The organism is Shewanella bicestrii (assembly GCF_002216875.1).
Lineage (GTDB): Bacteria > Pseudomonadota > Gammaproteobacteria > Enterobacterales > Shewanellaceae > Shewanella > Shewanella seohaensis.
Genome location: NZ_CP022359.1, coordinates 57672 through 113637, shown reverse-complemented (window position 1 = coordinate 113637; position 55966 = coordinate 57672). Strand labels below are relative to the sequence as shown.

63 protein-coding genes and 3 pseudogenes (2 of these 66 only partly in view) are annotated in these 55966 nt (G+C 51.2%); 26 read left to right on the top strand and 40 right to left on the bottom strand.

Annotated elements, in window-relative coordinates:
- The 9 genes from CF168_RS21630 to CF168_RS21590 form a co-directional block, all read left to right on the top strand.
- Nucleotides 1–461, top strand: the final stretch of a protein-coding gene (locus CF168_RS21630) for a DNA-binding protein (RefSeq protein ID WP_089069032.1). Its footprint begins 520 nt before the window's first position; only the last 461 of its 981 coding nucleotides appear in the window; its start codon lies beyond the left edge, outside the window; the stop codon is at nucleotides 459–461.
- A 297-nt stretch (nucleotides 462–758) separates the two neighbouring features.
- On the top strand, nucleotides 759–1109 hold the full coding sequence (locus tag CF168_RS21625; RefSeq protein ID WP_089069031.1) for a DUF3147 family protein: 351 nt from the start codon (nucleotides 759–761) through the stop codon (nucleotides 1107–1109).
- 91 nt (nucleotides 1110–1200) lie between these two features.
- Nucleotides 1201–1593 carry a hypothetical protein gene (locus tag CF168_RS21620; RefSeq protein ID WP_089069030.1) on the top strand — a complete coding sequence of 131 codons (393 nt, stop codon included), beginning with the start codon at nucleotides 1201–1203 and terminating at the stop codon, nucleotides 1591–1593.
- Between the two features lie 47 nt (nucleotides 1594–1640).
- The gene (locus CF168_RS21615) at nucleotides 1641–2918 is read left to right on the top strand and encodes a TolC family protein (RefSeq protein WP_089069029.1); all 1278 of its coding nucleotides are present in this window, start codon (nucleotides 1641–1643) and stop codon (nucleotides 2916–2918) included.
- 1 nt (nucleotide 2919) lies between these two features.
- Nucleotides 2920–4158 carry an efflux RND transporter periplasmic adaptor subunit gene (locus CF168_RS21610; protein WP_089069028.1) on the top strand — a complete coding sequence of 413 codons (1239 nt, stop codon included), beginning with the start codon at nucleotides 2920–2922 and terminating at the stop codon, nucleotides 4156–4158.
- Nucleotides 4159–4169: 11 nt separating this feature from the next.
- Complete coding sequence (locus CF168_RS21605) at nucleotides 4170–7298, top strand: efflux RND transporter permease subunit (protein ID WP_089069027.1); 3129 nt, start codon at nucleotides 4170–4172, stop codon at nucleotides 7296–7298.
- Between the two features lie 55 nt (nucleotides 7299–7353).
- Nucleotides 7354–8067 carry a HupE/UreJ family protein gene (locus CF168_RS21600; RefSeq protein WP_089069026.1) on the top strand — a complete coding sequence of 238 codons (714 nt, stop codon included), beginning with the start codon at nucleotides 7354–7356 and terminating at the stop codon, nucleotides 8065–8067.
- Nucleotides 8068–8076: 9 nt separating this feature from the next.
- Complete coding sequence (locus tag CF168_RS21595) at nucleotides 8077–8694, top strand: hypothetical protein (RefSeq protein ID WP_089069025.1); 618 nt, start codon at nucleotides 8077–8079, stop codon at nucleotides 8692–8694.
- Nucleotides 8695–8717: 23 nt separating this feature from the next.
- Nucleotides 8718–9062 (top strand): DUF6488 family protein, encoded by a 345-nt coding sequence (locus tag CF168_RS21590; RefSeq protein WP_089069021.1) that lies wholly within the window; start codon nucleotides 8718–8720, stop codon nucleotides 9060–9062.
- Nucleotides 9063–9594: 532 nt separating this feature from the next.
- On the opposite strand, the gene CF168_RS21585 is transcribed toward CF168_RS21590, so the two are convergent.
- Complete coding sequence (locus tag CF168_RS21585) at nucleotides 9595–11172, bottom strand: methyl-accepting chemotaxis protein (protein WP_089069024.1); 1578 nt, start codon at nucleotides 11170–11172, stop codon at nucleotides 9595–9597.
- A 191-nt stretch (nucleotides 11173–11363) separates the two neighbouring features.
- Between CF168_RS21585 and CF168_RS21580 the strand changes: the two genes are divergently transcribed.
- A protein-coding gene (locus CF168_RS21580) for an IS3 family transposase (protein WP_089069023.1) occupies nucleotides 11364–12514 on the top strand; the annotation gives its coding sequence in 2 pieces (ribosomal slippage) (nucleotides 11364–11607 and nucleotides 11607–12514; 1152 coding nt in all).
- 593 nt (nucleotides 12515–13107) lie between these two features.
- Here CF168_RS21580 and CF168_RS21570 read toward each other — a convergent pair.
- Both CF168_RS21570 and CF168_RS21565 read right to left on the bottom strand, forming a co-directional pair.
- Nucleotides 13108–13848, bottom strand: a complete 741-nt coding sequence (locus tag CF168_RS21570; protein WP_004911216.1) for a hypothetical protein — start codon at nucleotides 13846–13848, stop codon at nucleotides 13108–13110.
- A gap of 2 nt (nucleotides 13849–13850) precedes the next feature.
- On the bottom strand, nucleotides 13851–14786 hold the full coding sequence (locus tag CF168_RS21565) for an AraC family transcriptional regulator (RefSeq protein ID WP_002123001.1): 936 nt from the start codon (nucleotides 14784–14786) through the stop codon (nucleotides 13851–13853).
- Nucleotides 14787–14908: 122 nt separating this feature from the next.
- On the opposite strand from CF168_RS21565, the gene msrA (CF168_RS21560) reads away from it, so the two are divergent.
- From msrA (CF168_RS21560) to CF168_RS21540, 5 genes are all read left to right on the top strand, one after another.
- The gene (gene msrA, locus CF168_RS21560; protein WP_069785042.1) at nucleotides 14909–15397 is read left to right on the top strand and encodes a peptide-methionine (S)-S-oxide reductase MsrA; all 489 of its coding nucleotides are present in this window, start codon (nucleotides 14909–14911) and stop codon (nucleotides 15395–15397) included.
- Nucleotides 15398–15400: 3 nt separating this feature from the next.
- Nucleotides 15401–15661, top strand: coding sequence for a glutaredoxin (locus CF168_RS21555; RefSeq protein WP_005403706.1), 261 nt, complete (start codon nucleotides 15401–15403; stop codon nucleotides 15659–15661).
- A 31-nt stretch (nucleotides 15662–15692) separates the two neighbouring features.
- Nucleotides 15693–16133, top strand: coding sequence for a peptide-methionine (R)-S-oxide reductase MsrB (msrB, locus tag CF168_RS21550; RefSeq protein ID WP_005403705.1), 441 nt, complete (start codon nucleotides 15693–15695; stop codon nucleotides 16131–16133).
- Between the two features lie 54 nt (nucleotides 16134–16187).
- Nucleotides 16188–16433: a glutaredoxin family protein gene (locus CF168_RS21545; protein ID WP_011711656.1), complete on the top strand. Its 246-nt coding sequence runs from the start codon at nucleotides 16188–16190 to the stop codon at nucleotides 16431–16433.
- Nucleotides 16434–16653: 220 nt separating this feature from the next.
- Nucleotides 16654–17301 (top strand): peptide-methionine (S)-S-oxide reductase MsrA, encoded by a 648-nt coding sequence (locus CF168_RS21540; RefSeq protein ID WP_223846397.1) that lies wholly within the window; start codon nucleotides 16654–16656, stop codon nucleotides 17299–17301.
- A gap of 219 nt (nucleotides 17302–17520) precedes the next feature.
- Here the strand turns inward: CF168_RS21540 and CF168_RS21535 are convergent, their stop codons facing one another.
- The 3 genes and pseudogenes from CF168_RS21535 to CF168_RS21530 form a co-directional block, all read right to left on the bottom strand.
- A complete protein-coding gene (locus CF168_RS21535; RefSeq protein WP_002119794.1) occupies nucleotides 17521–18498 on the bottom strand; it encodes a sensor domain-containing diguanylate cyclase in 978 nt (325 codons plus the stop codon).
- Between the two features lie 281 nt (nucleotides 18499–18779).
- Nucleotides 18780–18992 (bottom strand): annotated as a pseudogene (locus tag CF168_RS22600) (transposase domain-containing protein); the annotation flags it as partial.
- Nucleotides 18993–19115: 123 nt separating this feature from the next.
- The gene (locus CF168_RS21530; protein WP_089069022.1) at nucleotides 19116–20402 is read right to left on the bottom strand and encodes a GAF domain-containing protein; all 1287 of its coding nucleotides are present in this window, start codon (nucleotides 20400–20402) and stop codon (nucleotides 19116–19118) included.
- Between the two features lie 868 nt (nucleotides 20403–21270).
- Between CF168_RS21530 and CF168_RS22740 the strand changes: the two genes are divergently transcribed.
- The 7 genes and pseudogenes from CF168_RS22740 to CF168_RS21495 all read left to right on the top strand — a co-directional run.
- Nucleotides 21271–21432: a peptide-methionine (S)-S-oxide reductase gene (locus CF168_RS22740; protein WP_223290059.1), complete on the top strand. Its 162-nt coding sequence runs from the start codon at nucleotides 21271–21273 to the stop codon at nucleotides 21430–21432.
- A gap of 58 nt (nucleotides 21433–21490) precedes the next feature.
- Nucleotides 21491–22045, top strand: coding sequence for a carboxymuconolactone decarboxylase family protein (locus tag CF168_RS21520; protein WP_000088799.1), 555 nt, complete (start codon nucleotides 21491–21493; stop codon nucleotides 22043–22045).
- A 137-nt stretch (nucleotides 22046–22182) separates the two neighbouring features.
- Nucleotides 22183–22698: a YkgB family protein gene (locus tag CF168_RS21515; protein ID WP_011711654.1), complete on the top strand. Its 516-nt coding sequence runs from the start codon at nucleotides 22183–22185 to the stop codon at nucleotides 22696–22698.
- 236 nt (nucleotides 22699–22934) lie between these two features.
- Nucleotides 22935–23381: a peptide-methionine (R)-S-oxide reductase MsrB gene (gene msrB, locus CF168_RS21510; protein WP_011711653.1), complete on the top strand. Its 447-nt coding sequence runs from the start codon at nucleotides 22935–22937 to the stop codon at nucleotides 23379–23381.
- Nucleotides 23382–23383: 2 nt separating this feature from the next.
- Nucleotides 23384–23884, top strand: a complete 501-nt coding sequence (msrA, locus tag CF168_RS21505; RefSeq protein ID WP_011711652.1) for a peptide-methionine (S)-S-oxide reductase MsrA — start codon at nucleotides 23384–23386, stop codon at nucleotides 23882–23884.
- Complete coding sequence (locus CF168_RS21500) at nucleotides 23881–24453, top strand: peptide-methionine (S)-S-oxide reductase (RefSeq protein ID WP_011711651.1); 573 nt, start codon at nucleotides 23881–23883, stop codon at nucleotides 24451–24453. Before msrA (CF168_RS21505) ends, CF168_RS21500 begins: the two co-directional genes overlap by 4 nt.
- Before the next feature lie 98 nt (nucleotides 24454–24551).
- Nucleotides 24552–24836: pseudogene (locus tag CF168_RS21495) on the top strand (transposase); the annotation flags it as partial.
- A 322-nt stretch (nucleotides 24837–25158) separates the two neighbouring features.
- On the opposite strand, the gene CF168_RS21490 reads toward CF168_RS21495, so the two are convergent.
- From CF168_RS21490 to merT, 7 genes are all read right to left on the bottom strand, one after another.
- Nucleotides 25159–25371 (bottom strand): DUF3330 domain-containing protein, encoded by a 213-nt coding sequence (locus CF168_RS21490; protein ID WP_000993245.1) that lies wholly within the window; start codon nucleotides 25369–25371, stop codon nucleotides 25159–25161.
- A 65-nt stretch (nucleotides 25372–25436) separates the two neighbouring features.
- Complete coding sequence (gene merE, locus CF168_RS21480) at nucleotides 25437–25673, bottom strand: broad-spectrum mercury transporter MerE (protein WP_001087807.1); 237 nt, start codon at nucleotides 25671–25673, stop codon at nucleotides 25437–25439.
- Entirely contained in the window at nucleotides 25670–26035 is a 366-nt protein-coding gene (gene merD, locus CF168_RS21475; RefSeq protein WP_001277466.1) for a mercury resistance co-regulator MerD, read from the bottom strand. The genes merE and merD overlap by 4 nt, the downstream gene beginning before the upstream one ends.
- Nucleotides 26036–26052: 17 nt before the next feature.
- Nucleotides 26053–27738, bottom strand: coding sequence for a mercury(II) reductase (gene merA, locus CF168_RS21470; RefSeq protein WP_000209296.1), 1686 nt, complete (start codon nucleotides 27736–27738; stop codon nucleotides 26053–26055).
- Between the two features lie 38 nt (nucleotides 27739–27776).
- Nucleotides 27777–28202: an organomercurial transporter MerC gene (gene merC / locus CF168_RS21465; RefSeq protein ID WP_000522996.1), complete on the bottom strand. Its 426-nt coding sequence runs from the start codon at nucleotides 28200–28202 to the stop codon at nucleotides 27777–27779.
- A gap of 27 nt (nucleotides 28203–28229) precedes the next feature.
- Nucleotides 28230–28505: a mercury resistance system periplasmic binding protein MerP gene (merP, locus tag CF168_RS21460; protein WP_000732275.1), complete on the bottom strand. Its 276-nt coding sequence runs from the start codon at nucleotides 28503–28505 to the stop codon at nucleotides 28230–28232.
- Nucleotides 28506–28520: 15 nt separating this feature from the next.
- On the bottom strand, nucleotides 28521–28916 hold the full coding sequence (merT, locus tag CF168_RS21455) for a mercuric ion transporter MerT (RefSeq protein WP_001294653.1): 396 nt from the start codon (nucleotides 28914–28916) through the stop codon (nucleotides 28521–28523).
- Between the two features lie 71 nt (nucleotides 28917–28987).
- On the opposite strand from merT, the gene merR reads away from it, so the two are divergent.
- Nucleotides 28988–29443 (top strand): Hg(II)-responsive transcriptional regulator, encoded by a 456-nt coding sequence (gene merR / locus CF168_RS21450; protein ID WP_001166628.1) that lies wholly within the window; start codon nucleotides 28988–28990, stop codon nucleotides 29441–29443.
- Nucleotides 29444–29850: 407 nt separating this feature from the next.
- Here merR and CF168_RS21445 read toward each other — a convergent pair whose 3' ends face one another.
- Together CF168_RS21445 and CF168_RS21440 are read right to left on the bottom strand one after the other, a co-directional pair.
- Nucleotides 29851–30327 (bottom strand): DM13 domain-containing protein, encoded by a 477-nt coding sequence (locus tag CF168_RS21445; protein ID WP_011711661.1) that lies wholly within the window; start codon nucleotides 30325–30327, stop codon nucleotides 29851–29853.
- Between the two features lie 73 nt (nucleotides 30328–30400).
- Nucleotides 30401–31429, bottom strand: coding sequence for an IS30-like element ISShes10 family transposase (locus tag CF168_RS21440; protein WP_011711660.1), 1029 nt, complete (start codon nucleotides 31427–31429; stop codon nucleotides 30401–30403).
- A 460-nt stretch (nucleotides 31430–31889) separates the two neighbouring features.
- Between CF168_RS21440 and CF168_RS21430 the strand changes: the two genes are divergently transcribed.
- From CF168_RS21430 to CF168_RS21420, 3 genes are read left to right on the top strand one after another with little or no spacing between them, the layout of a single operon-like run.
- Nucleotides 31890–32450: a recombinase family protein gene (locus CF168_RS21430; protein ID WP_001161490.1), complete on the top strand. Its 561-nt coding sequence runs from the start codon at nucleotides 31890–31892 to the stop codon at nucleotides 32448–32450.
- 3 nt (nucleotides 32451–32453) lie between these two features.
- The gene (locus CF168_RS21425; RefSeq protein WP_001138014.1) at nucleotides 32454–35420 is read left to right on the top strand and encodes a Tn3-like element TnAs1 family transposase; all 2967 of its coding nucleotides are present in this window, start codon (nucleotides 32454–32456) and stop codon (nucleotides 35418–35420) included.
- Between the two features lie 59 nt (nucleotides 35421–35479).
- Nucleotides 35480–35824 carry a DUF6488 family protein gene (locus tag CF168_RS21420; RefSeq protein WP_089069021.1) on the top strand — a complete coding sequence of 115 codons (345 nt, stop codon included), beginning with the start codon at nucleotides 35480–35482 and terminating at the stop codon, nucleotides 35822–35824.
- Nucleotides 35825–35993: 169 nt separating this feature from the next.
- Here the strand turns inward: CF168_RS21420 and CF168_RS22595 are convergent.
- From CF168_RS22595 to CF168_RS21300, 25 genes and pseudogenes are all read right to left on the bottom strand, one after another.
- Nucleotides 35994–36092, bottom strand: a pseudogene (locus tag CF168_RS22595) (hypothetical protein); the annotation flags it as partial.
- Nucleotides 36093–36258: 166 nt separating this feature from the next.
- Complete coding sequence (locus CF168_RS21415; protein WP_011872911.1) at nucleotides 36259–36558, bottom strand: hypothetical protein; 300 nt, start codon at nucleotides 36556–36558, stop codon at nucleotides 36259–36261.
- Nucleotides 36559–36853: 295 nt separating this feature from the next.
- Complete coding sequence (locus CF168_RS21405; RefSeq protein WP_000787563.1) at nucleotides 36854–37126, bottom strand: MafI family immunity protein; 273 nt, start codon at nucleotides 37124–37126, stop codon at nucleotides 36854–36856.
- Nucleotides 37123–41277 (bottom strand): RHS repeat-associated core domain-containing protein, encoded by a 4155-nt coding sequence (locus tag CF168_RS21400; protein ID WP_167373724.1) that lies wholly within the window; start codon nucleotides 41275–41277, stop codon nucleotides 37123–37125. Before CF168_RS21400 ends, CF168_RS21405 begins: the two co-directional genes overlap by 4 nt.
- 240 nt (nucleotides 41278–41517) lie before the next feature.
- On the bottom strand, nucleotides 41518–42243 hold the full coding sequence (locus CF168_RS21390; protein WP_000988732.1) for a hypothetical protein: 726 nt from the start codon (nucleotides 42241–42243) through the stop codon (nucleotides 41518–41520).
- Between the two features lie 113 nt (nucleotides 42244–42356).
- Entirely contained in the window at nucleotides 42357–42731 is a 375-nt protein-coding gene (locus tag CF168_RS21385; RefSeq protein ID WP_000868821.1) for a hypothetical protein, read from the bottom strand.
- Nucleotides 42732–42851: 120 nt separating this feature from the next.
- Nucleotides 42852–42968: a hypothetical protein gene (locus CF168_RS22420; RefSeq protein WP_000338626.1), complete on the bottom strand. Its 117-nt coding sequence runs from the start codon at nucleotides 42966–42968 to the stop codon at nucleotides 42852–42854.
- 9 nt (nucleotides 42969–42977) lie between these two features.
- Nucleotides 42978–43217 carry a permease gene (locus CF168_RS21380; RefSeq protein ID WP_000714162.1) on the bottom strand — a complete coding sequence of 80 codons (240 nt, stop codon included), beginning with the start codon at nucleotides 43215–43217 and terminating at the stop codon, nucleotides 42978–42980.
- A 72-nt stretch (nucleotides 43218–43289) separates the two neighbouring features.
- Nucleotides 43290–43568, bottom strand: a complete 279-nt coding sequence (locus tag CF168_RS21375; RefSeq protein ID WP_000268337.1) for a hypothetical protein — start codon at nucleotides 43566–43568, stop codon at nucleotides 43290–43292.
- Entirely contained in the window at nucleotides 43555–45282 is a 1728-nt protein-coding gene (locus CF168_RS21370; RefSeq protein WP_000122923.1) for a DUF7146 domain-containing protein, read from the bottom strand. Before CF168_RS21370 ends, CF168_RS21375 begins: the two co-directional genes overlap by 14 nt.
- A gap of 177 nt (nucleotides 45283–45459) precedes the next feature.
- Nucleotides 45460–45846: a hypothetical protein gene (locus tag CF168_RS21365; protein ID WP_001077335.1), complete on the bottom strand. Its 387-nt coding sequence runs from the start codon at nucleotides 45844–45846 to the stop codon at nucleotides 45460–45462.
- A gap of 106 nt (nucleotides 45847–45952) precedes the next feature.
- On the bottom strand, nucleotides 45953–46099 hold the full coding sequence (locus tag CF168_RS22415; RefSeq protein WP_001032042.1) for a hypothetical protein: 147 nt from the start codon (nucleotides 46097–46099) through the stop codon (nucleotides 45953–45955).
- Nucleotides 46100–46303: 204 nt separating this feature from the next.
- Nucleotides 46304–47155 carry a hypothetical protein gene (locus CF168_RS21360; protein WP_000595210.1) on the bottom strand — a complete coding sequence of 284 codons (852 nt, stop codon included), beginning with the start codon at nucleotides 47153–47155 and terminating at the stop codon, nucleotides 46304–46306.
- Between the two features lie 74 nt (nucleotides 47156–47229).
- A complete protein-coding gene (locus CF168_RS21355) occupies nucleotides 47230–47787 on the bottom strand; it encodes a pyruvate dehydrogenase (RefSeq protein WP_000064431.1) in 558 nt (185 codons plus the stop codon).
- Between the two features lie 73 nt (nucleotides 47788–47860).
- On the bottom strand, nucleotides 47861–48079 hold the full coding sequence (locus CF168_RS21350; RefSeq protein ID WP_000260293.1) for a hypothetical protein: 219 nt from the start codon (nucleotides 48077–48079) through the stop codon (nucleotides 47861–47863).
- Between the two features lie 13 nt (nucleotides 48080–48092).
- Nucleotides 48093–48362, bottom strand: a complete 270-nt coding sequence (locus CF168_RS21345) for a hypothetical protein (protein WP_000184110.1) — start codon at nucleotides 48360–48362, stop codon at nucleotides 48093–48095.
- A complete protein-coding gene (yfbR, locus tag CF168_RS21340) occupies nucleotides 48355–48960 on the bottom strand; it encodes a 5'-deoxynucleotidase (RefSeq protein ID WP_000071870.1) in 606 nt (201 codons plus the stop codon). Before yfbR ends, CF168_RS21345 begins: the two co-directional genes overlap by 8 nt.
- A gap of 71 nt (nucleotides 48961–49031) precedes the next feature.
- Nucleotides 49032–49235 carry a hypothetical protein gene (locus CF168_RS21335; RefSeq protein ID WP_000050848.1) on the bottom strand — a complete coding sequence of 68 codons (204 nt, stop codon included), beginning with the start codon at nucleotides 49233–49235 and terminating at the stop codon, nucleotides 49032–49034.
- Nucleotides 49236–49436: 201 nt separating this feature from the next.
- Nucleotides 49437–51890, bottom strand: a complete 2454-nt coding sequence (locus CF168_RS21330) for a phosphoadenosine phosphosulfate reductase (protein WP_001187970.1) — start codon at nucleotides 51888–51890, stop codon at nucleotides 49437–49439.
- A gap of 87 nt (nucleotides 51891–51977) precedes the next feature.
- Entirely contained in the window at nucleotides 51978–52364 is a 387-nt protein-coding gene (locus tag CF168_RS21325) for a hypothetical protein (RefSeq protein ID WP_000042274.1), read from the bottom strand.
- Nucleotides 52365–52596: 232 nt separating this feature from the next.
- Nucleotides 52597–53151 (bottom strand): hypothetical protein, encoded by a 555-nt coding sequence (locus tag CF168_RS21320; RefSeq protein ID WP_001093868.1) that lies wholly within the window; start codon nucleotides 53149–53151, stop codon nucleotides 52597–52599.
- 73 nt (nucleotides 53152–53224) lie between these two features.
- Complete coding sequence (locus CF168_RS21315) at nucleotides 53225–53656, bottom strand: hypothetical protein (protein ID WP_000687894.1); 432 nt, start codon at nucleotides 53654–53656, stop codon at nucleotides 53225–53227.
- A 60-nt stretch (nucleotides 53657–53716) separates the two neighbouring features.
- A complete protein-coding gene (locus CF168_RS21310; RefSeq protein WP_000201432.1) occupies nucleotides 53717–55342 on the bottom strand; it encodes a DNA cytosine methyltransferase in 1626 nt (541 codons plus the stop codon).
- A gap of 77 nt (nucleotides 55343–55419) precedes the next feature.
- Nucleotides 55420–55722, bottom strand: a complete 303-nt coding sequence (locus CF168_RS21305; protein ID WP_000410925.1) for a hypothetical protein — start codon at nucleotides 55720–55722, stop codon at nucleotides 55420–55422.
- 77 nt (nucleotides 55723–55799) lie between these two features.
- A protein-coding gene (locus CF168_RS21300) for a hypothetical protein (RefSeq protein WP_000209093.1) crosses the window boundary here: on the bottom strand, nucleotides 55800–55966 show its 3' portion. It continues 178 nt past the right edge of the window; only the last 167 of its 345 coding nucleotides appear in the window; the start codon falls outside the window, past its right edge; it ends in the stop codon at nucleotides 55800–55802.

Sequence of the window (55966 nt, the reverse complement as noted above, 5' to 3'; positions counted from 1 at the left end):
AACACCGGCATGCCCGCGATACACTGGAGCATTTTCGGGAATCCGTAAAAACACAACGTGAGCAGGAGCTACGCCGGCATGAGCACCAGGTACAACAAGTTCAGGCGGACTTCCGGCTGAGCCAGCAAGCGATCATGGTGAAGCAGCAGGAGTGTACCGCCCTGAAAGAGCAAGCCGTACAACTTGAGGCGCAATTGCAGCAAGCCCGGCAGTCTGCGATCCTGATGGAACAACAGTGGGTAACAAGCAAAAACACTGATCAGCAAGCAAATGAAGCTTTCCAGCAAGAATGTGTCGCTCTGCAGGCGCAGTTGTTCACCCTGCAAGAGCAGGAGCAGAGCTGGTTACAGGAAAAATCAGCGTTGGTGGCGACCATTCAGACGCAGCAATCGCTGTGGCAGCAGCTTTCCGTTGCCCAAGGTACATCAAAGCGACTCACTTCAACCAAGACCAAGACGTGACTGCGCCAGCTCACGATCAATATGAGCTTGGTGGTGTGGCATATTGACGTCTGATCGCAGTAAAAAAGCCCCGGCATCAGCCGGGGCAAAGAGTGGATTCTTGCAGGTACGTAATCAACAAGGCCAACTGTGAAAGTTAACGCCGTCAGTTTAGCGATAAACTTAGTCAGTTTAAATCTGAAAGTGACTGTCTGACTATCAGGTTTTAACTGATATTTATTTATGACTGTGGCATTGAGGCTGGCCGGCGATAGCGTGGCAATGTCAGCTTTTTCTGATGAAACAAAGAGGATCACGATGGTCTGGCTCCTGACAAAATACGCCATCACGGCATTGCTGGTGGTTGCTATCTCGGAGATCGCGAAACGCAGCGACCGTTTGGGTGGCTTGATTGCAGCATTACCGATGGTGACGGTGTTAACATTGGTCTGGCTATATCTTGAACGCCAGCCGACCGAGAAAATTGGCAACCATGCCTGGTATACCTTCTGGTACGTGTTGCCGACTTTACCGATGTTTCTGGTGTTTCCCCGCCTGTTGCAGAAATTTGGCTTTTGGCCGGCCCTGTTGCTCTGTGCTGTGCTGACGATGGTGCTTTTTGTCGTGCTAGCTTATGTGCTGCGGCAGTTCGATATTCAGCTGTGGTAGCGCAGCGGCTTGAACTTGCAAATGACAATGATTGCTAAATGGCCCAGAGCCCGTTACACTCAGCTGTCCTCATTTTAAAGGCATCGTTGAATTGGCCCGCATTCTGCTCATCATCATTTTCCTGTTCCAGCACACCGTGCTGGCTGCGCAGGGCTTTGTGGTGCATTTGCCGGACGATTCTCATGATCTGCTGTGGTCGGTTGAACAACCACACAGCCATGGTCCAAACCATGATCATGACGATGATGACGAGCATCATGCTGAGCATGATGCGAAAACGACAGACCAGCTCCTGTCATCTGAAGCTTCGAATATCCATGATGCTTCAGCGCACGAACACCCTAGTCATATTCATCTGGTTGCTGACTTACCAGCGCAGCCGTATTCCTGTTTCACCGTTAAAAATGGCACTGAACGTTATGTTCACAAAAGCCAATTAACCGGTATTACTCACACGCCACCAGTCCCACCACCAAACGCCTGATCCTGTTTTATTTATTCCATTTTTGAATAGTAATCAGGAGCATACCTATGCGTATGAAAAAATCTGTGCCTATGGGCGCGATGTTGCTGTGCTTTGCATCGTCTGTTGCTTTTGCACAAACAGCGCCACTGAATTTAGCGCAAGCACTCGAAAAAACCCTTAAACAAAGTCCGGTTTTGCAGGAATATCCGTACCAATTGCGGCTCAATGAAGCGCAGCGGTTACAGGCTGGGCTCAAGCCCAATCCAGACATCGGGGTGGAACTTGAAAACGTTGCCGGGACAGGCAGCAGCAAAGGGCTGGATAATGCCGAGCTGACACTGACCTTAAGCCAGTTGATTGAAATGGGCGACAAGCGTACCTATCGACTGGAGAAAACGCAGTGGCAACAAGCGTTGTTGCAGCAAAAGTTTGAGGTCAGCCGGCTGGATGCGTTGGCTGCCACTACTCGGAGTTATATTCGCCAGGTCGAACTGCAACAGCTGCACAAGCTGATTGAAAAGCGCATCGTCCGGGAACAACGTTTGCTGGACATCGCCAAGCAACGTGCTGCAGCCAGTAGCTTAAGTGATGCGGATGTCACCCGGCTGGAACTGCGTTTAACCCGCAGCCAACTGGAACTGAGCAGCGCCAACAATGCGATTGAATTGGGTCGTGCGCAGTTGGCTGCACACTGGGCATCGCAACCCGACTTCGGTCCCGTGCAGGGGGCTTTGGCAACACTGCCTTTGTTACCTTCCATCGCAGAACTGCAAACCAGTTTACTGCAGTCTCCAACTCTGACTCAGTTCGTCACGCAAACCCGTTTGCATGAAACCGAGCTGCAATTAGCCAAAGCGGAGCAAAAAGCCGATCTCCGTGTCAGCGCCGGCGTCCGGCGGATTGAAAGTCTGAACGACAATGCCCTAGTGCTTGGTGTGTCGATGCCATGGCAACTGCATGATCCGAGTGCGGGCCAGCGCCTCGCAGCGCAAACCCAGATTGAGCTCAGCAGTTTGCAACAACAACAGCTGCAGACCTCATTGCAACTGTTAGTGCGGCAAATTTATCTCGAACTGGAGCAGCTGCGGCAGTACAGCAAAGTGCTGCAGTCGACCTTGCTGCCGCAAACCCATAAGTTGCAACAGCTCAGTGAACAAGGCTATCAGCAAGGGCAAGTGGACTTGTTCAGTCTGCTTGCTGCTGAGCAGGAACTGCGCCAGGCCGAAGTGGACTTGCTCAGTGCTCAGAGTCGCTTCCATCTGCAATTACTTGAACTTGAACGTTTAACTGGCCATGCCCTGACCGTCTCCGGGCCGGTGCGTTTGTCGTCTGTGGAGAACTAACATGACTACTTTTTTCCGTATGCTGCAAATCGGTCTGACACTGTTCAGCCTTTGCATGGCTTCAACTCAGGCCCTCGCCAAAGCGGCTGCATCGAACGAAGTTGCTGCAGCAGAACCTGCCAAAGGGCCACAGGGTGGCCGTCTGTTTGAAAAAGACGGTTTTGCGGTAGAGATCAGCATTTTTGAATCCGGTGTTCCTCCTGAAATGCGGGTGTTCAGCTATCTCAACAGCACGCCGGTGAAACCGCAGGATGTTTCACTGCAAGTCACCTTATCCCGGCTGGATGGCGAACAAAATCAGCTCAAGTTTTCGCCGGAAGCTGGCTATCTGCTTGGGGATGCCACCATTGTGGAACCGCATTCCTATGCAGTCAGTGTCAATGCGGTTTATCAGGGCAAAACCTACCAATGGCAATATGATTCTTTCGAAGGACGGGTCGAGCTCAATGACCGGATGCTGGGCCTGACGGGTATTACCACTGAGCGGGCAACGGCCAGAGTACTGAAACAAAAGGTGCATTTGTTCGGGGTGGTGGCGGTTGATCCCAGCCGGCAATTCTCAGTCCAGTCGCCTTACAACGGCCAGGCACAGCAAGTGCTGGTTGAGCTGGGGCAGCAGGTCAGTCAAGGGCAAGTGTTAGCGACCATCATGAATACCAGCACGCTGAAAACCTTCCCGATTAAAGCGCCTGCCGCTGGTGTCGTCACCAAACGCCTGGTGAATGCAGGTCAGGTGGTGGGTGGCGAACCGCTGTTTGAAGTGGTGGATCACAGCCGGGTCTTCGTGGAGTTATCCGCTTTTCCTTCGGATATCAGTCAGCTGAAAACCGGACAAATCGTCGAAGTTTTCGATATGCACCAGGCAGAGAAAACCCAAAGCACGCTCAGCTTTGTGTCTCCTGCCATGACTGATGGCCACATTGCCCGCGTCCGTACTGTGATTGACAACACGAGCGGACATTGGCGACCCGGTATGCATGTCAATGCGGACATCATCACTGCAGAGCGCGAAGTGGCCCTGGCGGTGCGGAAAAATGCCGTGCAGTCGTTTCGGGATATGGCGGTGGTGTTTGCCAAAATTGGCAATACCTTTGAAGTGCGGATGCTGGAGTTTGGTAGCGAAGACGACGATTACATCGAAGTCCTCGGCGGCTTAAAACCGGACACTGAATACGCCACTGAAAACAGTTTCTTACTCAAAGCCGATGTCGAAAAAGACGGCGCCAGCCACGATCACTAGGAGCGGCCGTCATGATTGATTTTATCTTGAGAATAGCCCTCGCCAGAAGATTTCTGGTGATTGGGCTCACGTTGCTGATGGCGGCTATTGGCGTGTGGCATGCCAAACAGTTGCCGATGGATGCTGTCCCTGACATTACCAACGTGCAGGTGCAGATTAACACCGAAGCACCGGGTTATTCGCCGCTTGAAACCGAGCAACGCTTAACCTTGCTGATTGAAAATGCGATGGCTGGTTTACCGAAACTGGAATACACCCGTTCGGTATCCCGTTATGCCATTTCGCAGGTGACTGTAGTGTTTAAAGATGGCACCGATATCTATTGGGCACGCCAATTGGTCAGTGAACGACTGCAAGGGGTTCGTGACCAATTGCCGGCGGATGTCAGTGCTTCATTAGGCCCTATCGCCACCGGCCTTGGCGAAATCTTTATGTATACGGTCAGTGCGGATCCCGACGCGCGCAAAGCGGATGGCACGCCTTATAGTGCAGAAGATTTGCGGACCTTGCAGGATTTCACCATCAAACCCCAGCTGGTGAAAACCGCCGGGGTGACCGAGGTGAACTCGATTGGTGGTTACGTCAGGCAATACCAGGTGGCACCAAACGCCGGCAAATTACTGGCGTATAAGCTGACGATGGACGACCTGGCCAAAGCGCTTTCCCGCAATAACAACAATGTCGGGGCCGGATATATGGAGCGTCATGGCGCTCAGTGGCTGGTCCGCGCACCGGGTCAACTGACCGGTATTGCAGATATTGCGAGCTTAGTGGTCGCCAAACGGGATGATGGTCCAGTACGTTTGCGCGATGTGGCCGATGTGTTCATCGGTAAGGAACTGAGGACGGGTGCTGCTCTGCAAAACGGCGAAGAAACGGTGCTCGGTACAGTGTTTATGCTGGTTGGTGAAAACAGCCGGACCGTGTCCAAACGTGTCTTTGAACGATTGGAGCAGATCAACAGCACCTTGCCGACGGGCGTCAAAGCGATCCCTGTCTACAACCGCAGTACCCTGGTCGATAAAACCATTGAAACGGTGCAGAAAAACCTGTTCGAAGGGGCAGTTCTGGTCATCGTCGTGCTCTTTATCTTCCTGGGGAATCTGCGTGCAGCCTTTATCACTGCCTTAGTTATTCCGCTTAGCATGTTGTTTGCGATTAGCGGCATGGCGATGAACCGGGTCAGTGGCAATCTGATGAGTCTGGGTGCCATTGATTTTGGTTTGATGGTGGATGGCGCTGTCATTGTGGTGGAAAACTGCTTACGCCGGTTAGGCATGGCACAACATCAACACCAGCGGCTGCTTAATACGCAGGAACGGCTTGAGGTGGTCTATCAGGCGACCCGCGAAGTGTTCACGCCCGCCGTGTTTGGCGTGCTGATTATCATGCTGGTGTTTATGCCGATTTTTGCCCTGTCTGGCGTGGAAGGCAAAATGTTCCATCCGATGGCCTTTACGGTGATTGCTGCATTGCTGGGTGCCTTAGTGCTGGCTGTTACCTTTGTGCCGGCTGCTATTGCGCTGTTTGTTCGCGGCAAAGTCAGCGAGCAAGACAGCAGACTGATGTGTGCCCTCAAAACAGGCTATCAGCGCGTGCTGCAGTTAGGCTTGCGCCATGCAGTGCCTGCAGTGGTACTGGCCCTGTCGCTGGTCGGCTGGAGTGGGTATCAGGCAAGCCAGATGGGCAGTGAGTTCATGCCACAGCTGGACGAAGGCGATGTCGCACTGCATGCATTGCGGGTGCCTGGCACCGGGCTTGATCAATCGATTCGGATGCAGAACCTGCTGGAAAAGGAAATTGCCTCTTTACCACAAGTGGAGCGTATTTTCTCAAAAATAGGCACTGCAGAGATTGCGACCGATCCGATGCCGCCGAGTGTTGCGGACACCTTCCTTATCATCAAGCCGCAATCCCAGTGGCCGGATCCAACGATGTCGAAGCAGGCATTTATCGAGCTGCTCAGGAAAAAAGTGGAGGCGGTGCCGGGTAACAAGTATGAGTTCACCCAGCCGATTGAGATGCGCTTTAACGAATTGATCGCCGGGGTCCGGACTGATGTTGCAGTCAGGATTTATGGCGACGACTTAGAGAAGCTCAAAGAAATTGGTGACAAGGCTGCGGCCATTCTGGCGCAAATTCCTGGTGCTGTAGATGTGCGGATGGAGCAAGCGACAGGATTGCCGCTGTTGTCGGTTGAATCTGAGCGAGACCATCTGGCCTTGCTTGGCATTGATGTTGCGACCATTCAGCAAACGGTACAAACCGCGGTAGGCGGTCAGCAGCTTGGGGTGATCTTTGACGGTGACAAGCGTTTCCCGCTGGTGATGCGTCTCAATGAATCCCAACGTAGCGACCCGGCGCAGCTGGCGCGTTTGCCGGTTGCGTTGCCAACCGATGCGTTCAATGAAATGACCTATGTCCCGCTTGGTGAAGTGGCACAGCTGGTGCAACTGACTGGCCCCAACCAAATCAACCGGGAAAGCGGCAAGCGCAACGTGGTGGTGACTGCCAACGTCTCGGACCGGGACTTGGGTAGCTTTATCGCGGATGCCCAAGGTGCATTAGGTGCTGATTTGGAATTGCCAGCCGGCTATTGGCTGGGTTATGGCGGCACCTTTGAACAATTGCAGTCAGCCAGCAGCCGGTTGCAATGGTTGGTGCCACTGACCTTGTTGCTGATTTTTGGCTTGCTGTTCAGTGCACTCAATTCTGCCAAGGACGCGCTGATTGTGTTTAGCGGCGTCCCGCTCGCTTTGACGGGTGGTATTGCCGCCTTGTTGCTGCGCGATATGCCGTTATCCATTTCCGCTGCAGTTGGCTTTATTGCGCTGTCCGGTATCGCGGTGCTTAACGGCGTCGTGATGATGGCGATGATCAAGCAGTTGCGTGAGCAGGGCCTGTCACTCCTGGTTGCCATTGAACAAGGCGCAGTGCAGCGCTTGCGTCCGGTGCTGATGACAGCGTTGGTGGCAAGCCTTGGCTTCGTGCCGATGGCGATTAACACCGGAACGGGTGCCGAAATTCAGCGACCGCTGGCAACTGTGGTGATTGGCGGCATTCTGACTTCGACCTTACTGACCTTAGTGATCCTGCCTGCGTTGTACCGTTTGGTGCATCGCCGCGAAAGCGGGAATTGATGTTGTTCTGAATCCAAAGCCCCTCCTGGTGGAGGGGCATATCAAGAAGGAAAAAATGATGCTGTTTAATGGTTCAGTGCTGAAAAGCAAAACCCTGTGGCTTTTTTCGCTGCTGTGGTTAGGACTGTTTACGACTTCAGCTTATGCTCACGGCGTGGCTGCTGGCGATCAGGCTTTTATCGAGCAAGCCAAAGGGTTGCAGTTGCTGCCCTTTATTTACCTCGGTGCCAAGCACATGGTGACCGGTTATGACCACCTGCTGTTTTTGGCCGGGGTCATCTTCTTTTTGTACCGCATGAAAGATATCGCGATTTACGTCACCCTGTTTGCCGTGGGTCACAGTCTGACGTTGCTGGGCGGTGTGCTTACCGGTTTTCATGTGAACCCGTATCTGGTCGATGCGTTGATTGGCATTTCCATCGTGTATAAGGCACTCGATAACATGCAGGCGTTTGAGAGCTGGTTCGGTAAAAGACCAGATCCCAAACTGATGGTCTGGTTGTTTGGCCTGATCCACGGATTTGGCCTGGCCAGTAAAGTGCAGGATTTTGAACTGGACCCTGCAGGTCTGGTCGGCAACATGCTGGCGTTTAACATCGGGGTTGAACTGGGGCAATTGTTGGCGCTGGGTTTGATCCTGATCCTGATGAATTTCTGGCGCACCAAAGCGTCTTTCCACAGACATGCCTTTCGCTCCAACCAAGTGCTGATGTCAGCCGGTTTTATTTTCTTCTTTTATCAACTGACCGGCCTGTTTGTGGCCGCTTAAGGATTTGCAATGAACACTTTTATCGAAAAAACAGCCCCAAGCGCAAAATCATTATGGACTGCCACAGCTGCGGCTGCGGTCGTTGCTGCGGTGATCACCACCTTATTTATTCTGCCGGCGGAATACGGTCTGGATCCGACGGGTGTGGGTAAACTGACAGGCCTCACGGCCATTGCACAAGCAGGTGACCCTGACGCACAAATGCAGGAAGTGCAGCCACAACAGGCCCAGGCGCAGCAATCGGGCGATGGCAGCTTACTGGCCGGCGCGAATTTGAGCCCGGTCACGAAACAAGATTCTGAACTCAAAAGCAAAACGATGGAACTGACGCTGGCACCGGGTAAAGGCGCTGAACTGAAAGCAAAAATGCAAAAAGGTCAAAGTATCGTCTTTAGCTGGAGTTCTAATGCAGCACCACTGTTGGTGGACATGCATGGTGAAGAATTCAACGCGAAAGCGGATGAATACACCAGCTACTGGCTGGACCGGTCACAAAATGCAGGTAGCGGCAATTTTGTGGCGCCTTTTGACGGTACGCATGGCTGGTATTGGAAAAACAAAGGAACTGAACCTGTGGTTGTGACTGTGACAATCCATGGTTTTTTTGCTGATTTTTATAAACCGTAATAACACTCTAGGAGATATGTAACATGAAAAAATTAACTGCTTTAATTCTTGGCGTTGGCCTGGCACTGGCGTCACAACAAGTGCTCGCGCACGGCAACCATGCGGATGTAGAGCCAATTACTCAGGCTGAAGCATCAACCAAAGCGCAACAAGTGCTGGAAAAACTGGTCGCCGGCAACAAACTCGGCGGCAGCTGGGGTTCTGTGAAAGCGAAAGAGATCAGCGAGAAAAAATCGCACCATGGTGACCCTGTGTGGGTGGCTCTTTATGTCAATGCAGATGAAAAAGATGCCGGTAAGCAGAACCTCTATATCGTACTGGACGAGGTTGGTAACGTCGTGTCAGCTGAGCATACAGAAAAGCTGTGATTGAGCTTAAGTAACTAACTTTAAGGCCGGTGTCTGCACCGGCCTTTGTTTTTCTGACTCTGGCAATTCATTTCAAAATGCCATTCTTCAATGCACGCAATGCATTATTATGAATTTCATATAGTTAAGCTCTTAGCGTACGTTTCCGTACCATTGGGCTTCATACCCCAGCACCACTCGCTTGAATGTATTTGCAGCAATAATCATGTACCTGGCCATTGAGTATCTCAAAATGGGTCTTCTCTTCACCTAGGGGCGAAAACTGTAGCCAACGCCTCGCATAGCATGCATCTGTTGAAAGGATGCCCTGTCTATCCATCATGGACAGAGCCATGTTGTAAATGGGGGAACCGCAGAATTCGGAAAAAATCGTACGCTAAGCTAACGGTGTTCTCGTGACAGCTCTTTGACTAGGCTTTCTAAGGCCATTCTGATAGCCCTGACTTCCTGAAAAGCCATGGCTAAAATTTGTGCGGCTAAAAGGGATAACCGATGGTAAAGTAAGTTATCCCTGTCGAGATACTGAAAAGCGTTATCCTCGTTTTTCCCAAAACTGTTTTGCCAGTTCGCTCAGAGCGCTAGTTAACTGAGCGACAGATTTCGCACTTTGCAAATTATTCTGCCCGGTCTGTACATTGGTATCAGCAGCATCGCGTATATTGATAATACTGCGGTTTATGTCTTCACTTACTGCTCCCTGCTGCTCGACCGCAGTCGCTATTTGCGCGTTCATGTCGGTAATTTCGTTAACGCGTTGGCCAATTCCATCAAGAGCTGTAGCTGCTTCCTCTGCGTGAGCTACACTCGTGTGCGCTTGCCGACTACTTTGCTCCATGACTGTAACAGCGGATTGCGCTCGCTCTTGTAGAGCGCTGATCATGCTTTGAATATCCGTTGTCGATTGCTGTGTGCGAGCAGCAAGACTGCGAACCTCATCGGCGACAACAGCAAAACCACGCCCCTGCTCACCAGCACGCGCGGCCTCAATTGCTGCGTTGAGTGCCAACAAATTCGTTTGCTCGGAGATCCCTCGTATAACGTCAAGAACTTTTGATATCTCGTTACTTTGACCTTCAAGCTCATGAATAACCTGAGCGGCTTGCCTAATTTCACCTTCAAGGGCAGTGATTGACTGGCTTGTGTGGGCTACCAGACGCTGGCCAGATGCCGCCTCAGTGTCTGCTCTTCCGGCCGCATCTGCAGCATGCTGTGCATTGCTCGCAACCTCTTGAATGCTTGCCGCCATTTGGTTTACTGCCGTTGCTATTTGATCTGTCTCTGCCTGCTGCTCAACTGTAAGTACATTGCTTGACTCAATATCCTTTAGTAGGCCTCGGGTGTGTTCGCTAAGCCGATTTGATGCATCACCTATGCGACCTACTACGGCGCCTGTTTCAGCTTGCATCATTCGTAAAGCAAACTCTATTTGGCCAAACTCATCGGTGCGCCCAGTGTAGAGGGATTGACTTAATGGGTTATTGGAAATATTCCTGGCTCTTTCAACCAGTCTTCCAAGAGGAGAGAGAATAGCCAAAACACTAACAGAGCTTAAGCTTCCTGACATTAAAGTGGCTAACAATAAGCTGCTTATTGATGTATCAGTAAGCATGCCGGCAGCCATTGCGCTTGATATAATACTACCCCATATGAGCAAGAGTATTTTCACGGAAAAGCTAGCAGCCAATTTCGGCCTCGCGGCCTTCCCGCTTCTCAATTGAGCATATAATTTTTCCGCAGCCAAAACCTGCTCAGGTTCAGGCTTGGTCCTTACAGACTGGTATTCAACAATCGAACCATTCTTAGCTATTGGCGTTACATAAGCACTTACCCAATAGTGGTCGCCATTTTTACAGCGATTTTTTACTAGCCCCATCCATGAGCGGCCAGATTTTAATGTACTCCACATATGCTCAAATGCAGCAGGCGGCATATCTGGGTGTCTTACGATGTTGTGAGGCTGGCCTAATAGTTCTTCCTCAGTGAAACCACTGATTTTAATGAAGTCAGGATTAACGTACGTGATATGGCTTTGAGGGGAGGTAGTCGAAAGAATATTGGCATCTTTTGGGAGTTCTAAGTTTCGACCCGTCACTGGTAAATTCTGGCGCATAAGAACCTCAAGGGTTGGCTGTTTTATTTTATTGTTTTCGGCATTAAGCCCAATTTCTTGAGCGTTACGATAAAGCTAAATAACTGTGCGAAATAGTAGATCACTCAGGTAAGGGAACTCAATGCAGTTTGATCTGATCCAATACTTTTGGACACCACGCTAAGTGAGTAAAATGACTTAACGAGGTGAATATGACAACCAAAAAGACCCGCAAGACTCACACTGCTGAATTTAAAGCTGAAGCCCTGAAGTTAGCCGAACGTGTTGGTGTTGCTGAAGCGGCCAGGCAGCTCAAAATCTACGAATCACAACTTTATAACTGGCGCTCTGCCATTGAGAAGAAATCTACAACTAGCCAACGCGAAGCTGAGCTCGCTGCTGAAGTTGCCAAGTTAAAACGCCAGTTAGCCGACCAAGCTGAGGATTTAGCCATCCTAAAAAAGGCGGCCACCTACTTCGCGAAGAATCAAAAGTAGATCGATTCGAATTTATGCTCGAACACCAGCACCAGTTTCGCCTAAAGCCAATGGCGACGGTGCTTGGCGTGACGCGAAGTGGGTATTATGCCTGGCGAAAATCAAGCAAAGAACCGAGTGCGCGCTTGCTCAAACAGCACAACCGTGATGAGCAAATCAAAGCTATTTTTGTCCAGAGCAAGGAGCGCTCAGGCGCTCGGCGTATTCAAGTCGACCTCGCGGAAGATGGAGAATGCGCGGATCTAAAAACCATTATAAACAGCATGACAAGGCAGAATTTAGTGGCTAAAGCGGCACGAAAATTCAAAACAACAACTGACAGCGATCACCAGCTTCCGGTAGCGCCAAACCTGCTGGAGCAGAACTTCGATGCCACCGGCCCGAACCAAAAATGGGTCGGTGATATCACGTATCTGATGACAAGCGAAGGCTGGCTATATCTGGCGGTGATTATCGATTTGTACTCACGCGCAGTGATTGGCTGGTCAATGAGTAATCGCATGACAGCTCAGCTGGCTTGTGATGCACTGACTATGGCGTTGTTTCGTCGTGGATTCCCTAAAAACGTGATCGTTCATAGCGACCGCGGCAGTCAATATTGTTCACATGCTTATCGGGATCTGATTGAAAAACATCAGCTTACCCAAAGTATGAGCCGCAAAGCCTGCTGCTGGGACAACGCCTGTGCAGAAAGCTTCTTCCATTCACTAAAGGTTGAGGCCATTCAGTACGAGCCAATCATGAACCGGGAAACTATGAAACAAACCGTGTTTGAGTACATCGAAGTTGATTACAACAAAACCAGAAGGCATAGTTCACTTGGCTATTTAAGCCCTGAGAATTTTGAACTGAAACACAGTGCTTAGTTAAGTGTCCAAAGTTAGCGGATCAGATCAGTTTGCGCGATCAGATCAGTCGCCAAACAAACCAAACCCACAAACGCATTGAGTATGAACAAAATAGCATTTTTGTACGGCGCTGAACAATGATTGACGATCTAACGCTCCAGAACCAAATCAGGGATCTGGCTTTAGCGAGTCGGAGCGAACCGACCGATGGTTGGCGTACCGAAGAGCTTGACCCTAAGTTGTGGAACGGTTGGCGTAAAATGATTCAGGGGGACCGGCTAGAAATCGCTGAATACGATCTGACGGCTAAGGTTAGCCAAGGGGACTCTCCTAGTGACAAGCCCGGAGTGGTTGAAGGTCTAAAACAAAGAATAAGGGCTTACAACTTTAGTAAACAAAGGACGTCATCAATAGCAGTGATATAAAAAGTTATCTTTGCCGCCCCGATAAGGCTTTACGGGGCGACTAAGTCTCACCCAACCGACAATTCCGATAGTTTCAGAATAAGCTTTGAGTTTTCTAAGATTGGAATTACTACACCACAGCACGTACTCGAGATACTACAAATAGCTTTTTGGTAGGACCGATACCGAATAAATATCCATAATACATCAGGAGAAACTTTTTTTAATTTTCTGTAACCGGTCATAAATCAGTGGCGGATAATTTGCATGATATTCACCACACTCTGGGCAATGCTCTTGTTTTAGGTACGCTTGATTGTCGAGATCTTGATAAGGAAAAACGCTGAAGAGAAGTTCGTGCTGCATAAGCGTTTTATAAAAACTCTTATGATAAGGTGCAATCTCGCTGTCTTTGATTTTGTCGAAATATAGGTCAACGCTGTTCAAAATGCTCATAATTTCTTTAACCCCGTCGAACCTTAAAATGTCGTCATCTTTGTGAATATCAACATCTAAGCTCTCTAGATCCTCAATGAAACATTTAATCGCTCGCCGGGAATGCAAAAGGATCATTTGCGACTTGCCATCAATCATCTTTTCCTGATCGTAGCTAAAATTTTTAATGTTTCTTTCGACGAACATATAAAGTTCGTGAAGCTGATTCAACTCGTGCCTCAGTTGCTCCTTCGTATATTCCTTTTCGATTTGCTGATGGAGGATGCCATTAGCGTCAATCTGAGCTTTTAACACCAGAAAGAGAAGCACTGAACCCAGAATTTGTAAAAATGGGCTTGAAATACCTCCAAGAGCATCTCCTATTTCGCCATAACCTTTCAAATATTGCAGCGGAAGAAGAGGTGCAAACAAAGGGATAAGCAGGCAAGCCGCACCACCAATGACTATGACCCAGAAAGCTATTTTGGTAACAGGAGAGTTATAGATATTCATTTTTACACCTTTTCAGAATTTTCTTTTCTGTACGCGCTAGGAGTTTTGCCAATTTTTTTCTTAAACAACTTTTGAAAGTGTTCATGTGCCGGATACCCAATGGCTTCACTCACTTCGGGAACAGACTTACCGGATTCTTTAAGCAGCTGCTTTGCTTTTTCAAGCCGACAATAGGTTAAATAATCAAGAGGTGTCATGCCTGACAGCTCCTTAAATTTGACGCTGTAGTTCGTACGCGACATCCCCGCAATCCCGGCGAGATCGTCAAGACCCCATTTTTTATCGAGACTATGATGAATAGCTTCCAAGGTTTTGCTGAGTTGCGGATTTTCGATCAGTTTGAAGAATCCAGCATTTTTATTGGATTTGTACATGTGGATTCTTAACGCTTGCACGAAGATAATTTCGGTCAGCTTTCTGACTAACGTGTTGCTTCCAGGAAGCCCTGATTTTGCTTCCTGCTCTATAATACTTAAAAGCATGGCAAGCCAAGGCGAGTGGGAGTTATCAGCACTCTTGATATGCACGACATTTGGCAGCGAATTTAAGAATGGATGATCGGGTCCGCCATTAAAACAAAAATGTCCGCAAACGACGTTGGCTTTGAGCTTGCTCTGATCACCGTATTCCAAAACTTGAGCTTCGGTGAGGTTGGCTTTAGCTCTAAATTCGACCGCAGGCTCGGCCTTGATTTTTGGTGCACTGGCCATGGTGTGCTCCATCCCTTTGAAAAAGATCAAAATATCGCCCTGCTCCGCCAATGCTTTAAGTTTAAGTTTTGGCACCTCATACCAAAACTCGCCATGAGTCACGATGTGAAATCTCGCTAGATTCTCTTCCTGCGGGAGGCTGATGCCCCAGTCTCCCGCAAATGAGGTTCTATACCAGTAGCTGCTAGTAAGCTCTACCTTATCTAAAATTTCACTGAGAACATCCATATATAGCTCCTACGTAAACTGTCCAATAGGTCATGTTATACGAACTATTGAACATATTATATCTATTTTACATGCTGTAAAGTCAGTCTAATCAGTAAGTGGATGAAAACTAAGGAGGCTTTATGAAACTAGATTATGTGATCGTTGCCGGAGGGTGTTTTTGGGGTCTCGAAGACCTCCTTAGGAGTCTGGACGGTGTGACGTCAACGAAGGTGGGCTACTCTGGCGGAGATTTTGATGATCCTACCTACGCCGATATTATAACAGGGAAAACGGGGCACGCCGAAGCGGTTCGCGTGGAATACGACCAAGACGAAATATCTCTCGAAGAGATTCTACATTACTTTTTCAAAATCCATGATCCGACTACGAAGAATCGCCAAGGAAATGATGTTGGCACTTCGTATCGCTCGGCAGCGTTCTATCGTGACGATGCACAGAAAGCGATTATCGAAAACGTGATTGATGAGGTCAATGAGATCGGTCGCTTCGAGAATGAAGTGGTCACGACCGTCACCCTGGAAAAAGAATTCTACGACGCTGAGGCATATCACCAAAACTATTTGCAGAGGAATCCCAGCGGATACTCTTGCCATTTTGAAAGAGACTAAATCATGAACCAAATGAACGAGGAAAAAATGAAAGCACTTAAGAATGTTGTTATTTATACGAAAGACCATTGTCCATTTTGCGCACGCGTGAAGAATTACCTAACTGCTGAAAAGGTCGATTTCAAACAAATTCGCGTAGACGACGATCCGAAGACTTACCTGGAGTTGAAGGAAAGAACAAATCTCCAAACTGTACCGCAAGTTTTTGTGGATGGAGAATTCATTGGTAGTGCTACAGACTTCTTCTCGTGGATTGATAGCTAAAGAGTGAACCCTAAAATAAAGGAGCAAATATATGTTCAATTGGAAAAGCATTTACAACTACCTGGATAACGGCACTCCCGCGCCTCCCAAAAAAGTAGAAAAGAGCGAGGAAGAGTGGAAAGAAATTCTGACGCCAGCGCAATTTCGGGTCATGCGGATGAAAGGCACCGAACGCGCGCACACCGGAGAACTCTGTTCATTTTATGAAGCTGGAAGGTACGCCTGTGTGGGCTGCGACACCGAACTCTTTGACTCGAACCTAAAGTTCGATTCGGGAACGGGATGGCCGAGTTTTTCTGAGCCAGTCGCAGACAACGTAATTCAATATGAACTGGATACGACCTTCGGGCGCAGAATCGAAGTGCTATGCAATGTGTGCGAAGCCCATCTGGGGCACGCTTTTCCAGACGGTCCTGAGCCATCAGGGGTCCGATTCTGTATTAACTCGGAGTCATTGAAGTTTGTAGAATAATTTTTAAATCGAGGGGGTTTATGAAAGTGAACCTTTTGAAAAAAGGAGCCGTTCGTGTTGATTAAGCTGTTCGGTCATAAAGACTGCCATAAAACCAAGATTTACCATTCGTACTTGCAAGAAAAAGGGAGCCAGTTTGTTTTTTTGGATGTTCATGAAGACGACGCGGCTGCTGATGAACTGTGCTCCCTCTATTCGAACGGAAAGCTGAATTTCCCGACAATAGTGGTTGGGACAAAGAAGCTGAGAAACCCCAAGTTCAAGGACCTTGACAGGTGGTTGGAAGCTTCAATGAAATAATGAGTTTTTTAGAATTATTAATAACTTAATAAGCAGTAAGATCAATGATTACAGCAATTTTCCGCAGTTGTGTTACCAAGAAACATGCTGCGGAGTTTTAGCAAAGATACTTCATCAAGCTGGTGTTGGAAAACGTGGTCTTATCGTCGTTTGCACGGCGTGAGGAATGGGAGTGGCTTCAATTTTTGAAAGTTAGGTGAAAAATATGTCGGATCTAAAAATGAATAAAGAAGACGGTGTTGAAAGCTATGAATTTGCAACCCCTGAAGCAATCGAAGAAGCATTGAAAATCGGGAAGCTTAGTCAAACGGTTTTCGGCATGGGTTGCTTTTGGGGACCGGATTCTAATTTTGGAGGGACGCAGGGAGTAGTGCAAACACGTGTTGGCTACGCTGGAGCATCAACTCTGGATCCGAGTTACCGCAACATCAACGGACACGCCGAAGTCGTCAGAGTGATCTACGATAAAGACCAAATCAGCTACAGGGAACTTCTTGGAAGTTTTGAATCATGGTCTGTTCATGGTAGAAAGCAGGGCCAGTATCGCCAGATACTTTTTGTTTTTGATCTGGAGCAAAAACAAGTAGCTGAAGAACTGATTCAAGCGATTGGAAAGGAGAAATCTCCCGAGGTGATTGAGGCCGGAGAACAAAATGGTTATTTTTGGCCCGCCGAAGATTACCATCAAAAGCATCGTCTTCGCAGAAACAAACAGCTTGTAAGTCTTGCAGAAGTAGATTTCGGTCCTCGCTGGGATGAACATCTGTATTTTACTAAATTAAATAGTACCGATAGAAAAGGCTTCAGTCTCTCAAGCTGGCTAAAAAAGTTGTCTCCGGAAATGCAGAAAGCTTACCGAATCGGTTAATCTGAAATTGCAGCTGGCTAAAGAACTCTATTTTCTATATGTAAAGAATGTGACGATCTCCTTCACATGGAGTCCAAGAGAGCATAAAAAATCTGTGTAAGTCGCATTACCCATGTATTTGAAAGGAATAAATAATGCCAATATCAGACCAGCTTATCGACCGAAGCAAGACCTCAGTTTTTATGAGGTCTTGAGATCAGCGCAGCATGAACAGATCTCTTACAGTGTGGCGAACACACTGGTTTGATTGCGGCCTTGGGTTTTAGCTTTGTATAACATCTGATCGGCGACTTCGAGCAACTGCTTTTTGTCGTCAAATAAATCAGCGCTGGCCAAACCTATGCTGACCGTTAATTGTCGTAATAACCACTCATGGTTAGCCACTACCAGCCTTAACTTTTCCAGTGTTTTATTTGCGGACGCTGTGTCTGTGCCTGGCAGGATCAGCACAAACTCTTCACCACCATAACGGGCGAAAAAGTCATAGTTCCTGCTATGGCGCTGAAACAGAGCCGCGACTTGACTCAGTGCCTCATCTCCTGCGGCATGACCATAGCTGTCGTTAAAACTCTTAAAGTGATCAATATCAATCAATGCCAGTACAAAAGATTGTCCTGTTCTTTGCCAGCGAGCAAATTCAGCTTCAAACTTGAGGTCAAAAGCTCTTCTGTTGTTCACCCCTGTCAGCGCATCCGTCATGCTGGTATTATGTAATTGTTCGCCGACTTTTTTCAGCTCCAGTATGGCGATCACTTGTCTGGACAGAGCCTGCAAAGAGCTTATCTGCCGCTGGTTCAGCTGCTTAGGAACATGATCATAGACACAAATAGTACCAATCACTGCACCTTCGGGATCAATCAGCGGCGAGCCAGCATAAAATCGGTAGCCAGGTCCTGAAATCACCATAGCATTGGTACTGAATCTGTGATCTAAAGTAGCGTCAGGGACCACCATTACCGCATCAGGTGTTTCCATTGCATACACGCAAAAGGACTCTTTAATTAATACAGAGGTACGCGAAATACCAACTTTTGCAATTAGATTCAGCTTTGTGTCATCGGTTCGCGTCACCATAGCCACTGGTGCATCACAGATATAACACGCCAGTTCAGTGATATCCCGCAGGTTCTGATCTGCTTCAGCAGGTGCTTTTAGTGTGGTTTCTGCACTAGCTGTTTGAGCTAAACTAAAGGTCATGTACTTCTCCGTTTTTCTACTGCATTTTTCAAAGATCCTGCATAGAAAAATGAATTAAATCGTTGATTTAACTCTAGCATAGATCTGTCAGACTTGAAGTTATCTCTGTAGCAATGGTATTGTTTTGTACAATATTCGCCTGCTTGATTTGAGTTTTAGCTGTATTTATAAACTTTTGGCTTTTCCGGTCGCAGGCTCTATAATTTGCTCGTTTAAATCCAACTCTTCGTCTAACGTCATCTATTTAGTGTGCATGCGGCCTCCGGAGCATTTTCCGTGGCTTATTTTACCGAAGCATCGGGATTGCTAAATAGAGCTGAACGCTGTAATGCGCTTTCGAACTGAGCTTTCCGTAACTTCGGCATTAGTTCATGTACCTTGCTTACTGGATGTTGGTTGACGCGCAGCAGCACGTCCGTCAGATAATCGTAAACGTTAATAGCAGTGTTGACCTTGCTTTGAATGACGCCAACATGCTTAGCACCAAGCTCCGTTCAGCAGAATCACAGCCAGTTTTTCAGTTATCCCAAGTGTCACTCTCAGATTAAAGGCCGCCATACCGGATGTAGTGCCAACAAGAAAACTAAAACACAACTTCGCTGATCATCGCTGAGTGTTTATAAATCGTCTCCCATCACCGGTATCGATAAGCAGATAAACCTGGTTATGCCATTAGCAGTTCTTGAAGCATTCCTGCTTTCAATGTCGTCAACGTGATCACGATTTGAGTTGAGATAACGACTCTGTTGCTGAAGACTCTCAGTTAATTGCCACTCACCAGATTCAAGAACAGCACCCGCTAACTCGGCACATACTGTTGCAAAACCATAAAGCGCTTGATTATCGCGGGTAAAACGCAGCGGCATCGTCTGGCCTTTTACAAGAAGGGACCATTCCAAAACTCTGTACTTACCTTTTAATCGGTTACTGACAAAAATAGTTATACTTGTACCGCTGGCGCCAACAACTAAAAAGCTCGTGATAGCTAGTCCTATCAGAGACCATAACTCTGGTTTCCCACTTAGTAACAGTGGATTAGGCAAATGACTCCTCAAAACGAGATCAGCACCAAGGGTCAGCGCTGTTTTATACACTGCTTGTTCTAATAATGGAGTTGCATTGACCAGTGACGCAACAGCATCACAACTATAAGGTTCTAGAACTGCCGTAGCTCTCAACCATTCTGTTTCATGGGCAATCGCCAACAAATTTGACCAAATTCGAACCAGTGCCGCTATATGAATGGAGTTTTCATCAGTCAGGACGGTTTGATTAAGCTGCTTATCCAGTTCCTGATGCCAGTATTGGTATTGGCTTGTCAAAAGTACAAACAACTCAGATTGAAGCAACTTATTATTAGTTACCGGTCTTATCCTATTTGACATCTCATTGAATAGTTGTATAAATTTTTTGTCTGCTTGTTGCTCACGCTTTAGCAGATCTTGCTGTTGTTGAAGCATCTGTAAATCGTATTCAATGGCCTGCTTAAAAAGTGTGAGTAAGGAACAGTGTTGTGATGCCCGATCTGGGCTTGAAAAGTCCAACATACACAAAGTACCGAAAGTTTTTCCGCTAGGCCAAAGCAATGGCAGGCCATAGTAATAACTAAAGCCTGCTGCAAATGTTGGGTTATTGTTTTCATATCGGGTACCGATTGCATTTTCAACTAGTAATGGCTGGTTACTGGAAATGACTTGGGAACAATAAGTGTTAAGTGCCAATGGAACAGGTTCACCGCAATAAAAAGTTGGTACTGACACACTGCCAACAGCCTGACAAATTTCGTTTTTATCTAATCGATTAATCAGCACACAAGGCACTTCCGCGACTTGAGCCATCGAGTTTACAATGCCTTGCCAGCGCTCTAGGAGCAGAGCGGTTTCTATGCTCAAATCTACTGCCATTTGTTCCCTCAGTATTTAAATAGTCCCCTTTTGCATCATTCGATCTTGTTTATCTCAGAGTATCAAACAGGAAACAAAGTGATTGATGTCAATCAGGGAATTAGCAGCATTGATGCATTAAGCGGCGCACATACACTCTAAGTAAAGTGCTTAAGTCTGATTATGGCAAGAAATTGTTACTTTGTCAGGGATAGTCAACACTTTATTAGCGAGAGACTTGCTTGGCTGACATTTAAGACAAATCGCGAGATTCCAAATCTGCCACCAACAGTCGGAACTGAGTAACTCACTTGAGCTTTAAAAAGTAAAGCATTGAAATATTTATGGTATTTATACATCCTACCTAGCTCACAGCAGAGTTTAGCATCGTGCATTAATATGACCTTACACTAAAAATACGTACTAGTTGACGTCTATCAAACTCGTTTACGAGATAGTGTAGTGGTCGACAAATTTTGGCCACATCGTTATTGCCTAATAACCGATGCTCTCTTTAAATGCGAAATGAGTAGTGCACGCATTTTTAGCCTTTTGGCAAAACGTTGATGTCTCGAAATTTTCAAGCGCTGTGCCTTGTTTATTTTCAGAAACGTCTGCTTTCAGTGAGTTCCTGATGCTCGGGCGCTCTAAATTATGGGTATAGACAATCTGATTTGCCCTATATTTGCAGTTTTTCGTGAACCCTTAATTTCACAACTCTTTTAATCTGATATCCAAAGTCTGCATCCATACATAGCCCCTACGTAAACTGTCTAATAAGTCACATTATACGAACTATTGAGCATGTTATATCTATTTTACATGCTGTAAATTCAGTTCCATTAGTAAATAGATAAAAACCAAGGAGGCTTTATGAAAAATAAATAATGTGATCGTTGCCGGAGGGTGTTTTTGGAGTCTCGAAGACCTCCTTAGAAATCAGGACGGCGTGACGTCAACGAAGGTGTGTAGTGGCACTGAAATGGCGACTGCGCAAGACGTGAAGATGAGCTGTCTGATAGCAACGGATTATCAAGCAGAACCTTCTTAAATACAATTTATTCCACGCCAATACAGCGTGCTGTCTTTCAAATCACTAGGAGAAATTTATGTCACGTTTGAACACCCCTACCACAATCGACGCCGCGCCTACTGCTACCCATACCTCACTCAAGGCTGTGGAAAAACAACTGGGCCGCGTTCCTAACATGTTCCGCGTCGTTGCCAACAGCCCTGCTGCGCTGACTGGCTACCTGCAATTGAGCGCAGCATCAGCACAGGGCGGCTTGGGTACAGCGACTCTTGAGCGTATTGCCCTAGCCGTCGCTGAGATCAACGGCTGCGATTATTGCCTTGCTGCCCATTCCTTCCTAGGCCGTAAGGTGGCCAAGCTTGATGATGCTGAACTCACTGCCAACCGCAGCGGTGCATCAAATGACCCTAAGGCCGACGCAGCCGTGCGTTTTGCTGCCGCCGTAGTCCGCCAGCGCGGGCAAGTCAGCAATGACCAGGTCCAAGCGGTGCTGAACGCTGGCTACAGTGATGCACATGTAGTGGATATTCTGTTGGCTGTTGCCCTGAACACTTTCACTAACTACGTTAACGAAGTGACACAGACCGAGGTCGACTTCCCGGCCGTTCAACCACTAGGCATTGATGTCTAATCCATTGGTGCTCAACTACAGCAATTACCTAAGTTAGGTTCGACTCGAGTAAACATATAGTTTTTCTCAAGAGTCATATCATTTTAGTGGGCTACATAGAGTGAGTCCACATGGCTAAAAATAATTGGAGATATAAGATGACTATTCCCGAAATTGAAAATGGTGTCCAGACTACCAATATCCTTAGTAATAATCTCGGTGCAAAAGTCACTAAGTTTGGTATAGGTGGCATCTACGTTGCCATGACGATAATATATTTGTGGTTTGGTGGTATGAAATTCACTAGCTACGAAGCAAACGGTATACATGGTTTTGTTAGTAATAGCCCTCTGCTTTCATGGATGTATAGTTTCCTCAGCATTCAAGGATTCTCAAATTTTCTGGGTGTGCTTGAAATTTCAGTTGGCCTGTTAATCGCTGCACGAGTTTTCTCCCCTAAGCTCGCAATCTTGGGCGGTGTACTTTCAACCGGACTCTTTTTTACGACATTGTCGTTCATGCTGACTACACCCGGTGTTTTTGAGGCATCTCTTGGGTTTCCTGCGATCTCTGTGGTTCCTGGCCAGTTTTTGCTAAAAGATTTAGGCTTGTTTGTCGTGTCTATATTTATCGTAGGCACATCACTTACAGCACTGGAGCACAAAAACAAATAAGCCGCATCCGAAACAACTATAAGTTAGAGGGCCTTAAATTCTGCGGTATAGGTCTTGCAGTTCTTTTTAGCTGTCATAGGCACCTCGTTATGTGATTTTACTCACTTAGCGCGGTGTACAGAACTACTGGATCAGATCATTTTTTCGGGTTAACGGCCTAAGTGAAATAAATTCTGTAAACAGAAGGTCTCTTATAATCTGAAAGGCACATGGCTCTACTCTATAAGAGGACATTTATGAATACCTATCAAAAATCTATGAATGCGATTTCTGCTCTGACTAAGGAGCAGTATCGGGTGACGCAAGAAAATGGTACAGAGCGTCCAGGGACTGGTGAATTGCTAAAGAACACCAAGCCCGGCATTTACGTGGATATCGTGTCAGGTGAGCCTTTATTTGCGTCTTCTGCCAAGTATGAATCAGGGTGTGGTTGGCCGAGCTTTACCAAAGCGATAGACTCTGTCAACGTAATTGAAATCACTGATAGGTCGCACGGCATGACCCGCACAGAAGTGCGCTCAACTCATGGCGACAGTCACTTAGGCCATGTATTTTCAGACGGTCCCAAAGACCAGGGTGGCCTACGTTATTGTATTAACTCAGCGTCATTACGTTTTATTCCTAGGGAAGAAATGGCAAGTAAAGGTTACGCAGAGTATTTAGACCAAGTAGAGGACATTTAATTATGGCAATTGAACGCGCAGTATTAGCCGGTGGCTGCTTTTGGGGCATGCAGGATCTTATCCGCAAACGTCCCGGTATCACTTCAACCCGAGTAGGTTATACCGGTGGTGAAGTGGCTAATGCTACCTACCGCAATCATGGTAACCATGCTGAAGGCATTGAAATAATGTTCGATAATGAAATCACCAGCTATCGACAAATTTTAGAGTTTTTCTTTCAGATTCATGACCCTAGTACAGTAAATAGACAAGGTAATGACAAGGGCACATCTTATCGCTCAGCCATTTATTATACCTCTGAGGCACAGCATGCTGAGGCAGTAAAAACCATTGCTGACGTGGATGCTTCGGGATTATGGCCTGGAAAAGTAGTGACTGAAGTCGAACCTGCAAGTGATTTTTGGGAAGCGGAGGCTATGCATCAGGACTATTTGGAACTCCGACCAAATGGCTATACCTGCCACTTCCCCAGACCAGACTGGAAGTTGCCCTCATCTCAATGAGTTTGCAGCAGCCCACACAGACTTGCAATTTGCATACGACAACCACCCTTAATACAATCGGCTTAGGCGGTGGTTGTCACTGGTGCACCGAAGGCGTATTTTCATCACTTATTGGCATTGCTACTGTCAATCAAGGTTGGATCGCCTCAATTGGTGACAACGCTCAGTTCAGCGAAGCCATTGAAGTGGTTTTTGATCCGACTGTTATTTCTTTATCAACCTTGATCGAAATCCATTTACATACTCACGCGAGCACATCAAACCACTCAATGCGTGGTAAATATCGTTCAGCGATATACGCTTATGATGAGGTTCAGTATAACCAGGCTGTAAACATATTAGATGCCTGTAGAGCTGATTTTGAGCAGCCAGTCATTACTCAGGTTTATTTTTTTAAGGATTTTAAAGCGAATAAAACTGAGCTTATCGACTACTTTTATACAGCACCCAACAGACCATTTTGTCAAAGGTACATTCATCCAAAACTCACCTTCTTATTAGCACGTTTCAGCCACTATGTTGATACGCATAAATTGACAGAGTCAGGTGTAGAGTTAACATCGATATAGGCTGTGCTACTCTGCAAGTTCGAGCGTCATGATTACCAACTCTAGTAGTGGCATCGATCACACGAAAACTAAAACGATGTCACCGCAAACGAATGACATCAAAGAAAGACCCTCGTCGCATGAGAAGATGGATACATGAATCGATTATCGATGACATGCAAAAGCGGTTGGACGAAAATCCGGAATTCCCGGTCATAAGGAAACAGAGCGTTGAGCATCCGTTTGGTACTATAAAAATGTGGATGGGAGCGACGCACTTTTTGACTAAACGCCTCAAAAATGTGAGCACTGAAATCAGCCTCAGTGTGCTTGCTTACAACCTGAAACGGATGATGACGATACTGGGAACTGTCGGTTTGATGGCTGCAGTCAGGCAGAGTTGAAAATCAATCAGCCTAATCTCATCTCATCAAATATCAGCCCCACGAGTCAAAACTCGCTGTTTTTAAATGCCTTAACACTGCAAGCCTAAAATCAGCATCTGCACCTTGTGAATTTGATTGCCGCCATTCGAGTGCTTAAATGCAACCCAAATCAATAGTTGTTGATGGGGACGATAGAGAAAACGGACAAAATCGTACGCTAAGCGTGCGGCCTGTCAGGTTGAGGCCCTAGAGGTTGCAGGCGAGTCGTCAGAAAATGCTGGAATCGGCCCTATTCTGACACTGCCCAAGGTTCCGGCCTGACGCCCAGTTAGGGCATGCCTCAATCTGACGGCTGCGAACCGCCAGGGACAGGCGCAATGTCAGATTCTGTCGCGGCCTTGGCGCGTGCCTGGAAGCGTTCATAGCAATCCAGCCCGCAGAAATGTTCGACGTATTCCGCGCCTTCCGGGGTGAAGGCGGCATCGAGCGGAATTTCTTTGCAGCATACGCAGCAGGTGGTGCAACTGGCAGTGTTCGGGGCGTTTGCGTTCATGGTGGTACTCCTCCAGATTGGTAGCGAAGCTCAAAGCTGCCCACTCTCGGCTGGCTGGGAAGCGGTCATGATCTTCCCTTGAAGGCCCGCAGCAGCCGCGTCACAGACAGGACAAACAAGCCGGTCAGCGTGAGGGCTGCAATACCCCAGTGCTCCCCGATGAACGCGCCGGCCGTCGTGCCGGCTAGCACAATGGCGAGAATCGGCAAATGGCAGGGACAGGTGAGCACGGCCAGCGCGCCCCACAAGTAGCCGGTGATCGGTTTGTGCGTCTCAGACGGCAAGTGCTCTGGGCTGTTCATGGCAGACTCTCCGCGTGCTGTGCCGGTTCGGTTGGCATGGCGGCCAGTTGCATTTCGAGGCTGGCCAGGGCCTCGCGCCGACGCTCGACGAGTTGCCGCAACACGGCAAGCTGCGCAGACGCACCGTCACCGTCCGCAGCATCCAGCGCCCGGCACAGCCGCGCCAGTGCGTCCAGGCCGATACCCGCTTCGAAGGCAGCCCGTACAAAGCGCAGCCGTTGCAACGCGGTGTCATCGAACAAGCCGTAGCCGCCCGTGGTGTACGCGACCGGCCGTAGCAATCCGCGCAGCAGGTAGTCGCGCACGATATGCACGCTCACCCCGGCATCAAGGGCCAGCCGGGACACTGTGTAGGCGCTCATTGAACACCTCCTTTTCCTCATCCGGCGCAGCACGAAAGCTGCTTCACGTCCTTGCTGAAGGTCTGCGCCGCGAGCTTCAGCCCTTCGACCATGGTCAGGTAGGGGAACAATTGGTCGGCCAGTTCCTGCACGGTCATACGGTTGCGAATGGCGAGCACCGCCGTCTGGATCAGTTCACCCGCTTCCGGGGCCACCGCTTGCACGCCGATGAGCCGTCCGCTACCTTCCTCGATGACCAGCTTGATGAAGCCGCGTGTGTCGAAGTTGGCAAGCGCACGCGGCACGTTATCCAGTGTTAGCAGGCGACTGTCGGTCTCGATCCCGTCGTGATGTGCTTCCGCCTCGCTGTAGCCCACGGTGGCGACCTGCGGGTCGGTGAACACCACGGCCGGCATTGCGGTCAGGTCCAGGGCCGCATCGCCGCCAGTCATGTTGATCGCCGCACGAGTGCCGGCCGCTGCCGCCACATAGACGAACTGCGGCTGGTCGGTGCAGTCGCCGGCCGCGTAGATGTTCGGGCTACTGGTGCGCATGCCCTTGTCGATGACGATGGCCCCCTGCGCATTGACGGCTACCCCCGCCGCTTCCAATGCCAGGCTGCGCGTGTTCGGTGTCCGGCCGGTGGCGACCAGCAGCTTGTCGGCGCGCAATTCACCGTGCGTGGTGGTCAGCACGAATTCACCGTCCATATGGGCGACCTGGCTGGCTTGCGTGTGCTCCAGCACCTCGATGCCCTCGGCACGGAAAGCGGCTGTCACCGCCTCGCCGATGGCCGGGTCTTCACGGAAGAACAAGGTATTGCGCGCCAGGGCCGTGACCTTGCTGCCCAGCCGGGCAAAGGCTTGCGCCAGCTCCAGCGCCACCACCGACGAGCCGATTACGGCAAGGCGTTCGGGAATGGTGTCGCTCGCCAGGGCCTCGGTGGAAGTCCAGTAGGGTGACTCTTTCAAGCCCGGAATCGGCGGGACCGCCGGGCTGGCACCCGTGGCGACCAGGCAGCGGTCGAACATCACGACGCGCTCGCCACCCTCGTTCAAACTAACGATAAGGCTCTGGTCGTCCTTGAAACGCGCTTCACCGTGCAGAACGGTGATGGCTGAATTGCCGTCCAGGATGCCTTCGTACTTGGCATGACGGAGTTCTTCGACACGGGCCTGCTGCTGGGCCAGCAGCCGCTCGCGCAAGATCGTCGGCGGTGTGGGTGGCATGCCGCCGTCGAATGGGCTTTCCCGGCGCAGATGGGCGATGTGGGCGGCGCGGATCATGATCTTGGACGGCACACAACCGACGTTGACGCAGGTGCCGCCGATGGTGCCGCGCTCAATCAGCGTGACCTGCGCGCCTTGCTCGACGGCCTTCAGTGCTGCCGCCATCGCGGCTCCACCGCTACCAATGACGACGACCTGCAACGGGCGTTCGTTGCCACTGGGCTTATCAGCGGCCCCTATCCAGCCGCGCATCTTGTCGAGCAGGCCGGCGCGGTTGTCCGTCGGTGGCGCATCGGCAAGCGTTGCCTCGTAGCCCAGTCCGGCCACGGCGGTAGTCAGCGCATCCGATGACGTGCCCGCCTCAATGGCGAGTTGCGCTGTGCCCTTCGGATAGGACACCAGCGCCGATTGCACGCCGGGCACTTTCTCCAAGGCTTCCTTGACGTGAGCCGCGCACGAGTCGCAGGTCATCCCGGTGATTTTCAGGGTGGTCATGTATTTTTCCTTTTCTGTGGTGGCTACGGCTGTTGCCGTCAGCCACGTTGTTCTGGCAATTCACAGCTGTCCGGCCCGCAGCGGCGATGTGCTGGCGAGATGAAATCCCAGACCGACACCCCAACCATCAAGGCCAGGCCGACATAGAGCAGTCCACCGCTCTGCCAGCCGTAAGCCCGCATTAAAAACACCGCTGCCAGCACCAAGATCGGGCCTATCGTGCCGAGCGCCGTGCGTCGCCACTGTCGATGATTGAGCCAAGCGATAGCATTGGCGAGTAACGCGATGCCGGCGAACATCGGCAGCAGGATGCCAATGAATAGCCCCTCGTACTGGCTCAAGAAGCCCAGTCCGATGGCCGCGCCAAAGCTGGCGATGGCAGGAAAACAGGCGGCGCAGCCCATCGCGGAAACGACGCTGCCGAGCGCGCCGGTTTTGCCAGCGATGCGCGTGATGAGTCCCATGTGTCGCTCCCGAGTTCGGTTAACGGATCAGCGTTTGAGGCTGGACGGATAGCCCGCGTCCTCGGTCGCCTTGGTCAACTTCTGGACGTTGGTCTTGGCATCGTCGAAGGTGACGACGGCCTGGCGCTTGTCGAAACTTACGTCGGTCTTGCTCACGCCCTCAACCTTGGAAAGCGCGTGCTTGACAGTGATCGGGCAAGAGGCGCAGGTCATGCCAGGCACGGACAGCGTGACGGTCTGGGTGGCGGCCCACACGGGGGCAACAACGGCAGCGAGGGCGAGGGCGGCAAACAGTTTTTTCATGATGAACTCCTGTGATTAATAGAAAAATGGCATGACGTAGGGAAATCCGAGCGAGACCAGGACCAGCGCGGCCACGATCCAGAAAATGAGCTTGTAAGTAGCTCGCACTTGGGGAATCGCGCAGACCTCACCCGGTTTGCAGGCTTGCGCCGGGCGGTAGATGCGCCGCCAGGCGAAAAACAGCGCGACCAGCGCTGCGCCGATGAAGATCGGGCGATAGGGTTCCAGCACCGTCAGGTTGCCGATCCATGCCCCGCTGAACCCCAAGGCGATCAAAACCAGCGGCCCCAGGCAGCAGGCCGACGCAAGAATGGCGGCCAGCCCACCGGCGAAGAGCGCGCCGCGCCCGTTTTGTGGTTCAGACTTTTGTGGTTCAGACTTTTGTGGTTCAGACTTTTGTGGTTCAGACATACGCTTGTCCTTTCAAATTTGGTTTGGATAGCTTAAGCTTACTTCCGTAGTTATGTACGGAGTCAAGCGATATGCAAATTAATTTTGAGAATCTGACCATTGGCGTTTTTGCCAAGGCGGCCGGGGTCAATGTGGAGACCATCCGGTTCTACCAGCGCAAGGGCCTGCTGCCGGAGCCAGACAAGCCCTATGGCAGCATTCGCCGCTATGGCGAGGCGGATGTAACACGAGTGCGGTTCGTGAAATCGGCCCAGCGGCTGGGCTTTAGCCTGGACGAAATCGCCGAGCTACTGCGGCTGGAGGATGGCACCCATTGCGAGGAAGCCAGCGGCCTGGCCGAGCACAAGCTCAAGGATGTGCGCGAGAAGATGGCCGACTTGGCACGCATGGAGGCCGTGCTGTCTGAACTGGTGTGCGCCTGCCATGCGCGGAAAGGGAACGTTTCCTGCCCGCTGATTGCGTCACTGCAAGACGGAACGAAGCTCGCTGCATCGGCGCGGGGGAGTCACGGGGTGACTACGCCTTAGCGTGCTTTATTTTCCGAATTCTGAGACGACCCCAACTAGCGAAATGTTACAGATTTAATAGGGGTCTTAGTCTGCGAATCTTCATGGGAGACGGGACTAATCAGAGCCCTCGCTCTTGGATAACATTAGACGCTCGCGCGCAAAATTCCACCCATTCCGATAAGGCGGCGTATAGAGCCTTAGCGGCATCTGAGGTTGGCGCGTACTTATCTCTGTCGCAAGCCCATCTGGTGAACCGCTTCAGGGTATGCAGGCATCGTAGTCAGTGTCTGAGGGTCGGTTGAGGTCAATTTTGACTTCAAGAATCTAGACGTGGAGGGGAGGCCTCATGCCCGGCAAGACTTTAATTTCCATTGGCATGAGGCGCATGTTATTCGTGAACAGGCAAGATCCAAGTTTAAGCTTGTTTACTGATATTTTGCGGAGCCGATGAACTTAGAGAAATGCTCGCACCATATTTGGACCGTTGTAAACTCGTTGACGTTGACGCTTGCAGGAATGGTTTTCTTGAAATTCCCGAAGTTTTTCAATTCGCCAATCAGAATTGCTTCTTTCTTTATGTCCAAAAACGATTCTTTGTCGGTGGCTTGTTTCTTTGTCAGGTAAATTTTGTAGTCTGGACCAGGTGCTACATCACCTTTAAATACAATTTCGTTATCCGTAACAAAAAGTTGTCCATTCGCCCAGTGAAGGGCGTCGCTGCCTTTCTGATCTTTCTTGAACTCTCCGCTATACTTTGCCACCTTTTGCACTTCTTCAATTTCGGCGATGGTGGCGTTTTCTTGTGCTGTCAAAATCGGAAGTATATAGATCCCTAGCCCAACTCCCGCGCCAAACAGAGCCAGGTGGGACGCGAGCAGAATTATTTTTAATTGCTTTTTCATGGGTTGCCTCATGCAGTGAGTTATTTGGTGTGTCCATCATAATAGCTGGTTGCAGGATCTGAGTGCAACACGGTTATTGAATTGAAGCGGGAGCATCATGCCGCATCACCACGGCTTCTTGCATCACTTCGCCCATCACCTCGATCGGGCATTTGAAGTCGAAGCGTTTGCGCGGTCGCATATTCAGTTGCAAAGCGATGGCGTCCAGGGCTTCCTGACTATGCACCGACAAGTCCGTGCCCTTGGGCAGGTACTGGCGGATCAGTCCATTGATGTTCTCATTGCTGCCGCGTTGCCAGGGGCTGTGCGGGTCGCAGAAGTAGATCGCCACCCCGGTCCGCTGGGTGATCTCGGCGTGCCGCGCCATCTCCCGGCCCTGGTCGTAGGTCATGCTCTTGCGCACCGCCAGCGGCATGCCATTGAGCGCCGCACTGAAGCCCTCCAGCGCCGAGGTCGCCGTCGCGTCGGCCATCTTGATCAGCATCAGGTAGCCGCTGGTACGCTCCACCAAGGTGCCCACCGCCGAGGCATTGGCCTTGCCCTTGATCAGGTCGCCCTCCCAATGGCCTGGCATCAGCCGGTCTTCGACCTCCGGCGGGCGCACGTGGATGCTGAGCATTTCAGGGATCTGGCCGCGCCGATCGACGCCGCCAGAGCGCGGCCTGCGACTCGTCTTGCCCTGGCGCAGGCAGATGATCAGCTCCTTGCGCAGGCCACCGACCGGCAGGGCGTAGATCGCGTTATAGATCGTCTCGCGGCAGACGTAGGCCTCTCTGAGGCTGGGTATGTTCATGCTGCGCAGCTTGCCGGCAATCTGCTCGGGAGACAAACCCTCACGCAGCATATGGACGACCAGCTCGAAGCGCTCACTGCCCGGCAGCAGCTTGCACTGAGGCCTGCAGACCTGGCGGCGGACCTGCATCTGCTGCTGGGCAGCACAGGCCTGGTAGCGGGTGCCAGGGGCCCGGTTGCGGCGCAGCTCCCGGCTGATGGTCGAGGGGGAGCGGCCGAGCATCCGGGCAATTCGCCGCTGGCTGAAACCTTGGGCAAGGCCGAGTTGAAGGGTCGCACGTTCGGGGATACTGAGTTCGTGATAGGACATAGTGGCAGCACCGTACCGGAAAGGTCAGGTGTTGCACTCAGTTTTTGCGGCCGCCGTGCGTGATATGGCTTTGAGGGGAGGTAGTCGAAAGAATATTGGTATCTTTTGGGAGTTCTAAGTTTCGACCCGTCACTGGTAAATTCTGGCGCATAAGAGCCTCAAGGGTTGGCTGTTTTATTTTATTGTATTCGGCATTAAGCCCAATTTCTTTAGCGTTACGATAAAGCTAGCATGGAAACGATAGGTGCAAGCAAGTTAAGGGTTGCATCGCGCATGTCAATCTAGGCTATACCCTAACTTGATGTCAGGCAGGGCCGCGCCGCTTCGTCAGAATAGAGTCTGCTTTCCCATTTTTTGACACATGCCCGCGAAGGTTATAGATTTCAGCCTGACAGAAATGGGCTTTGAGGCACAACGGAACAGAAAGTGCACTTAAGCCGCCTTCAACCAAGGAGACATCGTGCAGGGGCACCGCATCGGCTACGTCCGGGTCAGCAGCTTTGACCAGAACCCGGAACGCCAGCTGGAACAAACCCAGGTGAGCAAGGTGTTCACCGACAAGGCATCGGGCAAGGACACCCAGCGCCCCCAGCTCGAAGCGCTGCTGAGCTTCGTCCGCGAAGGCGATACAGTGGTGGTGCACAGCATGGATCGGCTGGCCCGCAACCTCGATGACCTGCGTCGCTTGGTACAGAAGCTGACTCAGCGCGGCGTGCGCATCGAGTTCCTGAAGGAGGGCCTGGTGTTCACTGGCGAGGACTCGCCGATGGCCAACCTGATGCTGTCGGTGATGGGGGCCTTCGCTGAGTTCGAGCGCGCCCTGATCCGCGAGCGGCAGCGTGAGGGCATCGCCTTGGCCAAGCAGCGTGGCGCGTACCGGGGCCGCAAGAAAGCCCTGTCCGATGAGCAGGCTGCTACCCTGCGGCAGCGAGCGACGGCCGGCGAGCCCAAGGCGCAGCTTGCCCGCGAGTTCAACATCAGCCGGGAAACCCTCTACCAGTACCTCCGCACGGACGACTGACACATGCCGCGTCGCTTGATCCTCTCGGCCACGGAGCGGGACACCCTGCTTGCGCTGCCGGAAAGCCAGGATGACCTGATCCGCTACTACACCTTCAACGACTCCGACCTGTCGCTGATTCGCCAGCGACGCGGCGACGCCAACCGCCTCGGCTTCGCCGTGCAGCTCTGCCTGCTGCGCTACCCCGGTTACGCGCTGGGAACCGACAGCGAGCTGCCCGAGCCGGTCATCCTGTGGGTGGCGAAGCAAGTCCAGGCCGAGCCGGCGAGCTGGGCAAAGTACGGCGAGCGCGACGTGACCCGTCGCGAGCATGCCCAGGAACTGCGCACCTACCTGCAACTGGCCCCGTTCGGCCTGTCCGACTTCCGCGCCCTGGTGCGCGAGCTAACCGAGCTGGCCCAGCAGACCGACAAAGGCTTGCTGCTGGCCGGTCAGGCCCTGGAGAGCCTACGGCAGAAACGACGCATCCTGCCGGCGCTGAGCGTGATTGACCGGGCCTGCTCGGAAGCCATTGCGCGAGCCAATCGGCGGGTCTACCGCGCCCTGGTCGAACCACTCACGGACTCGCATCGGGCCAAGCTGGACGAGCTGTTGAAGCTCAAGGCCGGCAGCAGCATCACCTGGTTGACCTGGCTGCGCCAGGCACCGCTGAAACCCAACTCTCGGCACATGCTGGAACACATCGAGCGGCTGAAGACATTTCAGTTGGTGGACTTGCCCGAAGGCCTGGGCCGGCACATCCACCAGAACCGCCTGCTCAAGCTGGCCCGCGAGGGTGGGCAGATGACGCCCAAAGACCTCGGTAAGTTCGAGCCGCAGCGCCGCTACGCGACCCTGGCCGCCGTGGTGCTGGAGAGCACCGCGACCGTGATCGATGAGCTGGTCGATCTGCATGACCGCATCCTGGTCAAGCTGTTCAGCGGCGCGAAGCACAAGCATCAGCAGCAGTTCCAGAAGCAGGGCAAGGCGATCAACGACAAGGTGCGCCTGTACTCCAGGATCGGCCAGGCGCTGCTGGAAGCGAAGGAAAGCGGCAGCGACCCCTATGCCGCCATCGAGGCGGTGATTCCCTGGGACGAGTTCACCGAGAGCGTCAGCGAGGCCGAGCTGCTGGCCCGGCCGGAAGGCTTCGACCACCTGCACCTGGTCGGCGAGAACTTCGCCACCCTGCGCCGTTACACGCCGGCCTTGCTGGAGGTGCTGGAACTGCGCGCCGCGCCGGCCGCGCAAGGCGTGCTGGCAGCCGTGCAGACCCTGCGTGAGATGAACGCCGACAACCTGCGCAAGGTGCCGGCCGATGCACCCACGGCCTTCATCAAGCCGCGCTGGAAGCCGCTGGTGATCACCCCGGAAGGCCTCGACCGGAAATTCTACGAAATCTGCGCCCTGTCCGAGCTGAAGAACGCCCTGCGCTCCGGCGACATCTGGGTCAAGGGCTCGCGGCAGTTCCGCGACTTCGACGACTACCTGCTGCCGGCCGAGAAGTTCGCCGCACTCAAGCGCGAGCAGGCCCTGCCCCTGGCGATCAACCCGAACAGCGACCAGTACCTGGAAGAGCGTTTGCAGCTGCTGGACGAGCAGTTGGCCACCGTCACCCGCCTGGCCAAGGACAACGAGCTGCCCGATGCCATCCTCACCGAGTCAGGGCTGAAAATCACCCCGCTGGATGCGGCGGTGCCGGATCGGGCGCAGGCGCTGATCGACCAAACCAGCCAGTTACTGCCGCGCATCAAGATCACCGAACTGCTGATGGACGTGGACGACTGGACGGGCTTCAGCCGCCACTTCACCCACTTGAAGGACGGGGCCGAGGCCAAAGACAGGACGTTGCTGCTGTCCGCAATCCTCGGTGATGCGATCAACCTCGGGCTGACCAAGATGGCCGAGTCGAGCCCCGGCCTGACCTACGCCAAGCTGTCCTGGCTGCAAGCCTGGCACATCCGCGACGAAACCTATTCGGCGGCCTTGGCCGAGCTGGTCAACCACCAGTATCGCCACGCCTTTGCCGCCCACTGGGGCGACGGCACGACCTCATCCTCCGATGGCCAGCGCTTCCGCGCGGGTGGCCGGGGCGAGAGCACCGGGCACGTCAACCCGAAGTACGGTAGCGAGCCGGGACGGCTGTTCTATACCCATATCTCCGACCAGTACGCGCCGTTCAGCACCCGCGTGGTGAATGTCGGCGTCCGCGATTCCACCTATGTGCTCGACGGCCTGCTGTACCACGAGTCCGACCTGCGGATCGAGGAGCACTACACCGACACGGCCGGCTTCACCGATCACGTCTTTGCCCTGATGCACCTGCTAGGCTTCCGCTTCGCGCCGCGCATCCGCGACCTCGGCGAAACCAAGCTGTACGTGCCGCAGGGCGTGCAAGCCTACCCGACGTTGCGCCCGCTGATCGGCGGCACCCTGAACATCAAGCACGTGCGTGCCCACTGGGACGACATCCTGCGCCTGGCCAGCTCGATCAAGCAGGGCACCGTCACCGCCTCGCTGATGCTGCGCAAGCTCGGCAGCTACCCGCGCCAGAACGGACTGGCCGTGGCCCTGCGCGAGCTGGGCCGGATCGAGCGCACGCTGTTCATCCTGGACTGGCTGCAAAGTGTTGAACTGCGCCGCCGCGTGCATGCCGGCCTGAACAAAGGTGAGGCGCGCAACTCGCTGGCCAGGGCGGTGTTCTTCAACCGCCTTGGGGAAATCAGGGATCGGAGCTTCGAGCAGCAGCGCTACCGGGCCAGCGGCCTCAACCTGGTGACGGCGGCTATCGTGCTGTGGAACACGGTGTACCTGGAACGCGCCACCCAGGGGTTGGTCGAGGCCGGCAAGCCGGTGGACGGCGAGCTGCTGCAATTCCTGTCGCCGCTGGGCTGGGAGCACATCAACCTAACCGGCGATTACGTCTGGCGGCAGAGCCGCAGACTGGAAGACGGGAAGTTTCGGCCCTTACGGATGCCCGGAAAACCTTAGCGTACGATTTTTTCCGAATTCTGCGGGCTCCCCTAATAACACTCTAGGAGATATGTAACATGAAAAAATTAACTGCTTTAATTCTTGGCGTTGGCCTGGCACTGGCGTCACAACAAGTGCTCGCGCACGGCAACCATGCGGATGTAGAGCCAATTACTCAGGCTGAAGCATCAACCAAAGCGCAACAAGTGCTGGAAAAACTGGTCGCCGGCAACAAACTCGGCGGCAGCTGGGGTTCTGTGAAAGCGAAAGAGATCAGCGAGAAAAAATCGCACCATGGTGACCCTGTGTGGGTGGCTCTTTATGTCAATGCAGATGAAAAAGATGCCGGTAAGCAGAACCTCTATATCGTACTGGACGAGGTTGGTAACGTCGTGTCAGCTGAGCATACAGAAAAGCTGTGATTGAGCTTAAGTAACTAACTTTAAGGCCGGTGTCTGCACCGGCCTTTGTTTTTCTGACTCTGGCAATTCATTTCAAAATGCCATTCTTCAATGCACGCAATGCATTATTATGAATTTCATATAGTTAAGCTCTTAGCGTACGTTTCCGTACCATTGGGCTTCATACCCCGTATGCGTCTACCTCACTGGTCGGTAATGTCGCGGCATAGACTGACGAGCATGATGCGGCTGCGGCCATTATCAAAGTTATTACCTTCTTATTCTTCATTTCTCTGAAATCCCCCTTTAAAATATGGAGCTACAACTCATTTGTACCAATCATAATACTATTGATTTCCAAAAGTATCTCTCTCTACTGACTCTATGATGGCTCGCCTTCCAAACACTTGGCCGCTGGCGGCGGCTGGGCCAACGCCAGAGCCTGATCCACACTATCATCCGCCTGAAAAAAATCTCATTACCTCTGACGGATAAAGAAACAGATTTCCCCCTTTGGCAAAAAACAGATACCAAACAGAAAAAGCCACAGAAAAAACACCTGCAACACACACTTCAAATCTATTTCTTGCAGAGAAATACTTGTAGTGCTTTTTTTCGTATCTCGGGGCTCTCATTTTGACTAGATTTTTCAATGTCAACCAAAGAAAGATAACCCCAGTAGGAAGGATAACTATCACAACCCCAAAGAAATAAATTGTGTATATAATAAAATCAAACCAGTTATTGATTTCCATAAGCCGTCCCCAATGCTGCGCCAATAGCAGAACCATGTGAGCCGTATTTAATCCCTGGATTCCTCATTAGCTCTCTTTAACTTTAATATTTTCCTTAGATTTAAGTATCCATAGATTCCTGAGAACACTCCATACCCCCCCCCAAACACCAACGGACAGATATAAGGCGAATTTGCTTAGAGGCCCATTCACATAATTTAATAAAGCGAACACTGCAATTCCTATAAAGGCTCCAGCTAACGGAAATCCAAGCAGATATACTGCTCTATATTTTAAACCGGTTTTTTTCATCTTATTATTTATCTATATGTTTTGAAATCTTATCTACAATGGATGTAGTATCCATATTCATTATCCTCCCTGCTTTTTCAATCAGAAACTCAGCTTCATTTGTTATGTTCTTTGACTCTTCATTAATAATGTCAATGATAGTTTCTAGTGCGATTCCATACTCACCCACATCAATAAATTCTTGCACTTCTATACTTTCAGATTCAGAAAACGAATCAGACAGCACCATAAGCAAAAGATCTAGCGTGGATTCAATTTCTCTATATTCATTTTTCATTTTGGATTCCTTGGTACGTTTGTTGGAAAACCTGAAACAATATCACCATTAGATTCTTGTATTACACGAACATTAATACCTTCTTTAACTGCCTCTGCAATAGTCCTACCACCGCGCCCAGCCTTTCGAGAAACATTTGGATCGGTAGCTATATCGGAAATGACGTGCATAATTTTTTCATCAGACCAACTTTGAGGAAACTCACTTTTTCCAGGCTTGCCTGTTCCTGCTCGATGCCCTCCACCAGTGGCGTCACCATCAAGAATATGCTTACGTCTCTGGGAACTGGCTAGGTCTACAAAATCATCAGCCGTATTTTTAAAAGCGCGTTCCGCAACATTCCCTAGCGCCTTATAGTTGCCAGGCAGGATAATCCCAGCAGCAAAAAGCCCCCCGGAAATCCACTTTTCTCTTGAGGTCGCACAATCACTGGTGATGGTCTTGAAGGTGTCATAGGCGTCCCAAGCGCTCAAGGCAAAGTCTATGGCAACATAAGCCCCCAGAAGAAGCGGCACAAACTCCCCTGTTGGATCTGCATTGCCTATCGGGTTGCTCAGCGCATAGGCATAGGTGTTAATCCCACCAGCCAGCCCAATCGGGTCACTGGTGATGTAACGCCCGGTATTCGGGTCGTAGTAACGCCGCCAGTTGTAGTGGAGCCCGGTCTCCGCGTCGTAATACTGTCCTGGGAACCGCAAATTGAAGGTCGGCCCCTGAGTGGTGATGCTGGCCTTACCGAACGGGCTGTAGCTCGCCTTCCAAACCACTTGGCCGCTGGCGTCGGTTAGCGCCTTCGGGGTGCCCAGATGATCGACGTGGACTTGATAGGTCTGTCCTGACTGAGCAAAGCTCAAGGGGGTGCCATCGAGCCAGATATACTCCGCCAGCACGTCTCCAGTGGCTGCGTCCAGCTCCTCGATGAGGTTTCCTGCCAAGCCGTAAATCAGTAGGCGGGTCTGGCCGTTTAGGGTCTTAGTTACACGCTGATCCAGATGGTTGTAGGTGTAAGCTGCTGTCACTCCAGCGACCGTTGCGGCCACCAGCCGGTTCTGGCTGTCATAGGTGAAGGTATCCGCCCCCTGCTTCGTCAGGTTGCCATTGGCGTCATAGCTTCTGGAGGTTTGCCCAGTCTTCACCAGCCAGTTGTTCATGTAGTTGATGGTGTAGCTTTGGCTCAGGCCATCGGTCGTGATCGAGGTCCTGTTGCCGGTGGCGTCATAGCCATAGCCCAAAACGCCATAGAGCCCCTCAGCAGAGGTGATGCGGCCAACCGCGTCATAACCGAGTGACTGATTGACTGATGAGCTGAGATTGTCGTCTATGGCTGAAATCAACGAGTCTGGCGTGTACCGATAGACCAGCGAATGCACTCTAGTAGCGTCGATGCCGGTGACTCGGTAATTGAGATCCAAAGAGCGACTTTCTGAAATGCCGTTCCATCTGACCATACTGGTGACGGGGCCAAAGGGCGCTCGCTCGATCTGGCTTGCCAGGCTTGTTGTGGTGCCTGCTTGTGTCGTTGCCACCTCGATGACGTCACCGGCTAAATCACGGGTGTAGGAAACCTCACGACCACTGGGATACGTGATCTTCGTGATGAGGCCTGCACCATCGTATTGGTACTGGGTAGTAAGGCTCTGCCCGTGGGTTTCCCAGGTCTCGTAAGCCAACCATCCTTCGGGTGTATAGCCATATCTCCGGACACCGTTGCCATCATCGACTGAGGTCAAGCGGCCCATGCCGTATGGTGAGGTTGCTTCGTCGTACCCGTACAGAATTGGCGATTCGCCAGCGACACCGCTGGATGCCTCGATGATCCGGTTCAGCGCGTCGTAGCTGTAGCTTGTGGTTTGTCCCTTGGCCGTCTTGCGCGTTGCCACGTTACCGGCTTCGTCATAGGTAATGTCGGTGGTGCCGGTGTCCGGGCTCCGGACCTGAGTCACTTCGCCAAAGCCGTTGTAGCTGTAGTAGGTCAGGCGCGAACGAGGGTCGGAGACACGGTAAACATCGCCGGTATCCTTGTAGAGCACCTGCGTGACCTTCCCGAGTGGATCGGTCGTTTGTGTCCGGTGATGGAAGCCGTCGTACTTGTAGGAGTGTGTGTTACCAGAGGGACTGGTCTCCTGTATCAGGTTTGCCACCACATCGTAGGAAAACGATGACTGATTGCTATAGGCGTCGGAGACACTGGAGAGCCAGCCGATTTCGTTGAAGATCCGGCGCTCTATCCAACGGGTCTGGCCCAGCGCATCGAGCAGTCGCTCTTCTACTGGGTTCCCGAGGTCATTGAGCTCAAGCTCGCGCCGGTTGCCCTGTGCATCTGTTTCCGCCACCAGCCGATGTGCAGCGTCGTACTCATAGCTGACGGTTGCACCATTTGGCTTAGTCAGCGAGCTCAGGAGGCCCACAGCATCATAGTTGTAGGCCGTGGTTCCTTCTGGTCCAGTGGAGCTGACAAGTCTTCCTCTGGCGTCATAGGTGAGGGTTTGGGTTACACCGTTGACGCCCTGAATGGTCCCGGCGCGACCGTTCGCGTCGTAGTCACCAAACTGCATCACCTGCCCCAGCGCGTTTGTTGTCCGGATCAGGTTGCCCTGGTCATCGTAGTCAAATGTCGTAACATCGCTGACGTCGGTGCGCGGACCATCAACCGAGGCCAACAGGCTCGGCTTTCCTGTACCAACAGGGGCATAGGTGTAGGTCCATGTCCGGGAAGCGCCCGAGCTGCGATCTGTGACCTTGCGGCTTATCACCCGGAGATGAGTGTCGTAGGTAAGCTCAGTGATCCTGGTTGGTTCCGTGATTTTTGCAGGGAGCGACTTGGAAGGAAGCCAGTCGGTCGTAACCTTGCCCCCATCCTGGTCTATCTGGGTGGTTTCCAATCCCCGGTCGTTATGGGTGAACGTGCGCTTCTGTCCAGCACGATCTGTAATGCTGGAGACGAGGCCTTTGCTGTCGTAGACGTAGGTTTCCTTGCCTCCCACAAAGCCGGTACACGGCGCACCCTCAACAACATCAGGCTTGAGCATCCCGTTGTGACGGCTGTAGGTATATCGCTGAACGTGGCCGAGGGCGTTGGTGACAGAGACGCTTCCGTCAGCGTTGTAGCTTACCTGAGTCTTCTCTGCGCCCCCGGCGTGTTCACTTAGAACTGCTATCCCCTGAGCATCATATCCCCATGTGGCGAAACGGTTGCCGTTCTCGTCCACCAGCCCAGAGAGCAAACCCGGTGCATTCGGGTCATCGTAGAGATAGCTGCGGCTCGTATTGTCCTGGTAGATCACTTCCGCCAGCTTGCCAGCGCTGTTGTACTGGTACTGAATACTGCCACCAGCAGGATCGGTGACACTGACCATGCGGCCATCTTGATGCTGGAACTGGATGTTGCGGCCAAAGCCGTCAGTGATCGAGGATAGCTCTCCGTTCAGATAGCTCAGGGTGATGTGATTGCCGTTGGGCTTCTCGATGCCGGTCAGTCGTCCGGTTTCATCATAGGCCTCGACTACCCCGTCAGATTGAGTGTAACGCCAGCCGGTAGCATCCTTCGTCAAGGTATCATCGGTTTTCCATGTTGGCACCCAGACAGAGGACGAGTTGTAGAACGCGAGTTGTTGCCCTTCTGGCCGGTGCAGGACAACCATGTTCTCACCGTACTTCGAGGCGTTGACCTCGACGCTCCGCGAGTAGGTATGCCGCCAGCCGCCGAGCTCTTCATCAGGAAGGTGGCTATTGTAGTATCTGGTGAATGTGAAAGGGTCGGAGCCTCCGCTTTGATAATCCAGTTCAGCCTGGAACTTGTTGCCGGTGCCAAGATGGATAGGGTTCCCTACACACATGGTCGTTGTTGGTAAGCCGAGATCCCTGTCCAGGAACGGTGTTTTATCCATCTCACCCGGCAGAACATAGGTTGAGCGCCAGTAGACCGTAGCTGGGTCGCCAGTGCAGGTAGTGGGGTCATAATCGCCAGTAGCACCTAGATACTTAAAACAGATCCTGGAGACATAACGGCCATCACCATAACTGGCAACCGGATAAAGCGCATCCCCAACTGGCGTTCCCTTCCCTTGCTCCTCACCAGAGCGATAATTCTTCATGAAGGAATGCGCGTCTATGATGGTGTTGAAGCGCATTTTGTCTACTTCGGTGCTCACGGCTACAACCCGCCATTGTGCAAAAGCAACGCATGGCAAAGTTGCGAGCACCACAACGGCCAATGACCGCAGGTTTCGCATCAGTAAAAGGGAAGGTCTCGATCTCATTTACAGCTCCAGTTTTTATGCTGGAGCTATTTTCAGGTGGGAGAGTCGTTATCAACGACTGCGTTTTTGCCCTTTTAGGGTATGAATACGTGATTTGGAGAGGTTGTGTATTCAGAACAAATGAGAAGCAGGTTACTCATTTCGCTCAAACACTGTGACAAGAACACGTTTTTGGTTGTCGTCGTTGATCACCATCAGGTACTTGAACTTGGAATCTCTATGGCCCCAGACTTCCACGTTATCTACGCGGCCATACTTTCTGGCTTTATGGCGAGCCACTTTCTCGTCAAAGGGTTGAACCTGTAACTCTGGATGCTGGAGGCGACCAACGAGTGAGGCCCACGGTTTTTTAGGGTCTCCAGAGGTTATCCGGGCCTGATACTGATCGATGGCATGTTGAGTAACAAGGACGGGACCAATGGCCGGTGTAGAGATTTCGTCATGGGTTTGAGTATAGGCTTGCTTGTCCACATCGAGGAGCTCAACGTTGCCCTCACCCGGCTCATCCATAAACTCCATGCTCTGCGAAACTTCAATAGTAGCGCCCTTTAAACGTCCAGTGAGGCAAGCCGCAAACTTGAATGCAAACTCCTTGGTGGATTTGCCCAGCGCCAGCTTTTTAATCGCACCTTTGGATACCACCAGCTTGTAACCAGCACCAGCACCTGGCTCTCTGCAAAAAACCTGTTTGTCCAGCGCCAGATAGCGAATGGCTACGAGCTCAGCCAAAAGATCTGCCTCCTCGTTGTCAAAATCAATACGAACATCAAGGATGCCTTTCCGTTTTGTACCAACGCGCCAGAATACAAGGGCTGAATTATTAGAAGTTTTCTTCGAGACAGTAGTCAGTGTCATCATGGTCTATTTCTCCATTATCGGGATAATGGTCGGCATCGCCGCCAGCACCCCTATTCGTTAGGGTTCATTTAGATGCTACCACGGGTTTTAAAAATGCAACCCCTAGTGCCACTCTATTTGTGGTCCCAAGTATTTTTATAAGCTCGGGCTAGGCGTTTCTCTATCACTTCTGACAAATTGCAACCATCGACTTCTGCCAACCGCTTCAAAATCCTGTGGGCTTTATCGCTTATAGTTATGCTTTTACCAACACCATATCCCCTTCTGCGACGTTGCCTAATTGATGTCCCGAGTTTATTGATTTGCTCTGCTGTCAGATATTTATTAATCCATTCAGTGAGTTCTGATGGTGATCGCCCCATGCTGTTCAGGCTGTCCACGGCTTCAAGTTTCTTATCGAATGGGACGTCACGCCAGAAAGCTGGGCGCGAAGCAGCTCTGAGGAGATAGATCGCCGTAGCCTGAGCATCTTCATTGGATACTTTCAAAAAAACACCTTTACCGTTACATGTCACACCAACTTCATCGTGACATGTAACACTTCAAACTGCAAGTATAAAAAAAGGCCAGCTATTGCTGGCCTTTACGTTCATTATCGCAGTTACTCTTTAGGCGTTGTGATGCTTTTTTTCCTTCTGTTTCTCATGGTAGAGATACAGACTGCCGCCAGTGACGACAGTGAAAAAAATGAGCAACCCCAACATGCCTAATGTGAAAGCGTCCATTTGACCCCCTTAGGAATTGCTGACCTTGGTTAAGATTATACCATAGATCCACAGGATAACCCCAATGACCAACACCAAACCGGCTTCTTTGACGGTTATAGTGTCCCCAGATACAGCCAATCCTACAATACCGACACCGATGGCTGTTACGGCGACCTTACGCAGGTCTTCACCGATAGCTCCCAGAGTCTTCTTGTCAGGAGAGAAAAGACGCACAAACCACGTCTTAATACGCAAAAACTTTTTCATGATTACCTCCATAGTTGAAGAGGAGGCGAATCATGCCCGAGAGGGCATGAACACCCCCTCAGGGTTAAAGTTTTAGGCAGACAAAGCTGTTGGCTTCGCCTTGTTCATCTTCATTGAGTTAATGATCTTCGTCGCTTCATCAGCAAACGGGCCAGTAACTTGGATAGGCTCCCTTCTTGCGAAGGAGGCTGTCACCATCATTCTCTGGCCGTGCATCAGATGACGATACCGAGACCGCATAAGCTCAACGTAGGCCGCAGAGTCCCCCTCCCACCCCTCAGGGGGAGAAAAGGGGCACACCGCGTCGTTACCAGGCGTTGTATCAACCTTCGAGACATCAATGACGGCCATACTCAGCTCTCCTTCTCGCAATGAAATCGCGCAGGTAGCGAGCATTCGGGAAACCGAGGCTTCCCTGACTCATCAGGACATCGTTCCAGTCAATCCCTTTCGCTCTGGGCGGGATCGGGAGTTTAGGCAGCAGGACGTACACACGAATGCCGCGCTTCTCCAGCTTGGCTTTCAGCACGTTCGCTGACTTCTCACCAGTCACAGACTTATCTTTGTCAGCCCAGATCAGTACGGTGTGAACACCTTCTGGAACCTCGAAGGACTCCATCAGGGTCGCATTGACCGTTGACCAAACCGGGATTTGAGTGACTCGATAAGCTGACAGGGCTGTTTCCAGCCCTTCTGCAACACCCAGGATACCCTCAGTCGGTTCACCGAGGCGGATGGCCGCGCCATTGACATCCAAACCGTCAGGAATGGGCATCATCTTCTTGGCGTTGCCGACCTTGGCTTTTTTACCGTTTTGGGTGAGATAGGTGCGGTGGAGCGTTACCAGGTTGCCTTCCACATCTCGGATAGCGCAGACGATAGCCGGGAATTTCCCAACTTCATTGCCATCTTCGTCGTAGTAGGCCATAGCCGGATTGAACCGCAGACAGTCTGTTTTTTCTACTTCATCAACCTTGAACAGAAGCTCGCGGTTTTTGAAGTACAGACGCATTGGCTCAGTCACATGACTGGAGAACGGCAAACACTCGTTCCATACCTTCTCGATTTTCTCACGGAGACGAGCACTGTAAGCGCGTTCGCGCTCCATTCTCTTCTCCATTTCTTCTTGGAGCTCAAGCAGCCAAGGCTTAGGTTGTTCACGAAACATCGGAACAACTTTCGGCTTGTTTTCGCTGCTTTGCTCTTCCGGTTGTGTGGCCGCATGTTGTACTTGCGGTGCCGGAGCTTCTACCGTGCGGTTGACCACAGGGGCCGACTCAACATGGTGACTCACCGGCTCAACACCACCGTTCGAGCGAGCGCGGAACTGCGTTACCGTAGCGCCGCGACGTTCCACCAGCCAGGTGTTGCGATGCGTTTGCATAGGTTGTTCTCTCACAACATTCCCCTGCTCGTCCTTAACTTCAACGACGACAGTTACAGGCTCGCGCCCGAGGTTTGTCATGACGATCTCATCCCCATACTTGGCTTCACTTTCACCAATGGCTCTTTCAAGATCCACGCCCCAGATGGTGCGTTCCAAACCGCTCTTGTCACGGATGAAGGCAAAGTAGCTGAGCTCGTTGTCTTCGTTATGCTCATAAGGAGCTTTACCGTGGGCAATCAGAGTACCGGCAATGGATTTTTTACGATTCTTGGAATCGAGAACCTTGTTATTCACCTTCATAGGCTCTTGCTGAACAGGCGCTTTGGCCTGGACAGGAGCTCGTGTCGGTGCAGCGGCTTGTTGATACTGGGGTTGCTCTTTCTCAACGCCCAGATAATCACCAACCTCGCTCAGGCACTGTTTAAAGTCCCAGTTATTGAGCCACATCAGCAGCTCAAAACCATCATGATTGGCACCGCATGTATTGCATACGCCGCCACCAGTCAGGTGGGCATCCTTGAACAGTCGGAAGCCATCTTTCCCGCCGTGGATAGGACAAGAAACATGACGACCAGGTTTACGGAGAGCTGGTTCAAGATGGGGCGCTAGGGCCGCCAGGATGAATAGCCAGTTTCCGTTTGCAGCTTCACGAACGGTGTCAGCTTTGTAGTAAGACATAGGTTTTCTCCTTAGCGTGAACCCCAGCATCGAGGCTTCCTTAAACCCCCGTCGCCAGGGTTTTAAGGAAACCCCGACACCGGGAGAATGTGCCAAGGAGGCTCCCCAGCCGGGGAGAACTCCCCGGCGAGGGGTTTAAAAAGGTCGCCCCCGAAACGGAGGCGAATTTTGTGAATATCACAAGCACAAATGAGTGCCATCTTCCGAGGCCATCATGATTGTGACATCTGCGGTTACAGGATCTGACTTAATCACAACCTCAGTGGGTTTGAAAAAGCCATCTACAGTGGGCATGGGGTAATAAAGACGAATCTTTCCCCAATTCTTGTTGTCGGTAAAAGCGACCTTTGTTTGAGCAACACAAAGCTGCAAAAACATGAAAAGGAAGTCTTCTACCGAGTGCTTACCATCTGCACCAAATACTCCATCGACAATTGCCGGGGTCACTGCCACATTGGTCAGGAAACCAGCTTGTTTACCGATGGAAGATTGGTCCACCAGCAGACCATCATTGATGGCTTGTTGACGGATTTGGGCGAGGTCCAATTTAGCTACTTGGTTCATAAGGTGTACTCCAAAGTTAATGGGTACACCTACCCCGTGCGGGGAAGTGTACCCGCATGGGTTATTGAAAGGTCACGGCCAAAGCCGAGCTTTAAGGTTCCGAGTTTTACGCTGGCTGAATGCGCCAAAGAACGGTCGGAGGAAACGAGTCAGCGACACGCTTCACATTCGCGTAAAGAGTGTCCTTAAAGACACGCTCTAAGCGACGACCACCTTGACGATAAACCAACTTAAAGTCTTGGAATTTGTTCATGGATACCTCCAGAAATAACGGGAGGTATCTCCAGCAGGAGATAGACTCCCGCAGGGATTAATAAATTAACGTTAATTTGCTGTTTGTTTTTGGCGACCAGCTATCGCACGCTTTCGCCCTCAGGGAGGACAAAATCTGCTTACTGATGGCTTAACCATGAGTAAGAAGACTTGGGAAGTAAAGCAGGGGTTTCCCCCTGCCTTGTTATGCCGCTTTGAGGTGGCGAGAGAAAAAGTCCCTGGTTTGCTGGATAGCGCCCCGGAGAAGTTCTCGTCTGTAGCCAGCGTAGCTCTTGTCATCACTGGCAACGGTCAAGCCGTGCAGACTCTCTTCACCCAGGACAATCTCGTTTTCACGAGAGAGTACCTCAACACGTAGGCCAAGCACTCGCTCTTTCCCTTCCAGGATAGAACAAATTGTTTGGTCTCTTACTTCGTCATCCCAGTGGCCCATATCGAAATCCCGCTCAGGGAGTTCAGTAACACGCACCAGGTAGTTTTCAGTGGCCCGTTCCCAAACCACTTCATCTTCGCATGGAGAGGCCTCGATCAGCGAGTACCCGTCCGCTTCGAGCTTCTTGGAAAGACTTTTTACATCATCCGCCAGCTCCAGCACAAAGCGTTCCCAGAGGTCTTGCCAGCGCTCGACCATATCCTGGTTAATCCCTTCAATGCCGGTGCCAATCATGGAATCATCATCAGGGAAGATCCCTGTGAAGTCCACGTTGTCGTCGATGTTCATGCAGTTCCAATGGCTGTAGTGATGCCCGTGACTATTCCGAGTAATGGACAGGTCACAGGAACCATATTCGCGGAGGACAGAAAGCATATTCTCAATGTCTTTCTGTGCCATCAGGTTCTTCACGCGGCTGACAGCATCCACTTGGCCGGGCTCAGTGCTGAATAGGCGATTCATGAGAGCTTTGACGTCATCAACGCTCAAATCCCCGTAGAAGGCTACGCCATCCCCCTGGCAGTATCCGAGACTGTACTCAATCGTCAGATCATCCGGGTATCCACACTTAACCAGTTCGTTTTGAAAATGCTGTTTAATCATTGGTATCTCCTTAATTTCAGAGGGAGACACCATCCCCTCAGGGACCGATGTCCCCCGTGGGGTTAATGTTTGGGTTAAGAAGCCTTGCGGTTTAATTCAGTATCAAATCGAGGACCTTTGAGAACCGCAGTTTTCATAACCTCGAAGTTTCTTGGGTAACGCAGCTTTGAAACTGCGCCAGCTCGGATGTCGGCAGCCTCACTTGGAGAGACTAGCCTTAACCCTTCGCTGGTTTCAGCGTAGAACCAACCGGCATAACGCTCATAGGCATTCTGCTGGTACTGTTCAGTCGCCATATTCTTCCGGATCGCCTCTGTTAAGGCCTCAACAACACCGTCATCTTTCGTGATGATGTTGAAAACATGAGAGACGGTCAGGAAGTTCCCAAAGAAGCAGGCTGCCCCAAGCCAAGGCTGGAACATTTCGCCATTTCGCCCCGTCCTCACCATTGGTTCAAACGGGTATGGGCGATAACAGTGATACTGCTCAAACATCGGGTCAAGAACGTTGTCACCCAGGACATCCAGTAAAGTCTGAATGCTGTCCGGGTCTTGGCCTGCCCACTTACTCCCATTGCTGAGAATCAGTGTTTTACCGTCAGTACGCTCCAGAGCTTGTTCAAAGTTAGACATAGTGCATTCCTTTTGGTTAGGACGCACCACACCCTCTCGGGATGATGCGCCCGAGTGGGTTAGTTGAGAAGGCTTAGCCGTCAAGTCCGTAAATTACGGCGGAGCCGGGCTCCATCTCGACAACTTGTGCGCTTCCTTCTTCTATCAGCTCCTGCATGTAACCAGACTCAGCATCCGGATTACGTTCGCAGTGTTCGTCCCAGCGTTTCAAAAGCCCTTCTGTGGCTTGTCCGTGGGTCTCACCAAGGCCGATAAACTCATAGTGTCCTGTGTTTACGATGATCACCACCATAGCTAGTGCTCTCCTACAGGTCACTTGGTACATACAGGTCATCTTTGATGGCAGAAAAATCGACAGGAGACTGGTCCCCATAGGTTCGATTCACGCCACCAGCATCATCGACACTGACAAAAACCGTGCGGAGTAAACCGCTGGGCTTTGCAGGGTAAACGATGCTGACATGCTGACCTTTGTACTGTTCTGACAAAGTGCTTTGAAGCTCATCAACCGAACGGAATTTCCGGTCGCGGCCAAAGTCCTTAATCTTGATGTCGCCAGGGATTGGATTAGTCATCGTTACCCCCTGCCAGCAGTTTATCTACTGAATGGCCGAGTCCGTTACCAAACCATTTGTCCAGAGCGTCGATTTCCGGGAAGTCCGATTTCACCTGAGCAACAACACGTTCCATTTTGCTGAGAGCATCCTGGAACTCAAGGCCATTACCTGCGGCCACCTCAAGTTTGCACTTGATGTAAGCGGAGTAGGTATCACAGGCCTTAACCAGTGATTGTTCATAGCCACCGGGAGCGAAGGCTATGGCGACTGCATCCTGGAGTTCTTCGGGAAGAGTCTGGATGAGTTTGTCCTCTGCGGCCTTTTCCAGTCGTTCAAACTCACGCTGCAAAACAGCGTTTGCTTTCTTGACCGGTGTTACAACATCCGAACAGAGAACCTCGGCTGCATCATGCAACGAAGCATGAGCAAGCATGACTGCCAGATCCACCGACTTCCCTTGCTGAATGGCAATATTGCCAGCCAGGTAGGAAAGCAGGGTAACAACAGCGCTGTGTTCCAACACAGACTCCGGTTGAACAGAGTGCATCAGTGACCAGCGTTTGATCAGGCGTTGGCGCAAGGCCAGAGCTAGAAAGCCGAAATTTGAATTAGACATAGTGCCTCCAAAATTGGTTGGAGGTACACCAAAGCCGACCGGGCCTTGGTGTACCCGGTTGGGTTACTTAGTTATCTCGGGTCAAGCTGCTTAGCTATAGCGAGTAAAAACGGATGGAATGGATGATCTTGCGGGACACCCCCAACAAGCTCACGGGCTAAACCGACTGAGTTTGTAGCCAACACCTCTTTGACGGCCAGAATGATTTCATTGTCGATTTCATCCTGGGTCTTTCGTTGTTGGTCCACCAGCCGACTTAACTTGTCTAGGCTCATGCTTCTCTCCTTTGTTTGTGGGAGAGAACCCAGGAGGGGTTTCCTCCCGAGGGGTTAGGTTATTGCTGTTTTGGGCCAGCTACCGTTATAGCCAGCAAGCGCTGACAATGAACAAAGAGTATGACAGCCACCTAAAAGGGTAAAACGCTGTAATTGCCCTTTTGGGGTGCAAAAGAAAAAGCCCTCCCGAAGGAGGGCTTTTTATGCGGCCAAGGACAAGCCTTGCTGTCCTCTTTGCAACTCTGTGTCGTCGCGGCGATGTAAGCGTTGAACCGCCTTGATCATCGTTCTGACATGTCGCTCCAAAGAGGCTGGATGGCGTTTTGACAGTAGGTTGATCCAGTCGAGATAGATAGCAAGCGCGGAACCTTCGGTTAGGGCTGCCTGTATCGCCTCATACTGCCCTACGGCACTCTGGACCACATCATTCACCCACTGGGCGTCAGTATTGTCCAAGAGCTCGCAGAGGGCCGTATAAGCCTTCCTTCTGGTCGCGGCCATGTAACGACGAATGTTGGCGTTTCCGCTCCCCTCTCGCCCTTCCATGACGCTCATACAGAATGCGCTGGAGTAACAAAGCATCGCGTCAGTCACGTAGTTAAACCATCGCTCCTGATGCCGTTTCTGTTCTTCCATTGCTTCCTGGTCAAGTTGCTTCTCGATGAACAACCCCGTCGGAGTACGGTGGTGCAGATGGTACTTGAACGTTAAGTGCAAGTTGACCCACCAGCGTACCGTTGCCAGTCTTCCCTTGATTTTTCGCTTCACCAGATCTTTGTACTTAGCATCGCTAAGCACTTTGACATCCTTGCGCTGTTGGATTCCTTCCATCGTCTGTAGCCCTGTAAGGCCCATCTGGTGGTAGGTTTGACCTCTTTGCATCATACGGTGATACAAAGCGCCTTTTCCTTTCGCAAGCTGGATTGCTCCGAACCGAAGGTAGAACTGCGCTGCACTACCGGGCGTATAATGTCCCTTTAGTACAGACTCCCTTAGTCGCGGGTATTCGTTCCAGATGATGAACGCAGCGGAGTCGGGATCGACTTTCACTTCATCATCTTCTGCGAAGCAAACCACCCTTCTCTTTCCGTCTGCGGTATTGATCACTTGCGCTGCCAACGGGTCATCCCCGCCGTCAAAGTAAGCCATTTCCGCTAACGGATCGGCCAAGCCATCAGAAAGCGAACCATCGCCCCAGCGACCAACCTTCAACCACAATGGCTTCGGAATTGGTGACTGAGGAACGGTTTCACACTGCGGCTCGTCTTCCAGCAAGTCCAGATCACCCATCGACCAAACCCTGTGGTAAATCTCCAGGGCATGGAAAGGCTTATCATTGAAATGATGGAAGGCCCACATGAAGTCGATATGGACTAAAGCCTCTTCCGATATGATCCGGAATTGTGGCTCTGCCATTCGACGGTTCCAGTCGTTATCCTCTGCTTGACCAGTAGCCAGCTTGTATGCCAGCTCATCAGCTCTCTTTTGCTCCATGTAGTCCATGCTGCAACAGACATGAAGCAATCGTTCTAGGAAAACAGGACTGTAAACGTCCGGCTGTATTTTGATGTATCCGCCCTCGTAAATCGTTCGACCTACGGGATGGCGGTCTTCCCATGCGTACCGGCGTTTTGCCAAGTAGCGCTGGATGCGGTTCAGCCCCGACATATAGCCATGCCTTTCAGGGTCCGTGGCAAGCAACGTCTCCATTGACTTATCCAACCCAACAGCCTGGCAAGCCCAGCAACCGAAGCGAGCGCCACAGGCGTCACTGGCCTTCTTCTCTGTTGCCGACCACACGCACTCCCCTGTTGCCGCCTTGTAAAGCTCTGCCGTAGTGACATTGCTCTCCAAGTAACTTGGCAGAGGATATGCTGAGCCCATGCCAGCGGATAGTAAGAACTCCCAGACATCACTCGCCAACCAGTTTTTCACCACATACAGCTCACCCCCATCTTTCGTCTTAATGACGCGATCTGAGCTTCCTCGCTGTTTTGCAATGTTGGCCGCACGAATAGTGCTTTCAGCATCACGACTGCCCAGCAAAAGGCAGACTTTCTGTCGAACCTCTTTGGGAAGCTCTCGCATATAAGCTGCCTTCGCTCTTTTGGCAGAGGTGATTTTTAAATCCTGGCTACACTGGCGGGCCGTGGAGTTGGAAAACGTAGGCAACCCCCTCCCAGTAAGGATTCGGCCCGTCCAACTCTGCGAGATCCCAGGCTTTGCTAGAACGATGGTCAGAGGAAGGTTTTCCTTCGCAATGAAACGCTCCAGCTCGGCCAGTTTCTGATCCGCCAGCCACCTTACCTCTGGGCTTTCGATCAGTGTGTCAGTGTGCAAGATGAAGTGGTGCTGGCTGATGGTCGCCCCACTCCTTACAGCCCGGATCAGGGCCATCAGGAACAGGTGCAAGACCGTTTCAGAATCTTTACCACTGGAATAGCCGATCATCATGGTCCACCCATCAATTAAGGCCGTGTGAATGGACTCAACCGATGACGTGATCAACGATGACAGACTGGTTCCTCTACTGGCATCAACGAAGTTCAAATCCTCGTTATCAGTCAGTTCTGACCAAACAGAATCCCACTTATCCCCACGCAAAAGCACTGGGATGGGTTGTTCTGATAGATCAAAGTTTAATGTTTGTTGCATAGGGCCTCCTGGATTAGCAGGGTGCCCATCCCTTCCGGGAAAGCACCCCGGTAGGGTTAAAATTGAATCCTGGCTATCAGACCTGAACTAGCTGCTACTCGACATCTGGTTGTCTTCGTATTGCTGCTTGGCCTGTTTCACCAGATCAATGTCACCGTCTTGCAGCTTTTGAATATCAAGCTGTAGACGAGCCTTGTGTTTCAACAGTTCAGCGACCGCATTATCAATGTGATCAATGAGCGATTGGTTTTTTTGGATGGTGTAACTGTTGAGTTCATCGAGCAGGGGCCATGCAACACTCGAATGAGTGTTGAGCAATGGGTACTCTGCTTCGATCTCACAAACCACACCGTTTGCTCCTTCTCTGTAATGAGGGAACCCGACACGCAGACCGATACGACGATCCAGCGCTGCATTTACAGTACATTCCAAAGAAGTTCGGTTTGAAAAAACATCGTTGACGTTTTTAGACATGCTATATCTCCGTTCAGTTTATGACGGAGCCCCCCTAACAGGAGGTGCTCCCGTCAGGGTTGATAATTTGCTGTTTGTTTTTGGCAGCCAGCTACCGCACTTGAGCGCCTAAGGCACTTTCCGAAGCACCCTGGGAAACCGAGATGCTTGGGAAAGCGCGGGGTTTCCCCCTGCGCTGATTACCCTTTTTAAGGGGCCGGTACGCCGATTTCTCGGCGCACTCAGGTTGAAGCTACACAGTCAAGAACCAACGTTTCATAGGGACGGTGATGTCTATCATCCCGTTTCCACATGGATTCTGGCCCCAGAATCTGTAGGTCGTCTCATAGAAGTCAAACTCAGACAAGGACTGAATCTGCGCTTCTGAGATCGGCTCAAATGGTCCACCGCAACCGATGTGCATATTGAGCCCATAATCTCGAAGCTCTAGCTCTCCGAGATTTAGCGTCTTCCCGCCCACACAAGCAACCAAGTTCTGGTTTCTGACGTCGCCTTCTTTGAACAGCAAAGCTGACTCATCGTAGCTCCCATATTGGTTGGTAAACTTCACAATATGCCCGTGCTTAGGTGAGGTTTGTTCCGACAACTCTTTCAGTAATCGCTTTACGCTTTGAAATCTCGCGTACAGAGCTGGCGTAAACTGCCCAGAGTAGTTCAAGTTTGGGCAGATCATTTCAAGCATCTCATCAGGTACAGATTCAAGCCCCATTTGCGCGGCCAATGGCTTCGCCTTTTTCAGACCTTCCTCAAGCACTCTCTGATTTACAAGTTGTTCTAATGTGTTCATTTGACTCTCCACTTTCGAGAGAGCAATGCAAGCCGTCTCCGGACTTACATTGCCCGTTAACGGCTTTATTGGTTTATCCCAAGAGGTACGGAGCTACGCCAGTCAGGAAGCCCATGACTCCCAACACAGCGCCAACCACGCCCAATTTGATTGACAGTTGGACACTTTGATCCGGATGGTTCCAGAACCACTGCCAGACTTCCCAGCGCCTGGCTCTGCGAACCTCAAGATTTACAGTGTCTTTAAAACGAACACCCAGAGCATCTACCGCATCGTAATCCAGCGCGACCGCCAGCTTTGTGATGGATAAATTCCCAGGGTTGCCCATCGCATACCGGAGAACCTTTGCTTTGGTCTCTGGGTTTACGATCATAACCGGCTCCCTCCTGAAAAAACGGGTCTTGTCTTTTCGCTTGGAATCCATGTTGCGGTTATGGAACCTGGCAATGCAGTGTTGAAGGCCTGAATCCTCGGGAGGTAAAGGCACAACAGTTTCGATTTTCATGATTACTCTCCTTTCGGATAGGCCGGAGCAAAGGCCTTTCGGCATTGCCCCGGTGAGTTACTAATGAACCAAAGATGAAGTGACCATGATTGCGTCTCCGGACATCATTACCGGGAGATATTCGCAAGGCTCATGGCCGCAGCTCTTTTTAGTTCCGTTAGGTGAATAGACAGCCAATTGACCATCCATAATGTTGAAGGGCATCCCCTGTTTTTTCGCTGCCGGTGACAGCTTGAGAGTGCCCTTTGCGTCAACCAATGCCGTTGCCCAATGGAAGTCTTCACCACCGATCACCGGCTGTGATTCATCCACGACTTCGACCATGATTGGCATCATTCCAACCCAGCTCCACAGGCTGTTCCCTAATGCGAGGGCTAAAGCCTCGAACGCGGGAAAGACTACCGATTGCCCGAGAATCTGGTGGGCAATAGTGTCCGACAGACCTTGGATGAGTTCCTCTGGTATCCCTTTCACTCGACAATGTTCTGTCGGTGTAAAGATGCGAGACAACTCCGGCTGTTCTGGATGAACAATGAAAGGTTCGGTACTTCTGCATTTTGCATAGTCCTTACCTATGGTGCCGCAAAACTCATCGTCGCCAGTCAGAAGCTGGCGAGAGAACCCCTTGCCAGCAGCTTTGTCTCTCAACTCCTTCTCAGCCAGATAGTCAAATGACTTCCAACGTTCAGAATCGAGCGGAACTGGCTCCAGGATGTCCTGTATGCGACTTTCCTTGGTGCGAACAGGCTGAACCTTCTCAAGTTCAAACCCGTCGATCCCGTGGGAAAGCGCAACAACACAAAGACGCTTGCGGCGCTCAATAACCCCAAACTCATTGCCGTCGAGAATGCGCTCTTGTAGGGAGTAACCCAACGAAGAGAGCACCGAACGAATCACTTCCATCGAAGCGGTGTTCTGGTACTCAGGCACGTTCTCAATCAGCACAACGGCTGGGTTTAGCGCTTCTACGAATTGCAGGAAGTTGAAGAACATGGCACCTGCCGCCTCATGCGATTCGGCAAACTCCAACTTGTTCTTACTGCGACCTGACTTTGACGCGCCGGTACACGGTATGCCCCCCATCAAAACATCCACCTGTGGTGGGCGTTTGCTGAGATTCACAGCCTGGATTGGCGATTCGATAACAATAGAATCTTCGTTCCAAAGCTCCGGGTTATTTGCCAAAGACGAATCGAGATATTTCCCTTCCATCTCCACGGCCACAGATATGGCACTGGCAATTCCCGCCTTGTGAAAACCGGCGTGAATCGCTTTATCAAGCACACCACCCCCATGAAAGAGGCTGCATACCGAAAGCGATTCTCCATTCTCCAGCTTACTGATAAGCCGGTTGACGCGCTCGATCACTCGCTCTTGTTGATGGTGAGCAGAGATCACAATTGCGCCGTTACGGATGAACACGCGGAGCATCTCTACACCGTCAAAAACGGTAGCAAGCTCCTGCACGGTCAGATCGATGATTGGAGACACCCGGCCATTGCGCTCGCGCTTACTGATGGTGAACTTACCCTCCTCTTTGACGCGAAGCACAACCTGGGAATCTTTCAGCTCCAGATCATACTTCATGCCAGGATAGTAACCTTCACGCAGTAGCTTTTGGCCTTCCAGCCAGACGCGCTTCTTGCCTCGATGTTCTCCTAACTTGGTGTTTACGATAGTAGCCATGAGCTCTCTCCTTTCGGTTGAGAGGCCACTACCGTCCCAATCGGGAAGTAATGGCCCCGATGGGTTTAAAGTGGTTCTCAGTTCACAGCGATGCCGTGAGACTGAATGGCATTAGCAAAGCCAGCCATTTGTTCAGGGAAGGTGTAGCGGTTGATGTCCTGGCTGCGAGCCAGATTGACATGCACCTTCTTCACCTTCGTTTCGTCAGAGTCGTACTTTTCAAGCGCCAGCTTCTCAGCTTCTTCCGGATCTCGGCCCAGCGAGTAGGCGTAAATCACAGAGGTGAAGCCAAGTCCTGAGCCGAATGCGTAGACTTGTTTCTCGAAATGGACGTCAGCGAAATAGATGCTGAATCCGGATTTGAGGTTATGTTTTTCCATGATGCACTCCAAATAGTTTGGGGGCGCACCACGTCCCGAACCGGGCGGATGCACCCGGTTTAGGGTTAGTAGATTGCTCAAGCTGTTACGCCAGCCTGAGCCTTTATTGCTTCAAGCACGATCTCTGCTTCCTTGATAGAACCAGTGCTGTACAGCTTATGCAGCACCCGGCCAAGGTTCACAGAGATCTTTTCTTTCACTTGGAGATACTTGACATAGAAGTCATACAGTTTCTCCGCCTGCT

Coding starts and splice junctions, on each gene's coding strand:
- CF168_RS21625 (WP_089069031.1), top strand. CDS start 759: ATGGTCTGGCTCCTGACAAAATACGCCATCACGGCATTGCTGGTGGTT.
- CF168_RS21615 (WP_089069029.1), top strand. CDS start 1,641: ATGCGTATGAAAAAATCTGTGCCTATGGGCGCGATGTTGCTGTGCTTT.
- CF168_RS21610 (WP_089069028.1), top strand. CDS start 2,920: ATGACTACTTTTTTCCGTATGCTGCAAATCGGTCTGACACTGTTCAGC.
- CF168_RS21605 (WP_089069027.1), top strand. CDS start 4,170: ATGATTGATTTTATCTTGAGAATAGCCCTCGCCAGAAGATTTCTGGTG.
- CF168_RS21600 (WP_089069026.1), top strand. CDS start 7,354: ATGATGCTGTTTAATGGTTCAGTGCTGAAAAGCAAAACCCTGTGGCTT.
- CF168_RS21595 (WP_089069025.1), top strand. CDS start 8,077: ATGAACACTTTTATCGAAAAAACAGCCCCAAGCGCAAAATCATTATGG.
- CF168_RS21590 (WP_089069021.1), top strand. CDS start 8,718: ATGAAAAAATTAACTGCTTTAATTCTTGGCGTTGGCCTGGCACTGGCG.
- CF168_RS21585 (WP_089069024.1), bottom strand. CDS start 11,172: ATGCGCCAGAATTTACCAGTGACGGGTCGAAACTTAGAACTCCCAAAA.
- CF168_RS21570 (WP_004911216.1), bottom strand. CDS start 13,848: ATGAATATCTATAACTCTCCTGTTACCAAAATAGCTTTCTGGGTCATA.
- CF168_RS21565 (WP_002123001.1), bottom strand. CDS start 14,786: ATGGATGTTCTCAGTGAAATTTTAGATAAGGTAGAGCTTACTAGCAGC.
- msrA (WP_069785042.1), top strand. CDS start 14,909: ATGAAACTAGATTATGTGATCGTTGCCGGAGGGTGTTTTTGGGGTCTC.
- CF168_RS21555 (WP_005403706.1), top strand. CDS start 15,401: ATGAACCAAATGAACGAGGAAAAAATGAAAGCACTTAAGAATGTTGTT.
- msrB (WP_005403705.1), top strand. CDS start 15,693: ATGTTCAATTGGAAAAGCATTTACAACTACCTGGATAACGGCACTCCC.
- CF168_RS21540 (WP_223846397.1), top strand. CDS start 16,654: ATGAATAAAGAAGACGGTGTTGAAAGCTATGAATTTGCAACCCCTGAA.
- CF168_RS21535 (WP_002119794.1), bottom strand. CDS start 18,498: ATGACCTTTAGTTTAGCTCAAACAGCTAGTGCAGAAACCACACTAAAA.
- CF168_RS21530 (WP_089069022.1), bottom strand. CDS start 20,402: ATGGCAGTAGATTTGAGCATAGAAACCGCTCTGCTCCTAGAGCGCTGG.
- CF168_RS21520 (WP_000088799.1), top strand. CDS start 21,491: ATGTCACGTTTGAACACCCCTACCACAATCGACGCCGCGCCTACTGCT.
- CF168_RS21515 (WP_011711654.1), top strand. CDS start 22,183: ATGACTATTCCCGAAATTGAAAATGGTGTCCAGACTACCAATATCCTT.
- msrB (WP_011711653.1), top strand. CDS start 22,935: ATGAATACCTATCAAAAATCTATGAATGCGATTTCTGCTCTGACTAAG.
- msrA (WP_011711652.1), top strand. CDS start 23,384: ATGGCAATTGAACGCGCAGTATTAGCCGGTGGCTGCTTTTGGGGCATG.
- CF168_RS21500 (WP_011711651.1), top strand. CDS start 23,881: ATGAGTTTGCAGCAGCCCACACAGACTTGCAATTTGCATACGACAACC.
- CF168_RS21490 (WP_000993245.1), bottom strand. CDS start 25,371: ATGAACGCAAACGCCCCGAACACTGCCAGTTGCACCACCTGCTGCGTA.
- merE (WP_001087807.1), bottom strand. CDS start 25,673: ATGAACAGCCCAGAGCACTTGCCGTCTGAGACGCACAAACCGATCACC.
- merD (WP_001277466.1), bottom strand. CDS start 26,035: ATGAGCGCCTACACAGTGTCCCGGCTGGCCCTTGATGCCGGGGTGAGC.
- merA (WP_000209296.1), bottom strand. CDS start 27,738: ATGACCACCCTGAAAATCACCGGGATGACCTGCGACTCGTGCGCGGCT.
- merC (WP_000522996.1), bottom strand. CDS start 28,202: ATGGGACTCATCACGCGCATCGCTGGCAAAACCGGCGCGCTCGGCAGC.
- merP (WP_000732275.1), bottom strand. CDS start 28,505: ATGAAAAAACTGTTTGCCGCCCTCGCCCTCGCTGCCGTTGTTGCCCCC.
- merT (WP_001294653.1), bottom strand. CDS start 28,916: ATGTCTGAACCACAAAAGTCTGAACCACAAAAGTCTGAACCACAAAAG.
- merR (WP_001166628.1), top strand. CDS start 28,988: ATGCAAATTAATTTTGAGAATCTGACCATTGGCGTTTTTGCCAAGGCG.
- CF168_RS21445 (WP_011711661.1), bottom strand. CDS start 30,327: ATGAAAAAGCAATTAAAAATAATTCTGCTCGCGTCCCACCTGGCTCTG.
- CF168_RS21440 (WP_011711660.1), bottom strand. CDS start 31,429: ATGTCCTATCACGAACTCAGTATCCCCGAACGTGCGACCCTTCAACTC.
- CF168_RS21425 (WP_001138014.1), top strand. CDS start 32,454: ATGCCGCGTCGCTTGATCCTCTCGGCCACGGAGCGGGACACCCTGCTT.
- CF168_RS21420 (WP_089069021.1), top strand. CDS start 35,480: ATGAAAAAATTAACTGCTTTAATTCTTGGCGTTGGCCTGGCACTGGCG.
- CF168_RS21415 (WP_011872911.1), bottom strand. CDS start 36,558: ATGGAAATCAATAACTGGTTTGATTTTATTATATACACAATTTATTTC.
- CF168_RS21405 (WP_000787563.1), bottom strand. CDS start 37,126: ATGAAAAATGAATATAGAGAAATTGAATCCACGCTAGATCTTTTGCTT.
- CF168_RS21390 (WP_000988732.1), bottom strand. CDS start 42,243: ATGATGACACTGACTACTGTCTCGAAGAAAACTTCTAATAATTCAGCC.
- CF168_RS22420 (WP_000338626.1), bottom strand. CDS start 42,968: ATGGACGCTTTCACATTAGGCATGTTGGGGTTGCTCATTTTTTTCACT.
- CF168_RS21380 (WP_000714162.1), bottom strand. CDS start 43,217: ATGAAAAAGTTTTTGCGTATTAAGACGTGGTTTGTGCGTCTTTTCTCT.
- CF168_RS21375 (WP_000268337.1), bottom strand. CDS start 43,568: ATGGCCGTCATTGATGTCTCGAAGGTTGATACAACGCCTGGTAACGAC.
- CF168_RS21370 (WP_000122923.1), bottom strand. CDS start 45,282: ATGTCTTACTACAAAGCTGACACCGTTCGTGAAGCTGCAAACGGAAAC.
- CF168_RS21365 (WP_001077335.1), bottom strand. CDS start 45,846: ATGAACCAAGTAGCTAAATTGGACCTCGCCCAAATCCGTCAACAAGCC.
- CF168_RS22415 (WP_001032042.1), bottom strand. CDS start 46,099: ATGAACAAATTCCAAGACTTTAAGTTGGTTTATCGTCAAGGTGGTCGT.
- CF168_RS21360 (WP_000595210.1), bottom strand. CDS start 47,155: ATGATTAAACAGCATTTTCAAAACGAACTGGTTAAGTGTGGATACCCG.
- CF168_RS21355 (WP_000064431.1), bottom strand. CDS start 47,787: ATGTCTAACTTTGAACAAGCTCTGGAGCGTACTGACGGTAAAACACTG.
- CF168_RS21350 (WP_000260293.1), bottom strand. CDS start 48,079: ATGGTGGTGATCATCGTAAACACAGGACACTATGAGTTTATCGGCCTT.
- CF168_RS21345 (WP_000184110.1), bottom strand. CDS start 48,362: ATGACTAATCCAATCCCTGGCGACATCAAGATTAAGGACTTTGGCCGC.
- yfbR (WP_000071870.1), bottom strand. CDS start 48,960: ATGTCTAATTCAAATTTCGGCTTTCTAGCTCTGGCCTTGCGCCAACGC.
- CF168_RS21335 (WP_000050848.1), bottom strand. CDS start 49,235: ATGAGCCTAGACAAGTTAAGTCGGCTGGTGGACCAACAACGAAAGACC.
- CF168_RS21330 (WP_001187970.1), bottom strand. CDS start 51,890: ATGCAACAAACATTAAACTTTGATCTATCAGAACAACCCATCCCAGTG.
- CF168_RS21325 (WP_000042274.1), bottom strand. CDS start 52,364: ATGTCTAAAAACGTCAACGATGTTTTTTCAAACCGAACTTCTTTGGAA.
- CF168_RS21320 (WP_001093868.1), bottom strand. CDS start 53,151: ATGAACACATTAGAACAACTTGTAAATCAGAGAGTGCTTGAGGAAGGT.
- CF168_RS21315 (WP_000687894.1), bottom strand. CDS start 53,656: ATGAAAATCGAAACTGTTGTGCCTTTACCTCCCGAGGATTCAGGCCTT.
- CF168_RS21310 (WP_000201432.1), bottom strand. CDS start 55,342: ATGGCTACTATCGTAAACACCAAGTTAGGAGAACATCGAGGCAAGAAG.
- CF168_RS21305 (WP_000410925.1), bottom strand. CDS start 55,722: ATGGAAAAACATAACCTCAAATCCGGATTCAGCATCTATTTCGCTGAC.